Origin of the sequence: Cytobacillus oceanisediminis, from assembly GCF_003182355.1 — a bacterium.
Lineage (GTDB): Bacteria > Bacillota > Bacilli > Bacillales > Cytobacillaceae > Cytobacillus > Cytobacillus oceanisediminis_A.
Genome location: NZ_QGTW01000005.1, coordinates 173,015 through 230,685, shown reverse-complemented (window position 1 = coordinate 230,685; position 57,671 = coordinate 173,015). Strand labels below are relative to the sequence as shown.

Annotated in this window: 50 protein-coding genes and 3 pseudogenes (1 of these 53 cut by a window edge); 41 read left to right on the top strand and 12 right to left on the bottom strand. The window is 42.1% G+C overall.

Annotated features, from left to right (window positions below):
- The first annotated feature begins 51 nt into the window (after positions 1 to 51).
- Positions 52 to 1,608, top strand: a complete 1,557-nt coding sequence (locus tag DFO73_RS11925; protein ID WP_110065000.1) for a glycine betaine uptake BCCT transporter — start codon at positions 52 to 54, stop codon at positions 1,606 to 1,608.
- 349 nt (positions 1,609 to 1,957) lie between these two features.
- Here DFO73_RS11925 and DFO73_RS11920 read toward each other — a convergent pair whose 3' ends face one another.
- Positions 1,958 to 3,325: a sigma-54 interaction domain-containing protein gene (locus DFO73_RS11920; RefSeq protein ID WP_110064999.1), complete on the bottom strand. Its 1,368-nt coding sequence runs from the start codon at positions 3,323 to 3,325 to the stop codon at positions 1,958 to 1,960.
- A gap of 420 nt (positions 3,326 to 3,745) precedes the next feature.
- Between DFO73_RS11920 and DFO73_RS11915 the strand changes: the two genes are divergently transcribed.
- The 8 genes from DFO73_RS11915 (at position 3,746) to DFO73_RS11885 (ending at position 14,025) form a co-directional block, all read left to right on the top strand.
- Complete coding sequence (locus DFO73_RS11915) at positions 3,746 to 5,308, top strand: BCCT family transporter (RefSeq protein WP_110064998.1); 1,563 nt, start codon at positions 3,746 to 3,748, stop codon at positions 5,306 to 5,308.
- A 24-nt stretch (positions 5,309 to 5,332) separates the two neighbouring features.
- Complete coding sequence (locus tag DFO73_RS28635; protein WP_181395991.1) at positions 5,333 to 5,479, top strand: hypothetical protein; 147 nt, start codon at positions 5,333 to 5,335, stop codon at positions 5,477 to 5,479.
- Positions 5,460 to 6,428 carry an alpha/beta hydrolase fold domain-containing protein gene (locus tag DFO73_RS11910; protein WP_110064997.1) on the top strand — a complete coding sequence of 323 codons (969 nt, stop codon included), beginning with the start codon at positions 5,460 to 5,462 and terminating at the stop codon, positions 6,426 to 6,428. Before DFO73_RS28635 ends, DFO73_RS11910 begins: the two co-directional genes overlap by 20 nt.
- An 808-nt stretch (positions 6,429 to 7,236) precedes the next feature.
- Positions 7,237 to 8,256: an NAD(P)/FAD-dependent oxidoreductase gene (locus tag DFO73_RS11905; protein WP_110064996.1), complete on the top strand. Its 1,020-nt coding sequence runs from the start codon at positions 7,237 to 7,239 to the stop codon at positions 8,254 to 8,256.
- 79 nt (positions 8,257 to 8,335) lie between these two features.
- Positions 8,336 to 9,421 carry an aromatic ring-hydroxylating oxygenase subunit alpha gene (locus DFO73_RS11900; RefSeq protein ID WP_110064995.1) on the top strand — a complete coding sequence of 362 codons (1,086 nt, stop codon included), beginning with the start codon at positions 8,336 to 8,338 and terminating at the stop codon, positions 9,419 to 9,421.
- Positions 9,414 to 10,859 (top strand): aldehyde dehydrogenase family protein, encoded by a 1,446-nt coding sequence (locus DFO73_RS11895; RefSeq protein ID WP_110064994.1) that lies wholly within the window; start codon positions 9,414 to 9,416, stop codon positions 10,857 to 10,859. Before DFO73_RS11900 ends, DFO73_RS11895 begins: the two co-directional genes overlap by 8 nt.
- Positions 10,860 to 10,876: 17 nt before the next feature.
- Positions 10,877 to 11,968, top strand: coding sequence for a tartrate dehydrogenase (locus tag DFO73_RS11890; RefSeq protein WP_110064993.1), 1,092 nt, complete (start codon positions 10,877 to 10,879; stop codon positions 11,966 to 11,968).
- Between the two features lie 506 nt (positions 11,969 to 12,474).
- Positions 12,475 to 14,025 carry a BCCT family transporter gene (locus DFO73_RS11885; RefSeq protein ID WP_110064992.1) on the top strand — a complete coding sequence of 517 codons (1,551 nt, stop codon included), beginning with the start codon at positions 12,475 to 12,477 and terminating at the stop codon, positions 14,023 to 14,025.
- Between the two features lie 80 nt (positions 14,026 to 14,105).
- Here the strand turns inward: DFO73_RS11885 and DFO73_RS11880 are convergent, their stop codons facing one another.
- Positions 14,106 to 15,092 (bottom strand): DMT family transporter, encoded by a 987-nt coding sequence (locus tag DFO73_RS11880; protein WP_258309425.1) that lies wholly within the window; start codon positions 15,090 to 15,092, stop codon positions 14,106 to 14,108.
- Between the two features lie 182 nt (positions 15,093 to 15,274).
- Between DFO73_RS11880 and DFO73_RS11875 the strand changes: the two genes are divergently transcribed.
- Complete coding sequence (locus DFO73_RS11875; RefSeq protein ID WP_110064990.1) at positions 15,275 to 15,757, top strand: Lrp/AsnC family transcriptional regulator; 483 nt, start codon at positions 15,275 to 15,277, stop codon at positions 15,755 to 15,757.
- A gap of 136 nt (positions 15,758 to 15,893) precedes the next feature.
- Here the strand turns inward: DFO73_RS11875 and DFO73_RS11870 are convergent, their stop codons facing one another.
- Positions 15,894 to 16,796, bottom strand: a complete 903-nt coding sequence (locus tag DFO73_RS11870; protein WP_110064989.1) for a branched-chain amino acid transaminase — start codon at positions 16,794 to 16,796, stop codon at positions 15,894 to 15,896.
- A 268-nt stretch (positions 16,797 to 17,064) separates the two neighbouring features.
- Between DFO73_RS11870 and DFO73_RS11865 the strand changes: the two are divergent.
- Together DFO73_RS11865 and DFO73_RS11860 are read left to right on the top strand one after the other, a co-directional pair.
- Positions 17,065 to 17,345, top strand: a pseudogene (locus DFO73_RS11865) (IS3-like element ISBth8 family transposase); the annotation flags it as partial.
- A gap of 178 nt (positions 17,346 to 17,523) precedes the next feature.
- Positions 17,524 to 18,747 carry a YeeE/YedE family protein gene (locus DFO73_RS11860; protein WP_110065060.1) on the top strand — a complete coding sequence of 408 codons (1,224 nt, stop codon included), beginning with the start codon at positions 17,524 to 17,526 and terminating at the stop codon, positions 18,745 to 18,747.
- Between the two features lie 205 nt (positions 18,748 to 18,952).
- Here the strand turns inward: DFO73_RS11860 and DFO73_RS11855 are convergent, their stop codons facing one another.
- A complete protein-coding gene (locus tag DFO73_RS11855; RefSeq protein WP_110064988.1) occupies positions 18,953 to 19,462 on the bottom strand; it encodes a GNAT family N-acetyltransferase in 510 nt (169 codons plus the stop codon).
- A 78-nt stretch (positions 19,463 to 19,540) separates the two neighbouring features.
- On the opposite strand from DFO73_RS11855, the gene DFO73_RS11850 reads away from it, so the two are divergent.
- Entirely contained in the window at positions 19,541 to 20,149 is a 609-nt protein-coding gene (locus tag DFO73_RS11850) for a YitT family protein (protein ID WP_110064987.1), read from the top strand.
- 575 nt (positions 20,150 to 20,724) lie between these two features.
- On the opposite strand, the gene DFO73_RS11845 is transcribed toward DFO73_RS11850, so the two are convergent.
- Together DFO73_RS11845 and DFO73_RS11840 are read right to left on the bottom strand one after the other, a co-directional pair.
- Positions 20,725 to 21,192 (bottom strand): FixH family protein, encoded by a 468-nt coding sequence (locus tag DFO73_RS11845; RefSeq protein ID WP_258309424.1) that lies wholly within the window; start codon positions 21,190 to 21,192, stop codon positions 20,725 to 20,727.
- Positions 21,193 to 21,217: 25 nt separating this feature from the next.
- A complete protein-coding gene (locus DFO73_RS11840) occupies positions 21,218 to 22,591 on the bottom strand; it encodes a PepSY-associated TM helix domain-containing protein (RefSeq protein ID WP_110064985.1) in 1,374 nt (457 codons plus the stop codon).
- Between the two features lie 191 nt (positions 22,592 to 22,782).
- Here DFO73_RS11840 and DFO73_RS11835 point away from each other — a divergent pair, with 191 nt between their 5' ends.
- The 6 genes from DFO73_RS11835 to DFO73_RS11810 all read left to right on the top strand — a co-directional run bounded on the left by DFO73_RS11835 (position 22,783) and on the right by DFO73_RS11810 (position 29,749).
- Positions 22,783 to 23,178, top strand: a complete 396-nt coding sequence (locus DFO73_RS11835) for an MmcQ/YjbR family DNA-binding protein (protein WP_110064984.1) — start codon at positions 22,783 to 22,785, stop codon at positions 23,176 to 23,178.
- A 422-nt stretch (positions 23,179 to 23,600) separates the two neighbouring features.
- The gene (locus tag DFO73_RS11830; RefSeq protein ID WP_110064983.1) at positions 23,601 to 25,154 is read left to right on the top strand and encodes a vanadium-dependent haloperoxidase; all 1,554 of its coding nucleotides are present in this window, start codon (positions 23,601 to 23,603) and stop codon (positions 25,152 to 25,154) included.
- Positions 25,155 to 25,453: 299 nt separating this feature from the next.
- Positions 25,454 to 26,653: a S1C family serine protease gene (locus tag DFO73_RS11825; RefSeq protein ID WP_110064982.1), complete on the top strand. Its 1,200-nt coding sequence runs from the start codon at positions 25,454 to 25,456 to the stop codon at positions 26,651 to 26,653.
- A 10-nt stretch (positions 26,654 to 26,663) separates the two neighbouring features.
- On the top strand, positions 26,664 to 27,542 hold the full coding sequence (locus DFO73_RS11820) for a peptidylprolyl isomerase (protein WP_258309423.1): 879 nt from the start codon (positions 26,664 to 26,666) through the stop codon (positions 27,540 to 27,542).
- A 20-nt stretch (positions 27,543 to 27,562) separates the two neighbouring features.
- Positions 27,563 to 29,026 (top strand): ABC transporter permease, encoded by a 1,464-nt coding sequence (locus DFO73_RS11815; RefSeq protein ID WP_110065058.1) that lies wholly within the window; start codon positions 27,563 to 27,565, stop codon positions 29,024 to 29,026.
- Positions 29,027 to 29,050: 24 nt separating this feature from the next.
- Positions 29,051 to 29,749 (top strand): ABC transporter ATP-binding protein, encoded by a 699-nt coding sequence (locus tag DFO73_RS11810; protein WP_110064981.1) that lies wholly within the window; start codon positions 29,051 to 29,053, stop codon positions 29,747 to 29,749.
- A gap of 274 nt (positions 29,750 to 30,023) precedes the next feature.
- Here DFO73_RS11810 and DFO73_RS11805 read toward each other — a convergent pair whose 3' ends face one another.
- Complete coding sequence (locus tag DFO73_RS11805) at positions 30,024 to 30,641, bottom strand: TetR/AcrR family transcriptional regulator (RefSeq protein ID WP_110064980.1); 618 nt, start codon at positions 30,639 to 30,641, stop codon at positions 30,024 to 30,026.
- Positions 30,642 to 31,039: 398 nt separating this feature from the next.
- Here DFO73_RS11805 and kynU point away from each other — a divergent pair, with 398 nt between their 5' ends.
- The 7 genes and pseudogenes from kynU to DFO73_RS11775 all read left to right on the top strand — a co-directional run bounded on the left by kynU (position 31,040) and on the right by DFO73_RS11775 (position 37,693).
- Positions 31,040 to 32,311, top strand: a complete 1,272-nt coding sequence (gene kynU, locus DFO73_RS11800; protein WP_110064979.1) for a kynureninase — start codon at positions 31,040 to 31,042, stop codon at positions 32,309 to 32,311.
- Positions 32,308 to 32,937 (top strand): arylformamidase, encoded by a 630-nt coding sequence (gene kynB / locus DFO73_RS11795; RefSeq protein ID WP_110064978.1) that lies wholly within the window; start codon positions 32,308 to 32,310, stop codon positions 32,935 to 32,937. The genes kynU and kynB overlap by 4 nt, the downstream gene beginning before the upstream one ends.
- A gap of 496 nt (positions 32,938 to 33,433) precedes the next feature.
- Positions 33,434 to 34,291, top strand: coding sequence for a tryptophan 2,3-dioxygenase (gene kynA / locus DFO73_RS11790; protein WP_110064977.1), 858 nt, complete (start codon positions 33,434 to 33,436; stop codon positions 34,289 to 34,291).
- 26 nt (positions 34,292 to 34,317) lie between these two features.
- On the top strand, positions 34,318 to 35,661 hold the full coding sequence (locus DFO73_RS11785) for a sodium-dependent transporter (protein WP_110064976.1): 1,344 nt from the start codon (positions 34,318 to 34,320) through the stop codon (positions 35,659 to 35,661).
- Between the two features lie 196 nt (positions 35,662 to 35,857).
- Positions 35,858 to 36,025, top strand: a pseudogene (locus tag DFO73_RS29930) (SunI/YnzG family protein); the annotation flags it as partial.
- A 141-nt stretch (positions 36,026 to 36,166) separates the two neighbouring features.
- Complete coding sequence (locus DFO73_RS11780) at positions 36,167 to 37,003, top strand: STAS domain-containing protein (RefSeq protein ID WP_110065057.1); 837 nt, start codon at positions 36,167 to 36,169, stop codon at positions 37,001 to 37,003.
- A gap of 93 nt (positions 37,004 to 37,096) precedes the next feature.
- Positions 37,097 to 37,693, top strand: coding sequence for a class I SAM-dependent methyltransferase (locus tag DFO73_RS11775; protein ID WP_110064975.1), 597 nt, complete (start codon positions 37,097 to 37,099; stop codon positions 37,691 to 37,693).
- Positions 37,694 to 37,811: 118 nt separating this feature from the next.
- Here the strand turns inward: DFO73_RS11775 and htpX are convergent, their stop codons facing one another.
- Complete coding sequence (htpX, locus tag DFO73_RS11770) at positions 37,812 to 38,693, bottom strand: protease HtpX (protein ID WP_110064974.1); 882 nt, start codon at positions 38,691 to 38,693, stop codon at positions 37,812 to 37,814.
- A 210-nt stretch (positions 38,694 to 38,903) separates the two neighbouring features.
- Between htpX and DFO73_RS11765 the strand changes: the two genes are divergently transcribed.
- The 3 genes from DFO73_RS11765 (at position 38,904) to DFO73_RS11755 (ending at position 42,783) form a co-directional block, all read left to right on the top strand.
- On the top strand, positions 38,904 to 39,635 hold the full coding sequence (locus DFO73_RS11765; RefSeq protein WP_110065056.1) for a DUF1836 domain-containing protein: 732 nt from the start codon (positions 38,904 to 38,906) through the stop codon (positions 39,633 to 39,635).
- 162 nt (positions 39,636 to 39,797) lie between these two features.
- Positions 39,798 to 41,024 carry a DUF819 family protein gene (locus tag DFO73_RS11760; RefSeq protein WP_110064973.1) on the top strand — a complete coding sequence of 409 codons (1,227 nt, stop codon included), beginning with the start codon at positions 39,798 to 39,800 and terminating at the stop codon, positions 41,022 to 41,024.
- Between the two features lie 448 nt (positions 41,025 to 41,472).
- The gene (locus DFO73_RS11755) at positions 41,473 to 42,783 is read left to right on the top strand and encodes a uracil/xanthine transporter (RefSeq protein ID WP_110065055.1); all 1,311 of its coding nucleotides are present in this window, start codon (positions 41,473 to 41,475) and stop codon (positions 42,781 to 42,783) included.
- A gap of 27 nt (positions 42,784 to 42,810) precedes the next feature.
- On the opposite strand, the gene DFO73_RS11750 is transcribed toward DFO73_RS11755, so the two are convergent.
- Positions 42,811 to 43,683 (bottom strand): aminoglycoside 6-adenylyltransferase, encoded by an 873-nt coding sequence (locus DFO73_RS11750; protein WP_110064972.1) that lies wholly within the window; start codon positions 43,681 to 43,683, stop codon positions 42,811 to 42,813.
- A 273-nt stretch (positions 43,684 to 43,956) separates the two neighbouring features.
- On the opposite strand from DFO73_RS11750, the gene DFO73_RS11745 reads away from it, so the two are divergent.
- The 3 genes from DFO73_RS11745 (at position 43,957) to DFO73_RS11735 (ending at position 45,936) form a co-directional block, all read left to right on the top strand.
- The gene (locus DFO73_RS11745) at positions 43,957 to 44,349 is read left to right on the top strand and encodes a hypothetical protein (RefSeq protein ID WP_258309422.1); all 393 of its coding nucleotides are present in this window, start codon (positions 43,957 to 43,959) and stop codon (positions 44,347 to 44,349) included.
- A gap of 116 nt (positions 44,350 to 44,465) precedes the next feature.
- On the top strand, positions 44,466 to 45,236 hold the full coding sequence (locus DFO73_RS11740; protein ID WP_110064971.1) for a MerR family transcriptional regulator: 771 nt from the start codon (positions 44,466 to 44,468) through the stop codon (positions 45,234 to 45,236).
- A 133-nt stretch (positions 45,237 to 45,369) separates the two neighbouring features.
- Positions 45,370 to 45,936 carry a CBO0543 family protein gene (locus DFO73_RS11735; RefSeq protein ID WP_110064970.1) on the top strand — a complete coding sequence of 189 codons (567 nt, stop codon included), beginning with the start codon at positions 45,370 to 45,372 and terminating at the stop codon, positions 45,934 to 45,936.
- 146 nt (positions 45,937 to 46,082) lie between these two features.
- Here DFO73_RS11735 and galU read toward each other — a convergent pair whose 3' ends face one another.
- A complete protein-coding gene (gene galU, locus DFO73_RS11730) occupies positions 46,083 to 46,943 on the bottom strand; it encodes a UTP--glucose-1-phosphate uridylyltransferase GalU (RefSeq protein ID WP_110064969.1) in 861 nt (286 codons plus the stop codon).
- 232 nt (positions 46,944 to 47,175) lie between these two features.
- On the opposite strand from galU, the gene DFO73_RS11725 reads away from it, so the two are divergent.
- From DFO73_RS11725 to DFO73_RS11710, 4 genes are all read left to right on the top strand, one after another.
- Positions 47,176 to 48,855, top strand: a complete 1,680-nt coding sequence (locus DFO73_RS11725) for a DUF6044 family protein (protein ID WP_375137320.1) — start codon at positions 47,176 to 47,178, stop codon at positions 48,853 to 48,855.
- A gap of 14 nt (positions 48,856 to 48,869) precedes the next feature.
- Positions 48,870 to 49,907 (top strand): glycosyltransferase family 2 protein, encoded by a 1,038-nt coding sequence (locus DFO73_RS11720; protein WP_110064968.1) that lies wholly within the window; start codon positions 48,870 to 48,872, stop codon positions 49,905 to 49,907.
- Complete coding sequence (locus tag DFO73_RS11715) at positions 49,861 to 50,295, top strand: GtrA family protein (protein WP_110064967.1); 435 nt, start codon at positions 49,861 to 49,863, stop codon at positions 50,293 to 50,295. Before DFO73_RS11720 ends, DFO73_RS11715 begins: the two co-directional genes overlap by 47 nt.
- A gap of 155 nt (positions 50,296 to 50,450) precedes the next feature.
- A complete protein-coding gene (locus tag DFO73_RS11710; protein WP_142669523.1) occupies positions 50,451 to 50,642 on the top strand; it encodes a hypothetical protein in 192 nt (63 codons plus the stop codon).
- Between the two features lie 122 nt (positions 50,643 to 50,764).
- Here DFO73_RS11710 and DFO73_RS11705 read toward each other — a convergent pair whose 3' ends face one another.
- A complete protein-coding gene (locus DFO73_RS11705) occupies positions 50,765 to 53,818 on the bottom strand; it encodes an efflux RND transporter permease subunit (RefSeq protein WP_110064965.1) in 3,054 nt (1,017 codons plus the stop codon).
- A 549-nt stretch (positions 53,819 to 54,367) separates the two neighbouring features.
- Here DFO73_RS11705 and DFO73_RS11695 point away from each other — a divergent pair.
- The 5 genes and pseudogenes from DFO73_RS11695 to DFO73_RS11675 form a co-directional block, all read left to right on the top strand.
- Positions 54,368 to 54,667 (top strand): annotated as a pseudogene (locus DFO73_RS11695) (antibiotic biosynthesis monooxygenase family protein); the annotation flags it as partial.
- Positions 54,664 to 55,032, top strand: a complete 369-nt coding sequence (locus tag DFO73_RS11690; protein ID WP_110064963.1) for a hypothetical protein — start codon at positions 54,664 to 54,666, stop codon at positions 55,030 to 55,032. The pseudogene DFO73_RS11695 and the gene DFO73_RS11690, both read left to right, overlap by 4 nt.
- Positions 55,033 to 55,086: 54 nt before the next feature.
- A complete protein-coding gene (locus tag DFO73_RS11685; RefSeq protein ID WP_258309420.1) occupies positions 55,087 to 55,677 on the top strand; it encodes a cobalamin B12-binding domain-containing protein in 591 nt (196 codons plus the stop codon).
- Complete coding sequence (locus tag DFO73_RS11680; protein WP_110064962.1) at positions 55,664 to 56,449, top strand: STAS domain-containing protein; 786 nt, start codon at positions 55,664 to 55,666, stop codon at positions 56,447 to 56,449. Before DFO73_RS11685 ends, DFO73_RS11680 begins: the two co-directional genes overlap by 14 nt.
- 56 nt (positions 56,450 to 56,505) lie before the next feature.
- Positions 56,506 to 56,640, top strand: coding sequence for a DUF3231 family protein (locus DFO73_RS11675; RefSeq protein WP_258309419.1), 135 nt, complete (start codon positions 56,506 to 56,508; stop codon positions 56,638 to 56,640).
- A gap of 346 nt (positions 56,641 to 56,986) precedes the next feature.
- On the opposite strand, the gene DFO73_RS11670 is transcribed toward DFO73_RS11675, so the two are convergent.
- A protein-coding gene (locus tag DFO73_RS11670) for a selenium metabolism-associated LysR family transcriptional regulator (protein WP_110064960.1) crosses the window boundary here: on the bottom strand, positions 56,987 to 57,671 show its 3' portion. Its footprint extends 200 nt past the window's final position; 685 of the gene's 885 nt are visible here — the last part of the coding sequence; the start codon falls outside the window, past its right edge; it ends in the stop codon at positions 56,987 to 56,989.

Genomic DNA, 57,671 nt, shown 5'->3' with positions numbered 1-57,671 from the left:
ATTCGAAGTAACCCACTGCGAATATATCAAAGATGGGAGTTAAAACTAAATATGAAAAATGCTTCAACTGTTTTTTATGTATCATTAGCAATAATGGCTGGTCTTGTTCTTATGGGAATTACAATGCCAGCGTCGTTAGAAAAGGTCACGAGCAGTACACAAGGCGTGATTACGGATTCGTTTGGGTGGTATTACCTAGTGATTGTTTCGCTATTTGTGTTCGTCTGCTTTTATTTATTAGTAAGTCCAGTTGGCCGGATAAAGCTCGGGAAGCAGGAGGATAAGCCTGAGTTTTCCCGTCCAACTTGGCTTGCGATGCTTTTTAGTGCAGGTATCGGGATTGGGTTAATTTTCTATGGAACATTTGAACCCATTAGCCATTACATGATAAGTTCTCCTACAGGCCAAGAGGGTACTGATCAGGGAATTAAGGATGCAATGAGATTTACCTTCTTCCATTATGGGGTCCATGCATGGGCTATCTATGGTTCGATTGCGATGGCTCTGGCTTATTTTACTTTCAGAAAAGGGGAGCTGAGTTTAATAAGCCGAACCTTACGACCGCTGATTGGAAAACATGCGGATGGGGCAGTCGGGAAGGCAATTGATGTCATTGCGGTCATTGCTACGGTTTTAGGGGTCTCTACCTCTTTGGGATTTGGTGCCATGCAAATCAACGGGGGACTGTCCTACCTTTTTGATGTACCTAGTACGATAACAAACCAAACCATTATTATCCTCATTGTGACAGTCTTATTTATGATTTCGGCTTTAACAGGTCTAAGTAAGGGAATTAAAGTGCTAAGCAATTTGAATATGGGGCTTGCGGCTGTCCTTTTCTTGGTTGTCTTTAGTTTTGGACCGACACTTTTTATCCTTAATTTATTCACTGATACGATCGGGACTTATATGCAAAACTTCATTGACATGAGTTTTAGGATAGCACCCCTGAATGAAGAGGGACGCAGCTGGATTAATGGATGGACGATTTTTTATTGGGCATGGTGGATTGCCTGGTCTCCATTTGTTGGTGTGTTTATTGCCAGAGTCTCAAAGGGCCGAACAATTCGTGAGTTTGTTGTAGGTGTCCTTCTCGTTCCGTCACTAATAGGATTCCTTTGGTTTACAACTTTTGGGGGGACAGCCATTTTCACTGAATCTACAGGGCTGCTTTCGATTTCGTCATTATCTCCCGAGGAATCTCTTTTTGGCGTGTTAGAAGGGTTTCCGCTCAGCATGGCAATATCTCTGTTAGCCATTTTGATCATTGTTACGTTCTTTGTGACATCAGCTGATTCTGGTACGTTTGTTCTAGGGATGATGACAACGAATGGATCGCAAAATCCAAGTACACCTATAAAAGTAACTTGGGGAGCCCTTCTTTCAATTATTGCGATTGCTCTCCTTTATTCTGGGGGCCTGCAGGCTCTTCAAAACACCATGATCATCGCAGCTCTTCCATTTTCAGTCATTTTGGTGTTAATGGTAGTCAGCTTACTTAAATCATTAAAAAAGGAAGCAAAAGAGCTCGGACTCGGTCAGATTAGAATGGATCGGAAGTTAAATGTCGATAAACAAAGCAAAGAGGATATTAAGGAAGCTGGTTAAACGATATCCATTAAACAAGGCAACGTTTCAACTGTGGTTGGGACGTTGCCTTGTTTATATTAAATGCAATTCTTGATAAAGATGTCTTCCCCTTAGTTGATTTGTTAAAGATTAAGAGGGCGGCACCTTTTTTTATTATTGTGCTTATGGGAGGCGTTCCCTTACAAAGAACGATTCTAAAGCCTAAAAAGTGATATCGACCTGAAGCTGCTCAGTTATTCAATGATCGGGCGCATCCCGAGGGACGAGGGGACAGGTATACTGTCCCAATAATCCGCCCGGGACATGGAACCTGTCCCTTTGTCCCTACCGGGCTATCTGTATAGGGACAGGCTTTTAGTTACCCTAATTAGTGTTCATGGCAATACTGCTTAATTAATCTGCTTGCCTTGGTTTGGCTGATTCCGAGATCACTTGCTACCTTTCTGGAAGATTTGTGAGTTTCATATGATTGCTTGACCATCAATCGTTTGGTCTCGTCGATAGCTTGATCCAGTGTAGAAGATGTAGACGGGTATGAAGCTTGATCGACATTCTCTTTAATCATGTCAGGGAGGTCCGATACTTGAATGATAGAATTGCTAATAATGACTAACCGTTCGATTAAGTTTTCGAGCTGGCGCACATTTCCCGGCCAGGAATAGTGAGTAAGGACATTTAAGCATTCTTCAGAAATGACTTTATTGTCGTTATATTTTTGGTTGAATTTATTCAGAAAGTTGTAGGTGAGCGGAATGATGTCTTCTCTTCTTTCCCTTAAGGGCGGCAGGTGAATGTCAATGACATTTAAGCGGTAAAACAAGTCCTCTCTAAATGATTTGTTTTCAATCATAGCCTGCAGGTTTTGATTGGTAGCGGCAATGATGCGGACGTCGACTTTCTTCATTTCGCTGCTTCCTACAGGGATAAACTGTTTTTCCTGAATAAGCTGGAGAAGCTTAGCCTGCACGGAAAGGGGCATTTCGCCGATTTCGTCCAGGAAAATGGTACCGCCGTCCGCTGCTTCTATTAATCCTTGTTTTCCTAACTTATTTGCCCCTGTGAAGGCGCCTTTTGAGTAGCCAAATAGTTCTGACTCCAATAACTCTTCCGGGATGGCAGCACAATTGATGGCAAGAAAGGATCCTTTATTTCGATTGCTGACTTTATGAATATATTGAGAGAAGGCACCTTTTCCGGTCCCGGATTCTCCCAGAATAAGAATATTTGAATCTGTTGGCGCTACTTTTTTGCAAAACTCCAATATTCCTTTAATCTCCCCGCTGTTGGTCACAATGGTTATTTCCTCATCATCATCGTGCTGAGTTGTTTTTGACTCGGTTTTATCCTCTCTCGCATTCATCATTTTCATTTTTTGTATTTCCGTAGAAGTGATGACAACCAGTTCAATTTCGTTTTTGTTATTTAAGATCGGGATGGCGGTAGTCATCAGCTCTGCCCCGATATATGTCTGCTGTCTCATGTAACACGGCTCTTTCCGCCGATATACCTCAGGTACAATAGAAGGTTTCCAGTAGCCTTTTTCAAAAAGCTCCACATTGTATTTACCAATGATATCCCTTGGCTTAAGTCCATAATGCCTCTCACATACCTTATTTACATATAAAATCCGCATTTCTCCATCTAGAACAAAGATTTCATCAGAGGAATAATCGAGAATTTTTAATAAAGTTTCCAGTGTCATTTCTACATTTCCTGTGGTATTTGGCATTTTCATTCATAGCACCTCCTATGTATCCTTGAGTCATTTTTGACTAAAAAAGCCTTGCTATTGAGTAGATTTTAACTCAATACTTGTATTTTTTCAGTAAATTTTAAATCTTTTATTAAGTTTATATGGATTTAATACTGTTGGCATAGTACTTGCATTAAAAAGTGTATAGAACAATACAAAGGAGGTCAGGAATGTGAAATCACCCTAATTCTATCGATGTCATCATTATCGGCGGAGGGCCTGTTGGTCTTTTTGCCGCTATGTTTGGGAATGGGTTAGACCCCTGTGGGAATAACTGGAAGAGTTCCGCGGCTAGGCGTCAATTATCAGCTTTGTGTGCGGAAAAATATATTTATGACATAGCTACATAGCTGGTTTTCCCAAATTCCAATATAGTGCACCTAAAATATAGGAGATGAGACTATGCAAGGAGAGACTATCGTAAAAGAGAGTATTGTAAAAAAACCAAAGATCTTCACTGCTATTTTCATTATTTCTGCTTTAATTACTGCATTTTTTTCTATCTTTTCGTTAATTAGCCCAAGTGCACTTGCGAAAATTATGACGTTTATTCAGTCACTATTTGCTACTCAGTATGGATGGACTGCCATGTTAATTCCTGTTTTATGTATGGGATTTTTAGTTGCATTAGGAATTTCTAGATACGGGAATATCGTCATAGGGGGCAAAAATGCAAAGCCGGATTATAGTATTTTTTCGTGGTTAGCAATGTTGTTTACATCCTCTATTGGTATAGGGATTATTTATTTTGGTGTAAATGAGCCACTCTATGCTTATCATCTAGCACCCAACAGTACGGAAGCTCCAAATAAAATGGAAGCAGCTAGAGAAGCAATGGGGACAGCTCTTTACCATTGGGGTGTTTCTGTGTGGGCTATATTTAGTGTTGTGGGTTTAGTCATGGCTTACTTTGTTTCAAAACATAACATTCGCTATTTACCTGGTGATGTCATTGAAAAAAGTTTTGGCAGGAGAAAATGGGTGCCTGCAACAAAAAACACGATGAATATTTTAGCCATTGTATGCTCAGCGATGACTATTGCAGCCACAATGGGGTTAGGAAGTGTGCAGATATCTACCGGGATTAAGCAAGTGATGAACATTGGCAGTTCTCTCCAGAGTGTCCTTCCGTACCTGGTATTAATCATTTTGCTTATTGTGTGTTTTTTTGCGGCAACAACTAAGAAAATCGGTAAGGGCATGCAAGTGTTAGGAGATTGGAATGTCTATTTAGCCATTTTGATTTTGCTGATTGCCATTTTATTTGGACCAACACGTTATATATTAAATCAAGTTGTTCAATTGCTGGGAACCTATATTGATCAGCTCATCCCAAGAAATTTCGATATGTTTTTATTTAGTAATGACCCAACCTATTCGACTACATGGGATGTTGCCAATAATATGTGGTGGATTTCATGGACTCCTTTTATGGGGGTATTCATTGCCTCTATTTCAAAAGGAAGAACGATTCGCCAATTTGCCTTCGTAACTATGACAATACCGGTGATATTTATGTTGATTTGGCATGCTGCGTTTGGCGGAATTGCCCTTTTAGATGCCGTTTTGGGAACTGGAAAAATAGCTAAGCACGCTATGGAAAGTCCAGATATGACCTTCTTTGCTATTCTACAGACAATGCCTTGGCCTAAGTTAACTTCTATTGCAACAATCGTACTATTGATTATGTTTATTTCCACAACAGTGACAAGTGCAGCGCTATCATTAGCAAGAATGACAGATATAGAAGGGAAAGAGGCAGCCCCTGTTAGAAGTGCAGTATGGATTTTACTCATGACCATTATTGCTTTGACGGGGATTTTTGCTACTACATTAGGTGGAAATGATGCATTAAATGCAGTGAAGTCTTTGGCTACTACGTTATCCTACCCCTATCTGTTTTTCTTTATCTTAATGATAACTGCATTCATTAAACAACTAATGAAAGATAAACCACAAATATAAATTTATGACGGGGAGGGTTAACAAATGGAGTTATATTATTTGCATGGATGGGAACTTATCGCTGAAAAAGTTTTGCAAATCGGAATGCTGCTTTTTATCGCATGGAACATAAAATTACTATTTTTTGAGAAAGACAAAGGAGACCACAAAGATGGAAACGAACAAATATAATGCTTACAAAATGATGACTCCTAAAATGCTCGAAGCTTTAACAGTACAAAAAGAACTTGTTGAGGATGCATTTTCAACGGATGTAACATTTGAAGAAATGCGTGAGAATTATATTAATGAAAGAAAGTTTTGGAACGAAGGTGGTCCGGAACCGAAAAAAACCATTGATAGAGAGGTAGAGGGACCGTACGGGTCTATCCCTATTCGTTTTCACTATCCGAAGCGCAGGACTGGGAAAGGGGCGATTCTTTATATCCATGGTGGTGGGTTTGTGGTAGGGAATCTTGACACGCATAGTAAGATTATGCGCTTATTAATGGAAGAAACTGAATCAGTTGTCATAGGGATTGACTATCATTTAGCTCCTGAATTTAAATACCCGACACAAGTGAAAGAGTGTGCCTTCTTAATAGATTGGTTACGTGCTAATTCAGCAGAATACGATATCGATCAGAATGATATTTCCCTTGCAGGAGATTCGGGTGGTGCTAATTTATCCTTGGCTACGTCTTTATATTTAAGGGATAAAAAGAAAGATGTATCCTATATACGCTGCTTGCTTCTTTATTACGGTTCTTATGGGTTGACTGATTCGAAATCAATGCGTTTATTTGGCGGGGATTACGATGGATTAAGTTCTAAAGATTTAATTACATATGCAAAAATGTATATAGGTGATGAAAATGAAGATTTACGTTATTTTGACTGTTTTTCCAACCATTTAACACAAGGAGTGCCTCCTTGTTATATTGCTTACGGAGATTTGGACCCGCTTCAAGATGATAGTAAATTACTATACGATATATTAACATATCATAAAATTAAAGCAGAATTAGAAGAATTTAAAGGCGTAGTACATGCTTTCTTACACCATTCCAGTATTCTTCAGGAATCCATAGAGGCGATTCAACATGGTGGAAATTTCTATAAATCATTAGTTAAATTTTAGACATTGGAAGCTGCAAAAGAAATAGCACGTTAAAAATTGGTCTTGGCAGTTGCCGATCCAGAAAATGTAGATTTTGAGATGTTCCTCTAGCTTATCTTCCAGGAAGTGCTACAAAACCCGTGCGAAAAAGGCTGGGAAATGACTTTATATTTAATATTGACAAACGAGATGTTCATAAAAAGAACATCTCTATTTTTTTCGCTCCTTGAGGTAACTTTGATGATATCCTCCGTTTTAAGTCCACATAAGTCAGATAATTTTATGAGTCTCCTAAAATACAGCGCTATCCTTCTTTTTATTATCTCATAGTTTATGAAAGTCTTACACAGCATGGAGCCCATAGCTATTAAAGGACTGCCTAATACCATCCAATTTTTTGATCCTTTTGCTGTTTGTTACAATCGGGCCATTCTGATCTTAATTACAAACGAAATTGAACTGGTTGTTATCACTTCTAGGGAAATACAGAAAATTAAATTGATGAATGAGAGAGGATAAAACTGAGTCAAAATTAACTCATAAGGATGAAGAGAAAATCATCAGCTCTGCCTCAATATATGCCTGCTGTCTCATGTAGTACGGCTTCTTCCGCCGATTTACCTCAGTACAATAGAAGGCATTTTCATTCGTTGAAGCTCCTATTGAGTCATTTTTGGTTCAAATAAATCTGCTAATTGAGTTCATTTTAACTCAAATCGCATCTCTTTTCAGTAAATTTTAAATTTTTTGCCTTATTACCAAGGGTTTGCACTGTTGGCACAGTACTTGCATTAAAAAGTATATAGAACGACATAAAGGAGGTTCAGTAATGGGAAATTACCCTGATGCTTTCGATATCACCATTATTGGCGGAGGCCCTGTTGGTTTATTTACTGCTTTTTATGCGGGGATGCGCCAGGCTTCGGTGAAAATGATTGAGAGTCTTCCGCAGCTGGGCGGCCAATTATCAGCGTTATATCCGGAAAAATATATTTATGACATAGCTGGTTTTCCCAAGGTAAGAGCGCAAGAGCTGATAGACAATTTGTTAAAACAAATGAATCAATTTAATCCGTCTGTCTGTTTAGGGGAATCTGTCGAAGCCATCGTCCGCCAGTCTGATCAATCATTTGCGATTCACACGAATAAGGGCATCCATTATTCAAAGGCAGTAATTATTACGGCGGGGAATGGTGCTTTCCAGCCGCGGAAGTTAAACATCGTCAGCGAGAACAAATTTGAACATAAAAATCTTCATTACTTTGTTACAGACTTAAATCAGTTTGCCGGCAAAAAGGTTGTCCTCTTCGGCGGCGGAGATTCAGCTGTTGACTGGGCTTTAATGCTGGAGCCCATTGCCGAAAAAGTAACCCTTATTCACAGGAGAGATAAGTTCCGGGCACATGAGCATAGTGTGGAACGTTTGATGGAGTCCAATGTGGAGGTGTTGACGCCTTATGTGCCAGTGGAGCTGGCTGGGGCAGATGAAATAGAAAACGTAATGGTGAAAAACACAAGCAGTGGGGAAACAATGGCCATCCCAGCAGATGACGTATTAGTTAATTTTGGATTTGTATCCTCACTGGGGCCTATTAAGGACTGGGGATTGGAAATAGAGAAAAATGCTATTCTGGTAAATTCCAAAATGGAAACGAATATTCCCGGGATTTATGCAGCGGGTGACATCTGCACCTATGAAGGGAAAGTAAAGCTTATTGCCAGCGGCTTTGGGGAGGCACCGACAGCTGTCAGCAATGCAAAAGTATACATTGACCCTGGCTCAAAAGTACAACCGCTTCATAGTACAAGCATTATGGCGGATAGAGAAAAAGCCGGCACAGCCATTTAGCTTATAAAGCTAAGCGGATAGAAACTCGCAAAAAAGACAAATGGAAAACAAATTAATTCATATTTGAAGGAGATAGATGATGACTACTTACAATAAAGTGCAAAATGCATCCAACCGTGCATTTGAAAGAACATTAACCTATGACAAATACACAGATCCTAAAGTGCTGGAAAAAGAGATGGATTCAGTTTTTGCAAAGTCCTGGCAGCTTGTCGGCCATGTTAGCCAAGTTGAAAAGGCAGGAGATTTCTTCACAGCTGAAGTGGCTGGCGAGCCTATTATCGTAAACCGCGGTAAAGATGAAGTGGTACGTGCTTTTTATAATGTTTGCCCTCACCGGGCGACAAAGCTTGAAAAAAGCGAAGCTGGAAATAAGAAAATTCTCCAATGTGCTTATCATGGGTGGACATTCAAGCTTGATGGCCAGCTGAATAAAGCGCCTAACTTCAAAGGGGAAGACGAGGCATGTGTAAAGGATGCCTGTCTGCGTTCTGTTAGGATGGAAATTTTGGAATCTCTCATTTTTGTTAATTTGGATGACAATGCAAAGCCATTAAGTGAGTCATATGGAGATTTCTTTGAAAGATTAAGCAAGAATACGTTTTTAAGTGACCTAAAAAGAACGAGCCAAAAAACACGTACCTTCAAAGCAAACTGGAAAGCTTTTATGGATAACTACTTAGAGTGTGACCATTGCCATGTTGCTCATCCAAGCTTTGTGGCGGCACTTGATATGAATGATTACCAGATTATTACGTGTGAGAATTATTCCATGCAAGGAACGGTTGTTAAACCGGATAAAAAGTATGGAACAGTTGATTTAAATGAAGCGGAAATGCAAGGCGGCCAATTCTATTGGTTATGGCCAAATCTGATGCTGACTATTTACCCTGGACCAGGCAATATGGCTACCATTCAAATCATTCCGATTGATCATGAAACATCCATGGCTGTCTATACTTATTATTTTCGTGATGAGAACCTGTCCCAGGCAGAGAAGGATTTAATGACTTTTGCGGAGCAAGTCCGTTCAGAGGATATTGAGCTGGTCGAATTGGAGCAGATTGGATTCCGTTCACGAGCGTTCAATAAAGGCAGATATTCGTCTTCAGAGAAGGCAATTGTTCAATTTCATGAAATGGTATTGGAGGCCCTAAATGAGTAAATTAACTGGAGTTCAGCCAACGAAAAAGTACCTGATGATTAACGGAGAAAAAGTAGAAACAGATCAATACGGATCCCTCTATTCACCTTATTCAGGTGAAGAAATTGCTCAAATCGCGATGGCGAATAAAGAACAGACTGAAATGGCCATTAATGCTGCGTATGAGTCAAGACATTTGATGGCAAAGATGCCAGCCTATAAGAGAGCCGAGGTTTTAGAAAAAGTGGTTTTCCTTTTGACTGAAAAAGCCGATGAAGCAGCAGAGATCATTACCCGCGAGTCTTCTAAGCCGATCATGTTTTCAAAAGCGGAAGTTGCCAGAACGATCGAAACGTATAAATTTTCAGCTGAGGAAGCGAAGCGCATCCATGGAGAAACGATTCCATTTGATGCTGCATCAGGCGGTGTTGGCCGGATTGGATATACATTGAGAGAACCGATTGGGGTCATCGGGGCCATAACTCCTTTTAACTTCCCTATGAATCTTGTAGCTCATAAGGTAGGTCCGGCGATTGCAGCCGGGAATACAATCGTCTTAAAGCCAGCCTCGCAGACACCGCTCTCGGCGCTGTTTATAGCGGAATTATTTGAAGAGGCAGGCCTTCCGCCAGGGGTGCTGAACGTTGTAACCGGTCCTGGAAGTGTAGTGGGAGAAGAAATTGTCAGAAATGACCGCGTCAGCATGGTCACCTTTACAGGCAGTCCGGAGGTTGGGATTGGGATCCGCAACAGGGCAGGCTTAAAGAAAACGACGCTGGAACTTGGTTCTAATTCAGCACTTATTATAGATAAAGATACTGAGATTGATCAGATTATTGACCGCTGCATTATGGGAGCTTTTTCGAATCAGGGTCAGGTTTGTATTTCGCTTCAGCGCATCTATGCACATGAAGATGTGTATGAAGAGTTCACAGAAAAATTTACTCAGGCAGCAAAGCAGCTGAAGGTTGGCGATCCGCTTGAACCGGATACGTATATTTCTTCCTTAATTTCAAAAGGAGAGGCTGATCGAGTACTGGGCTGGATTGAGGAGACAAAAAGCAGCGCAGATATTGCGACTGGTGGATGCCTTCGAAATGGAGTACTTGAGCCTACGATCATTACGAATGCCGAGCATGATTTAAAGGTGTCTTGCCAGGAAGCATTTGCACCCATTGTTGTCGTAAACAAATTCCGTTCAATGGAAGAAGCGGTTCAGCAAGTTAATAACTCACGGTTTGGTCTGCAAGCTGGAATTTACACAAACAATGTGAAACATGCCATGTATGCTTCACAGGAACTGCATGTTGGGGGTGTCATTATAAATGATGTGCCAACCTACCGTGTTGACCAAATGCCATATGGCGGTGTGAAGGAAAGCGGAACCGGACGTGAAGGCATCAAGTATGCAGTAGAAGAGATGACCGAAATGAAACTAATTGTTTGGAATAATAACTAGTACGAAGGGAAATTCCTATGAAAAATTATAAGATTGCTGTTATCGCAGGTGATGGAATCGGACCTGAAGTGATTGGCGAAGGGGTCAAAGTACTGAATAAAGTGGCAGCGATGGATTCTGGTTTCCGCTTTGATTTCACTTATTTCCCATGGGGCTGTGAATTTTATGCGAAGCATGGAAAAATGATGGATGAAAGCGGCATGGATCTATTGAAGGAGTTTGATGCCATTTACTTGGGGGCGGTCGGGTTTCCCGGCGTCCCTGACCATATCTCTTTATGGGATCTGCTTTTAAGAATCCGCAAAGAGTTTGATCAATATGTGAATGTCCGGCCTGTACAATTGCTGAAAGGGGCGAAAACTTCCTTAGTGGATGTAAAACGGGAAGACATCAATATGCTATTCATCAGGGAAAATAGTGAAGGTGAATATTCCGGTGCGGGTGAATGGCTGTTTAAGGGGCAGCAAAATGAAATTGTCCTGCAAAACAGTGTATTTTCCCGAAAAGGAACAGAAAGAATCATCCGGTATGCGTTTGAAGTAGCGCGTAAAGAAGGAAGGTCTCTTACAAGCATATCGAAAGCGAATGCATTAAATTACTCAATGGTTTTCTGGGATCAGGTTTTTGAAGAAATAAGCGCTGAGTACCCTGATGTGGAAACAGCCTCCTACCTGGTCGATGCCGCTGCCATGCTGATGGTTAAGGATCCAAAGAGATTTGAAGTAATCGTCACATCTAATTTATTTGGAGATATCTTAACAGATTTGGGGGCTGCTATTGCAGGAGGAATAGGGCTTGCAGCTGGTGCCAATATTAATCCTGAAAGAACATATCCTTCCATGTTTGAGCCTATTCACGGCTCTGCACCTGATATAGCCGGAAAGGGGATTGCCAACCCGCTAGCTTCCATTTGGTCTGCCAGCCAGATGCTGGACTTCTTCGGTTATGAAAGCTATGGGAAGCAAGTACTCGATGCAATGGAAGAGCTGCTGATAGAAAGCAGGATTCTTACGCCAGATATGGGAGGAACAGCTTCTACAAGCGAAGTGGCAGATCGAATCATTGACCTTATTGATACCCGTATTTCTGCGGGGAAAATAAATGTTTAAAAGTCAATAGATATCATAGGAAGAAGAAAGCTTCTTCCTATGGTATAGGTTGATTTTTCTCCTAATTCTTTTATACTTAACTTTTATTAGCAGGCTGCTTTAAACCTACTGTCACCTTATAAATGCTAGAATCTTGATGCACCGCGAAGTGACCGATAAATAGGAAAAAGTGACCGATAAAAGATAAATTTGACCGATATATCGAAAAAGTGGCCGATATAATTGAAATTTGACCGATAAAGCTGACATTGTGACCGATATGCCCCAACGAATCTATTAAATGATCAAAATAATAGTGAATAAAAGAAAAGGATCCTGAATTTGAAAAGGAAAGAGCACAATTTTTTACGCGCCAGTTCGATTTACCTTCCACGAGGCGGGTTCAATCGCAAAACGGCTCTCTAAAGTAAAGTCTCGGTGACTTTTGATTTCTTTTTTTTGGAGAAGGAGGAAACCGCTTACATTTAAAATCAGAAAATTCGATACTTGGAAAGGGAAGTGTTGGCATGAACGGTAAAAGAACTGTATTTTTTTCCTCGTTAGCTATAAGTTTGGTCTTAATAAGTATAGGGGTCTTTGCCCCAAAGCAAATGGAAAGCTTCTCAAATAACTCTCTGGAATTTATCTATAACAACCTGGGCTGGTTTATTCTTGGCAGTGTCTTTTTCTTCTTTGCTTTTTGTATGTATATTGGCCTCTCAAAGTTTGGGCATATTCGGTTAGGTGAAGACGATGATAGGCCGGAATACAAAACAGCAACATGGGTAGGGATGCTGTTTAGTGCATCTATTGGCATTAGTCTAGTATTTTGGGGTGTAGCGGAGCCGGTTTCATACTATATTGATCCTCCCTTCGGAAAAGGTTCTTCAGAAGAGTCCGCAAAGCTAGCGATGCAATTTGTTTACCTCCATTGGGGAGTCTCTGCTTGGGCGTGTTATGCAGTAGTAGGAGTTTCTTTGGCCTTTTTCCAATTCCGCAAAAAGCTCCCAGCATCTTTAAGTTCTGTTTTCTATCCTTTAATGGGCGACAAAATTAGAGGGCCTTTTGGTAAGCTGATCGATATTATGGTTATTCTTTCAATTGTTATTGGAATAGCAACTTCCCTTGGCTTTGGTACATTGCAAGTGAATAGCGGTATGAATTATCTATGGGGTATCCCAGTGGGCTTCTATTCTCAAATCGCTATTATTTTGGTTGTCAGTTTAATCTATGTGGGTTCAACGGTTTCCGGTCTTCATGGAGCTATGAAGAACCTCTCGAACCTGAATATGATACTGGCCTTTGCGTTATTGGCATTCATACTGTTTTTGGGGCCGACTCAATCCATATTAAAAATCTTTTTTCAGGGCATAGGGGATTATGCTCAAAATTTCATTGGGATGTCGTTTAGGACAGAACCCTATAGTGAGGGATCCTGGATTGCGAGCTGGACGCTGTTTTATTTTGGCTGGTGGATTGCCTGGGCTCCGCTTGTCGGCAGTTTCGTAGCCAGAATTTCAAAGGGAAGAACCATCAAAGAGTTTATGATCGGGGCTATCTTTATCCCTGTAATAGGAGCATTCTTCTGGTTTGCGGTGATGGGCGGATCAGCCATTGATCTGATCCAAAACATGGGGGAAACAGCTATTGCAACGGCAGTTTCTACAGACGTAACCTCTGCTTTGTTTAAGTTTTTTGAGTATTTTCCTATGAGTGTATTTCTAAGTATTTTAGCGATGGTGCTTGTACTCGTTTTCTTTATAACTTCTGCCAATTCAGCCGTTTTCGTATTAGGGATGATTAGTGAAAATGGAAATCCTAATCCATCTCACCCTACGAAAATAATATGGGGTGTTGTGATTGCAGCGGTTTCAGCTGTATTAATTATGACTGGCGGGTTGTCTGGGCTACAATCAGCGTTAGTTGCAACCTCTATTCCATTAGCTGTTCTAATGCTTGTCATGTGCTATTCAACCTATAAAGGGCTAAAAGATGAATTTAAAGCCATAGAAGAAAGCCGAAATCAAGAGGATCACATCGTTAATCTTCGAAAAAAAATCAAAACTAAAAAAGCATGAATTTAAAGCGATATTTATAAAGTAAAAGAAGAAGTACCTGTCTCTAGAAATTTTAGAGACAGGCACTTTTACGTCCTCTATTAGGACTCTTGTTTAACCGGTTTACCTGATAAAAATGGCGAAGGAACTTCTATTTTCTGCTTTTGGATTTTAGCCGGCTTGTGTTTAAGTATGGTAAATAAGAAGCAGCCTGCAATCACAATTACGCTGCCCGCAGCTTGAAGCCAGGTCATCTTTTCTCCTAAAAAAGCGAATGCTAAAACGGCTGTGAAGATAGGGTTGAAGTTTAAGAATAAACCTGAAGTATTTGGCCCCAGTTTTTTAACCCCAATGTTCCAAAGGACCATACATAAAACAGTTGAAATAAGGCCTGTATATAGAATAGATTGCAGGAAGGAAGCATTTACATCTGTTACAGTGAAATCTGAGATGTTAAACGGAAGAAGTACGAGAAGGCCGAAAATGCCAGAATATAAGATAGACATCATAGGTGTAACTGTTGCCATTGCCCATTTGCTGCAGACTGAATACATTCCCCACATGCCCACGGCTGCCAGCATATAGAGATCTCCCCTATTAAACTGCAATGAAACTAACAATTCCAAGTTTCCTTTTGAAAGGACAAGCAAAACACCAAATAATGAGACGAACATTGAAACGAACTGAAGTGAATGAATCTTTTCCTTTAGGAATAAAAAAGAGAATGCAGCAATTGAAAACATATTTAAGGTAGAGATTAAGCCAACGTTGGTTGCCGATGTTTTTTCCAGAGCCATGAATTGCATTGCCTGAAACAAGGCTACTCCGGTGATCCCCATTAAAAACATAGGTAAAATGGATTCCTTCGGGGGAATCAGCTTTTTTTCCTTCCACCAAACAAGCGGGATCAGGCAGATGATCGCGATTGACCATCTTAAAATGGTCAAAGTCCCAGGAGAAGCATGATCGACCAGTGTTTTCCCTACAATAAAATTCCCGCCCCAAAGAAAACTTGTTAAAAGCATTAAAAAATAATATTTCACGTCATTTAGCCCCTTTTCCTTTTGAATAAAGAAATAAAGAACCATTGTGCACAATGACATTATTTATATGAATTATTTTAACATTTTCCTTAATTAACAAAAGAACATTTTGTATAATTAGGTTAATTCAAAATAAATAAAAGTATTGTAGAAATTTAGTTTAAAAGATTCATTTTTAGATTATGGTTTGGCTGTTTTGTGGAATAATTGAAAAGGGCTGATGGATCGTGGAATCGATTGTAAGCAAGGTTTTGGACAATGTGGATATAAAAATTTTGGATTTCCTTCAAAAGGATGCACAACTTAGCAATCTTGAACTATCAAAGCGGGTCAATTTATCCGCGCCAGCCGTACACGCAAGAATCAAGCGATTGGAAACGGAAGGGTACATCAAAAAGCAGGTTGCCATTTTAAGCCATGAGAAACTGGGCTTTGATTTATTGTGTTTCGTGTTTATGAGCACCAATATGCACCAAGCTGAAAAACTGGAATCATTGGAAGAGACATTAGCATCGATGAAAGAAGTTTTGGAGTGTCATTGTTTGACAGGGGAGTATGATTATCTGTTAAAGGTAGCCTGCAAGGATCGCAAGGGACTGGAGCTATTTATAAGAAGGCTGAATGAACTGGGGATTACCAGGATTCAAACGAGCCTGGCTTTAAGGGAAATTAAGGATTCGACGGTGCTGCCGATACAGGGAGGTGAATAACGTTTATTAGCAATCAGCATAAAAGAAGAGAGTGCCAAATTGGCACCCTCGATTTGTCAGGCATAAAAAAAGTATTCCCAATAAAAACAGAGTGATCTGGCTTGATAGATTGAGTTGGAGGAAAAATACCCAGCCGCTAGTACACCGGTGTACAATATCCCAGGAAATTTGGGTTGTTTCCTCTAACGATATCATCATAAAAAAGCCGGAGATAGTTTGTAAAAGTGCCTTCCATGCCTTTTCCTATCATTCTATTATCAATATTTATTATAGGCTTGATACCTATGGCTGTGCCTGTAAAAAAAACTTCATCAGCTGAGTAAAGTTCAGCTCTTGATAAACTTTGTTCATAAACAGGGATTTTCAATACGTTTTTTGCTAATTGTATGACAGTATCCCGTGTGATTCCTGCCAGTATGTTATCAGAAATTGGCGGAGTAATCAATTTCCTGTTTTTTATAATAAAAATATTTTCCCCTGGTCCCTCACTTACATGCCCCCTATCTGTTAAGAGAATGGCTTCATCAAAACCATTCAAAATGGCTTCCGTAGTAGCTAAACCGGAATTTAAATAGCCGCCTGTAGACTTTGCCTGAGGGGGGATAATATTATTGCCCAAACGATTCCAGGAAGAAACAGAAACCTTTAAAGCCGGCTTCGGCTGATATTCTAATTTGGTGCAATACATACTTACACGATTAAATGGATCCAGCAAATCTGGTCCAATAATATTTGCCCCCTTAAAGCAAAGGGGGCGAATATAGACATCTTCCCGGAAGTTATTTTTTCTTAATAATTGAATTGTCCAAGCGATTAATTGGCTTATAGAATACGGGATAGAAATATGAAGAGAATGACCAGATTCATGGAATCGCTTAAAATGGTCATAGATTCGAAAAATAAACAATTGCTTTTGTCTTTCATTCCAAAAAGCCCTAATTCCCTCGATGCATCCCAATCCATAATTCAATCCTTTATTTCTTATACTAACCGAAACCTTTGATTCTTCTAATATTCTTCCCTGATCAAAGACATACATTTTATTTTTCTCCCATCAAATGTTATTACTTCATATTTATATCAAAAACCCGAAATTATTACATGTCCCCAGAGAAATAATGCTTTAGCAAAAGTGGGGAGTGATGCTTTTTTATTGGGGAGAAAAAATAACCTTAGAACAAAAGAGAATGAAACCAATTTTTGGCTACGTTTGAAGGCTGCCTATTCAGAGCAATGGGATTGGTCTGACTTTTTTTAAGGAAACCTGTGCTTACCGGTTATTTTAAAGAGGGGACAAGTAATAAAACGGAGAACCATTTGATGACCAGCGAGGGGCAATGGATAAGAAAAACTTCAATAGCTTAGAAGAAGAGAATGCCTATCTGATAGCGCAGGTGGAGTACTTAAAAAAGCGGAATCCAAATCTACTTGGGAAGGAATGGCCCTAAAAGCAGATCGATTTCAAATCATTGATAAATTAAGAGAAAAGTTCCCACTTGCGTGGTTTTTGAGAATAGGGGATGTTTCAAAAGCGGGTTATTGGCGCAGTACCAATCCTATTCGAAGGGTCCGTTTTGAAGAGAATATGTAATTCAATCGTACATAATTAGAATTTAACTCCCATACTTTACATTTTACAATATATAGTATAGAATAGTGCTTTAATCCGACTAATTAGATAAGAAAAGGAGTGAATCGGTTTGGATCAGGTAGAGTTAAAAGATAATGCTCCTCTTGAGTTAAAAAATCAGGCTGCCAAACAATGGATTTCTGCTCCAACTACTGTGGTGACGAACCTTAGTCCGGTACAGAAACCATTTGTTGCTGCTGGCCTTCTTGCGGCTATTATTTTGTTCATTTCTATTATAAATGCAGCTAACATGACTCAAGGAGTTCTGTTTATTATAGGTCTTGCGTTGGGAATTACTCTGCTTCATGCCCGTTTTGGATTTACATCTGCGTTTAGGCGCTTTGCGTCTGTAGGGAACGGGCAAGGCTTGCAGGCACATATGCTCATGCTAGCGGTTGCCTCAACATTATTTGCCATCATTTTAAGCACCGGCTTCAGTTTTACAGGAATGGAGCCTAAAGGATATGTTTCACCTGTAGGGGTGAGTGTCCTGGTTGGCTCATTCATGTTTGGGATCGGAATGCAGCTGGGGAATGGCTGTGCATCCGGTACATTGTATTCTGTAGGCGGAGGCCAATCCTCCATGATCCTGACACTGCTTGCCTTTATTGTGGGGTCCACTTTAGGTGCATACCATTTTTCATTCTGGATGGAGGAAACACCAGCATTACCGCCAATTTCTTTAGCTACTTCTACAGGACTGGGGTATGGCGGAGCATTGGTTCTGCAGCTTGCGTTGTTTGCGCTGATTTATTGGGTGACATTACAAATTGCGAAAAAGAAAAACGCACCAATGATGAAGGCTCTCCCGACCACAACCGGATGGAAAAAGATTTTGAGAGGTTCATGGCCATTGTTCGCTGCAGCCATTGTTTTAGCTGTATTGAACGCTTTAACATTAACCGTGCGCGGAACGCCATGGGGCATCACTTCCGGTTTTGCGCTATGGGGCGGCAAGGCTTTACTGGCGATGGGGATTGATGTAACATCCTGGGGGTATTTTTCATCAGATGCTAATATTGCAGCATTGAAAAATACTGTTCTGGCCGACTCTACAAGTGTCATGAACTTCGGCATCATCCTTGGCGCCTTTATTTCAGCGGCAGTACAAGGTAACTTCAAACCAGGAAAAATCAAGCCGGGCGTAGCAGGTGCTGCCATTGTTGGCGGTCTGCTTATGGGATATGGCGCACGCCTTGCATTCGGCTGCAATATTGGCGCTTACTTCGGCGGAATTGCCTCCTTCAGCTTACATGGCTGGGTATGGGCGATCATGGCAATGCTTGGAACTGGGGTTGCTCTGTTCATCCGTCCGCTATTTGGATTGAAGAACCCGAAGTCTACAGATTCGGTTTGTTAATGAAAAAATGCTTGGTACTTTCAAATGGGTACCAGGCATTTTTTTTGCCAAAATGTGGACTTAGCAAATAAATAAGGATATTAGCAAAGAAACTCCCTGAACTAGCAAACAAATCGAGAAATTAGCAAACAACGTGCTGAAACTAGCTAAGAAACGATTAAATTTAGAAAATATATCAAAAAAGGCTGGCTCCCCAGCCAGCTTTTTACGTTAAATCCAATTCAAAACAGAGTTCTTCCTGTTTTGTGTCTCCAAACCATTTTATTCCTTTGGCAGTCATGCCAATTTTGGATAAAACTTTTCCAGAAGCAGGATTGGCTGGATTAACAGCAGCGATAATTTTCTTAATGCCACGATTATTTTCTTTTAGGTCGGTAACACAGGCAGCTGCAGCCTCTGTCGCATAACCTTTTCCCCAGTAGTGCTGATTAAAATGATAGAGAAGTTCGGCTTCTTCTTCATTTTCTCCCGGGTTAAACCCGCAAACTCCAATGATGGCAGAGATATCTTTAAGCAAAACGGTATAAACTGAGTAGCCTTTTTCAGCCTGTAAATGCTCGTAAAATTCGATGGAGCGCTGAATACGTTCCTTTGTGCTGGCGCCGCCGCAGTATTTCATCACCTCAGCGCTGCCCCAAACCTGGGAAACAGCATCCAGGTCTTCGGGCTGCATCGTCTGGAATAGAAGGCGTGCTGTTTCAAAGCGGTATGTCATCCTATACACCTCACGCGGTTTCTTATTATATGAAAATATTATAAGATAGAGTGAGGAAAAACGTTAGGAGATTTCGTTATGGACGTATTCTACAAGTCTTTGATTCTAGGAATTGCGGCTGGGATCCAGGGGATTGCGATGACCTTTTTTTTGTTTCCGCATTTTATCCCATCTGGCGGCGCTGCGAGCTTAGCCGTTTTATTAAACTATTTATTGGACACGCCTTACTCGGTGACCTTATGGGTTCTGAATGCGAGTCTGTTGCTGTCAGCTGCCAAGTGGCTTGGAAAAAGCAGTGTATTCTGGACGTTGTTTTGTGTTTCCATTACATCGATTACGATTGATTCTCTTACTCCTCTAGTATCAGAGCCTCTGAATTCGGTACTTCTGGACCTTTTACTTGGAGCAATTGTGTTTGGGATAGGAGTTGGGATCTTATTTCGGATGGGTGCCTCTTCGGGGGGGATGGATATCCTCGCGTTAATCATTTCAAAAGCGAGAGGATGTGCTCCAGGCAGAACGTTATTTTACATAAATGGAAGCCTGTTATTGCTCACTGGGATTGTCGTGGACTGGAAGGTAATCATCTATGCGATTATCTGCCAGATGATCGGAACACGGATCATTGATTTCATTTATAAGATGGAATTTAACTTTAAGCTGGCAGAAAAACATAGAATTCATTGAAAAAGGCCGTTCAGAACGGCCTTTTTCTATGGGTTCCAACATTTTTGCCGAGCAATGCCATTTTTTATTCTTCTTTAAGTTAGGTCGGTGTCCGTTTTCGCCCTGCTTCAGATATATCGGTCACAATGTTAGGTTTATCGGTCAGATTTTTATTTTATCGGTCACTTTCTCAATATATCGGTCAGAATCTCATTTTATCGGTCAAAATTTCAATATATCGGTCACTTCGCGTCGTATCAACATTCCTGCAGTGGAACGCTGGAAATAGGAAAAAGATCTGCAGGTTTAAGCAACATTATTATCGAATGCTGGCAGCCACAAACAGAATGGCCTTCTGGCTTTGTGGATTCACATCCTCAACATAATTACTCACATTCTGCTCAACATTTATAATACCCCATATTTACAGCCTCCCTGATGGCAGTTTCCTGTAATCCTATGGGTAAGCTATTCATTTGGGGCTTGGTTCATTCTTATTCAGTTGAAAGGAAAAAAACACTATTCTAAAGGTATTTGAATCGAAAAATGCCTGTCCCTCTTGGATCAAGAGAAAACAGGCACTAAATTTTTTTGAATTAATGGTGGTGCTCCTGGCTATTTTCCTGCTTGCCTTCCCCTTTTTTAAGGAAGTCCTTATCATTTTCCGACAGCTCTCCAACAATAAACTGTTTTTGAGGCATGATCAGGCTACCCCCTTTTTGGGCATGTACTTTTATAAAATATAAACCTTCCTGGTCAAAGCTTTTGCTGATGCTGTATATGCCGCTGCCCTCGCTAATCGCTTCCTCCATGCCATATTGGAAAGAGCCATCCTGCTTCCAGATTTCGAAATGAACAAAATCGGCATGATCAGCGGGTTTGCCATTCTGTGTAAGAGTGGCTTTAATCGTTTCCTGTTCGCCGGCTGTATAAGTGTCCGGTGTGTGTATTTCAAGTTCTAGTGGAGTTTCCTGTTTGTATAGCTCCGCTGCATTCTCATCTAAGGAGCAGGCACTCAGCAGCAATAGCACTGGCAAAAATGAAAGCACAATATATTTTTTCACGGCATTACACCTTCTATCGTAAAAATTAAGCATTCAAGAACCTCTTCAACGCAGGAATTCTCCGGATGATGAATAAATCGATAATCAAAACAGCGATTATCGTTAAGCCGACTAATGGGAATAAAATCCCCAGGCCGATTAACAGAAGGAAGAATCCTTTTGTGTTTTTATAGCCCGACGCTTTAGGCGCACCCATTTCTTTATTCGGCTTTCGCTTCAGCCATAGATAAAATCCGCTTACGGCAACAAGGATGATTCCTAAACAAATCAGGAGACTGATGAATTGGTTCATCAGGCCGAATTGTGTCCCTTTGTGAAGGGTAATGCCCCAGGCAACCACTTTGCCGATCCATCCATAGTTTTCATATCGATAATCGGTCAAAACCGCACCTGTAAACTGGTCGATATGCATCGTGATTTCATCCTGTGCTTTAGGCGGGAAAGCGGAAAGAGTATACACACCCGTTTTATCCTGAGGAATATAGATTGAATAACTTGGGTGAACGCCTTCGCGGTCTGCAATGGATACCACATCATCAATCGGGAGCCGGATGAATCCCTGAATGTCTGAAACAGGCAAGTCCAGATTTTCGGCTGCCCATGGAACATCGGCGATGTCTTTAGTCTTGATTGTCGATTCAGGAGCACTTCCTACCCAGACAGAAGGGGGATAACCTTCTCCAGAATTGGTCGCAATCGATTGGAAATTAGTTCCCCAAAAACCTGACCAAGGAAGACCTGTCATAATTAAAAATAGCATTCCTGCAGTGACCCAAAAGGCAGGCACAGCATGCAAATCTCGTCTGAAAGTTTTCTTCCCTTTATTCAAGCGCGGGAAAAGAACACCAGATATGGTTTGCTTTTTTTTGGGAAACCACAAATAAAGGCCTGTTACAATGAGGACAACTGCCCAGCAGGCGGCCAGTTCAACAATACGGTCTCCGAGCGTACCAGCCATCAGTTCACCATGAAGTTCTTCAATCTTATCCATAATCCGTTCTTCGCTATTTAATTCCCCGAGTGTTTCGCCAGTATAAGGATTGATAAAAACGGTAAGGGATTCATTATTGGAAAGGATACTGACCTCACTTGAACGGTCGGCACTCTCGCCAGGGCGGTAAGCAGTCACTGCTGCATCCGGATATAGCTTCTTCATTTCTTCAATTTGCTGGGAAGCGGGAATCTTTTCACCTTGAGGAGTCACCTCGTAGTAGTCCTGAAAAAGGACTCCCTCGATTTGCGGCTTAAATAAATAGATTGCTCCTGTTACCGCCAGAATAAAAAGAAATGGCGCAAAGATAATGCCTGCATAAAAATGCCATCTCCAAACTGTTCTATACAGAGCAGTGTTAGGCTGCTGCGGTTTCTGTATTTCAGTCATTTCTTTAACCGTTTCCATGTTATCAAAGCTCCTCTTTGTCAATCTTCTTTCAAATCTTAAAAGAGGAATGTGAAAAATGAATGAAGTTTTGAAAGAAATTATTTGGCAGAAATCTGCAATAACCGCCAGAATCTATCTTTTCTATACAAGGGTTTTTAAAACTCGTGTTGAATATTGACACTTAAGAACAGGCAAGGGAGTTTTTTTGTATGATTCATAAACAGTTACAATCACAAAAGAGCAAGGAAATCCTGTCAAAGGTAAGGGAGATTGCCAATGGCTTTCCTGAAACTGTGGAACAGATTGATAAATTTGGCCATACTTCATTTCGGGTAAAAGATAAGCCTTTTGTTATTTTGGGTGAAAACGAAGAGGGCATTCTGTCCATTGCCATGAAAACATCAAAAGAAACGCAGGAATTTTTATTGCAGGAAGGCAGCCGTTTTTTCAAGACACCTTATATCGGGCAACATGGCTGGATTTCCATTTTTGGGGATCATGAATTAGAGTGGAATGAGATAGAAGGTTTGATAAAAGAAGCTTATTTGCGGACAGCTCCTAAATCCATCCTGAAAAGCTTGAAAATGGAGAATCCCTCATCCTAGCAGCGGGAGACCCAGACGAATCGTCCGGTTTCATGCTAAAGAATGGGTGCAGCCAATCCGCCTATTAATAAAAGGATAGAGCTTGATAGCAGGGCGATTTTAGCGGAACGGCTTGATTTGTGAAAAAGTCTGATAAACATTCTCTACACCTCACTTTTTACTTGATGATTATTAGTACGATTTCAGTTTCAAAAAGATTCATGGAATGCTCGGAGAAAGATTCTCTGGGCATTTTTTTGTGGAAGCTGATCTCGATATACTTTCCATTCTCTCTTTATGAACGAATTCCTTTAATCCACCATTGCCATTATCCAAAATTAGATAGGGATATTTAGTTTTGTACCCAAGCTTACAAATAGCTTGTGAATATAATGAAATGATTCATGATAAAGAAACCAAATAGAAGATACAGAGGAGATAATATGGAAGAAAAGAAAATTTACTATGATAAGGAAAAAGGCTGCTTACTAGCACCTAAATCTGGATGGCAGCGAAGGAAAGAAGCCTTCCGCATCCGTTTTATGTCTGCTGTTTCTCACTTAATCATGCCGCCAAAAGAACATCCATGCAATGGGGATGAACAGCTTCCCGCAAAAATAGGCAGCTACTCTAAGGGCCTTCCGCATAACCCTCTTGGAGAAGTTGTACCCCAGGCGTATGATCGCTATTTAGAAGCTTTAAAGTCCGGCAATCCAGAAGATTTTGAATCAATCCCTATGGGAGGGAAGGTGAAACTCGCTAATCCCCAGGCTTCCTATGTATATGATTTAATTGGACCGGATTGCCATCAATTGACTTTGCTCAAGCCTCCAGCTTTCAGCAGCGCCTGGGAGGCTGGAGAAATGGCCGAGTTATATTGGCAGGCACTTACTAGGGATATTCCTTTCCAAACCTATGAAAGTGATCCCCTGATTCAGGCAGCCGCTAGTGAACTATCAGGATTTTCTGATTTTCGGGGGCCGAAAGTTAACGGAAAGGTCACTCCTGAAACGTTGTTCCGCAGTGAGTTTCCAGGTAATCTGACAGGTCCATATATTTCACAGTTCCTATGGAAGGACATACCTTACGGTGCTGCAGCCATTCCTCAGAAATACAGTACCACTTTGGCTGGGTCTGATCATATGACTTCTTATGATGAATGGCTGAATATACAAAACGGCTCATCACCCCGAGATCCGATAAAGGACCCGGTCCCCCGCTATATCCGAAACGGCCGTGACTTAGGTGAATATGTACATTATGACTTTTCATTTCAATGTCCGCTTTCGGCCTGTTTAATTTTGCTGAGTTATGGGCCCGATGCTCTCGACCCGCACAACCCCTATCATAAGTCGGCTACCCAGGGAGGATTCATTACGTTCGGAGCTGCGCATATATTGGACATGGTCACAAAAGCAGGGAGGATGGCACTGGAAGCTGCCTGGTTCCAAAAATTCCTCGTCCACCGCAGGCTCCGTCCAGAAGAATTTGGCGGGCGAGTTCATAACCATATGAATGGAACGGCAAATTACCCCATCCACTCAGAGCTCCTTGAATCCCAAGCCCTTTCTCACGTATTCAGCAAATATGCCTCTTATCTTCTGCCCATGGCTTATCCGGAAGGCTGCCCGACCCATCCAGCCTACCCAGCCGGCCATGCATGCATAGCTGGTGCAGGGGTTACGATCCTTAAGGCATTTTTTAACGAATCATTTGTGATCCCAGATCCGGTAGAAGCCAGTATTGATGGACTCTCGCTGCTTCCTTATTCGGGAACACCTCTTACAGCAGGAGGGGAGCTTAATAAGCTTGGTGTGAATATGTCACTTGGCAGGGACACAGCAGGTGTTCATTGGCGTTCTGATGGCATTGAAGGGCTAAAGCTTGGTGAAGCCGTGGCCATTGGGCTCCTGCGGGATTACATCTCATCTTTTAATGAAAATTTTAGCGGTTTTACCCTAACCAAATTTGATGGAAAAAAAGTAACGATTAAATAAGCTTTATAGACACATGTGCGAACCTCAGCGCCATGTGTTTTTTTGAGGATAAAAACTGGGATCTCGATAACAGTCTTGTTCTAGCGTCTGCTCTTTCAGCTCGTCTGGTATTTGATGGGGGCGGAAATTCTCAGGAACGAGCGATTTTTGCTCCTGTGCTTTTTATGCGTCATGGGACAAGTTTTTTTCGAAAAAAACGCCTTTGACATTTTCCTGACACATTGGGCCTTTAAAGTATGTCTTGTAAGGCAAACAAAACAAATCCAAATTCAAAATAGATAAGAAGGAAGTGTTAAATCATGACTGATTTTAACGAAGAAAGCAGAACGGAAAATCAAGCGGTAAAAAAGCCGGTATGGAAAGGGTTCCTATCAACCGTGGCGGCAGGGGTGCTCGGATCGGCGCTTACTCTGACGGCGGTTCCGTATTTCCAGAATGACACGCCTCAGGCCACTGTTCCGGAAAAAAATGTACAAGCCGAAAGCTCATCAAATCTTGATGTGACGCCTGTGTCTTCTTCATCCAACTCCCTGGCGGATACCATTGAGCAGGCATCCAAAGCAATTGTCGGTGTTGTGAATATGCAGCAGCAAAACAATAATCCGTTCAGCCAATCGAGCGAAGCAGCGGAAAGCGGCACGGGGTCGGGCGTTATTTTTAAAAAGACAAACGATGCCGCCTACATTGTGACCAACAACCATGTGATCGAAAATGCCAGCGAAATTCAGGTGACTCTGCATGATGGTGAGAAGGTGACGGCTGAATTGGTTGGAACCGATGCGCTGACAGATATTGCGGTGTTAAAAATCTCGGGTGATGTATCCGCATCTGTGATGGAGTTTGGCGATTCTTCCAAGCTAAGAGCCGGAGATCAGGTGCTGGCAATCGGTAATCCGCTTGGCCTTGATTTATCAAGGACGGTTACACAGGGGATTGTGAGTGCGGTAGACCGGTCGATTGCTGTCAGCACTTCTGCAGGGGAGTGGAATTTGAACGTCATTCAAACCGATGCTGCGATCAATCCAGGAAACAGCGGCGGGGCACTGATTAACACGGCAGGACAGCTCGTTGGAATCAACAGCTTGAAGATTGCGGAGAATGGTGTAGAAGGGCTGGGCTTTGCGATTCCAAGCAATGATGTTCAAACGCTGATCAATCAATTGATTGAAAATGGAAAAGTGGTGCGTCCTTATCTTGGTGTTGGACTGGCAAGCTTTGACGAAGTGCCTCCTAAATATATTCAGAATCTGCCAAATGACGTTACCAGCGGGGCGATTGTAGCAAATATTGATCCGGATTCCGCTGCAGCCAAAGCAGGCCTTCAAGTGGAGGATATACTCGTTAAAATTGGCGGCAAGAAAATTACGAATTCCAGCGATTTGCGCAAGCACTTATATAGCAATTTTTCAATAGGTGATAAGGTAAAAATCGAATTTTACCGCGGAGGCGAATTAAAAACAGCTGAAGTTACTTTGACAAGCAATCAGAAAGTGAATTAGGAAGGGGAACATGATGAAAAACAAGAAAGTTCTATTTTGGGTATTTGGCACAATTTTTACAATAGGAGCAGCTTTCACCATCTTTTTTACCGTACAGGATGATGCTGTAGCGACCGTGAATGGGGAAAAAATCAACGAGGATGAGCTGCATGAGCGGCTCGTCTCCCAGTACGGACAGGACCTTTTGGACACCTTAATCACCGACAAAGTGATTGAGCAGGAAGTGGAAAAGGAAAAAATTAAAGTGACACAAGAAGAAATTGATGAAGAAAAAGCAGTATATGCCGAGTCGTACGGGGGGGAGGATGCTTTAAAGCAGACACTGGAAACGAGCGGCCTGACGATGGCGGATTTTGAAAAGGATATCAAATCATATCTGGCAACGAAGAAACTGCTGGAACCAAGAATCGAGATTACGGAAGATGAAATGAAAACTTATTTTGATGAAAACAAAGACAGCTTTGCACAACAGGAGCAGGTGAAAGCGAGCCACATTTTAGTAGAAGATGAGGCAACGGCAAAAGAAGTCATTGAGAAACTGAATGGTGGCGGGGACTTCGCAGAATTGGCCGCGGAATACTCAACTGATGACAGCAATAAAGATGCCGGCGGAGACCTTGGATTCTTCGGAAAAGGAGATATGGTTGCTGAGTTTGAAGAGGCAGCTTTTTCGTTGGAAGTTGGTAAAATCAGCGAACCTGTCAAGACAGAGTACGGTTACCATGTGATCAAGGTAGCAGAAAAGCAAGAAGCAAAAGAAGCTGTTTATGAGGATGTAAAAGAAGAAATCAAGAATGCATTATTTGAAACGAAAATGCAGACAGAATACACATCATGGCTTGATGAGAAATTTGAAGAATATGAGATTAAGAACTATTTAGAGGGCTGAGTTAGGAGGGGAGAATGGGGATGAATTTTTTAAAGCGAGCTTTTTTAAGTATGAAAGCCAGAAAAGGGAAAAGTATTCTGCAGGTTTTTGTTTTTACGGTTATATGTGTGTTCGTTTTGGCTGGCCTGTCCATCCAGACAGCAGCCGAAAAATCAGGGGATTTGGCAAGGCAAAAGCTGGGAGCGGATGTTACCTTGCAAGTCGATATGGAAAAGCTGAGAGAACAGGCAATGTCACAGCAAACCGGAGGAGAGAGGGTACGATTCCAATCAGTGCCGGTTCCGCTTGAAACGGCTGAAGAGCTAACAGATTACGAACAAATTAAAGGCTATAATTTTTATTCATCTACTACTGGACTAGCTTCAGATTTTGAACCAATCGAAAGCGATTCCTCTGCGTTAGAAACGTCTGAAGATAGCAGTGAAAGCGAGAGCCCGGGCAGAGGCATGCCGGGTGGAATGATGCAGGGAGACGTCAGCCTTCAGGGAGTTGCTTTTACCGATTCTGTTGCAGAATTTATGGAAGGAACGGCAGCAATTGTCGAAGGAAGCGGGATAACAGAAGAGAATATTGGAAAAAATGTCACACTTATTGAACAAACATTAGCGGAAGAAAATGAATTAAAGGTTGGCGATACTATCACGGTTTCCAGCCCGCGGGACGAGTCAGCAGCTATAGAACTCGAAATAATCGGTATCTATGAAACGGCTTCAACTGGGTCCGATCAGGCGATGGATTTTACAGCCTTGAATCCTTATAACAAGCTATATGTTCCTTACACAGCAGCAGCTGCGTTAAAGGGTGATGATTATGAAAATACAATTGATAGTGCTATTTACTATATAGATGATCCGGAAGCGATGCAAAGCTTTATTGATCAGGCAAAAGCGGAAAGCAGCATTGATTTTGACATCTTCAAACTTGATGCGGATGACCAGCTTTACCAGCAAATGGTTGGGCCGATTGAGAATGTAGCCAGTTTTTCAAATAATATCGTGTATTTGGTTTCCCTTGCTGGAGCCATTATTTTGGGCTTGATTGTCATGTTGTCTATCCGGGAACGAAAGTATGAGATGGGCGTTCTGCTGGCCATTGGCGAAAAAAGGTGGAAGCTTGCCGGCCAGTTCATGGCAGAAATTTTAGTCGTGGCGGTTCTGTCGCTTTGCATTGCTACAGTGAGCGGAAATGTAGTGGCCAGTCAGCTTGGCGATCAGCTGCTGCATCAGGAACTTGAATCAGCGGAACAAAGTAATACACCGGAATCTTTTAGAGGAAGAGGCATGGGCGGATTTGGTCCGGGAATGATTCAGGCACAGCAATCGGGACAAGTGGAAACCGTTGAGGAGCTAAATGTCCAAGTGACAACAGAGGATCTACGATTTCTGGCGCTAATCGGGCTGGTGATTGCGGCGGTTTCGGCACTTTTGCCATCGCTATCTGTTCTGCGCCTTCAGCCGAAAGCTATCCTCACCAAGCAGGATTAATATTTAAAAAGGAGATGGGGAAAAATGAGTGCTTTGCTGGAATTTAAAAATATCAGCTACTGGTATAAACACGAAAATAAAAAACACGATATCTTGAAAAATATTAATGTCAGTTTCGAGAAAGGCAAGTTCTACAGCATTACCGGGCCTTCCGGTTCTGGAAAAACCACGTTCCTGGCCCTTGCAAGTGCGCTGGATGTTCCGAAAGAGGGAGAAGTTCTGTATGAAGGGAAGGACATCCGTAAAATAGGGCTGACCAGATACCGCAATAAATATGTCTCGATTGTCTTCCAATCTTATAATTTGCTGCCCTATATGACAGCATTGCAAAATGTTTTGACCGCCATGGAAATTACGGGCACTTCCAGGAAAAATAAAAAGGCTGTCGCTTTGGAAATGCTGCAGCGGGTGGGGATTTCTGAAATACAGGCACGGCAAAAAGTCCTCACATTAAGCGGAGGACAGCAGCAGCGTGTATCTATTGCGAGGGCACTGTGCTGTGATGCAGACCTGATTGTTGCTGATGAACCGACTGGAAACCTGGATGAAGATACCGCCCAGGAGATAGTTGGATTGCTGAGAACACTGGCCCATGATGAAGGGAAGTGCGTAATTGTTGTTACCCATGATCCGAATATCGCCCGGAATTCAGATGTAATGGTCAAGCTGTCAAAAGGAAGCATCACGGTTTCTGTGAATGAGAAAGAGCTGGTTTCTAATTAAAAAAGGTGCCTTTCCCTTGGCGGGGAGAGGCACCTTTTTGTTGAACACTATTTGTTCTTAAAACAGACGGTCAATGGGAAGTTGTGCATAAAATCGATAAGTGGTGCATAAGTAAGCGCAACTAAAGCATAATTTTAACAAGTGATGCGCAAATCTATGAAAGTGGTGCATAAATTTTAAATTGCTTTTTTAAACCTGAAATATCCATTCATAAATACGGGGTGTTTTCTATTTTGCATATTAATTTTATTAAATCCTGATCAAATTCACTCTATTATTCATACAACCCACCCGTATACATGCTGGTCAGGTTCTCAATTATATCGTCCATCTTGTATTTGCCATCATTCATGACCAGCTCCCACATAAACATTTCGTTGGAGTAGAACCATCCTCTTGCGGTAAGGAATGGGTCGAGATGCTGCTTGGCAAGCTTCTGCGCCTGGGCATAACGGATATCCACCGAAATCCGCTCGATAAAGCGCTCACGGATCATATACCATTTGTTATTGATTTCTGCTGATACTCCAATCGCTTCCTTTACTACATTCATCATATCCCGTTCATCCAAAGCCAGCTGGAGGAAAAGGCGGACCTGCTTTTTAATATTTTCATAGGCTTCGACTTTGGTCTGCGGTTTGAAGGGCATCTCCGCCACTTCGTAAAATTGGTTCATCAAATCTTCCATTAACGTGATGAAAAGCTCATCTTTATTTTTAAAATAGACGTATGCCGTTCCGTAGCCTGTTTTGGCTTTTTTAATAATTTGCGAGATAGTCGCTTTTTGAAAGCCGTTTTCGAGGAACACTTCTTTTCCGGCTTTCAGGAGTTTGCTGCGCGTCTTAATGGCTTGCTGCTGCCTTGCCGGCAATTGGCCGATTGAGTTTGTCATGGTTTCATTCCTTTGCCAGTTTGCTTTTATATTTCGAACGCCGAAGTATTTTTTTAGTATGAAAATGTAAAATTTTTTAAACGTCGATAACTGTCTAGCTCCAGCGCCTACCCCCTTGAGGTCACAAGCTTGTCTAGTTGCGGCTCCTAGGGACTCTCATAATCATCGCACGTCCAAAAGCGGCAGCTTTTGGGAGGATGGGGGTCATGCAGACGTTGCCACAGGACGTGGCGTTCTTAGTCTGCGTTCCTTCGTGGGCAAGGCGCTTCCGCTTTTCTTGTAAGTTTAAATGGTTTTGAGTTTTCTGACAACCTTATTGACATTATATCATTGACATAGTGTCAATCAAACTTATATAATTTGCGTAAATAATAAATATTCTGAAAGGTTGGAAATCTATGGATATTACACGTGAATATGCAATCGGAAAGGATGCACAGGATGAACTGGCATCTTATCGTGAAGAGTTTTATATAAAAGAAAACGGAATTTACTTGGATGGAAACTCCCTTGGACTTCTTTCCAAACGGGCTGAAAAATCGCTTCTCGATTTGCTGGATTCCTGGAAGCACCATGGAATTGACGGCTGGACAGAAGGCGATAATCCTTGGTTCTACCTATCTGAAACTCTAGGAAAAGAGTTGGCGCCAATCGTTGGAGCAAATCCGGAGGAAGTAGTTGTAAGCGGTTCCACAACTGTAAACCTGCACCAGCTTGTGTCAACTTTTTATAAGCCGGAAGGAAAAAGAACGAAAATATTGGCGGACGAATTAAATTTTCCGAGCGATATTTATGCGCTGCAAAGCCAGATTAAGCTAAAGGGCTTTGATCCTGCTGAGCACCTTGTCCAGGTAAAGAGCGGAGATGGCCATACGCTGAAAGAAGAAGATATTGTTGCAGCGATGACTGATGAGATCGCGCTGATTGTCCTGCCGGGTGTTTTGTATCGCAGCGGCCAGGTGCTGGATATGGAATACTTGACTGCCGAGGCGCATAAGCGCGGCATCGAGATTGGATTTGACTTATGCCATTCGGTTGGCTCCATTCCTCATAAGTTGAGTGTGTGGGATGCCGATTTCGCTTTCTGGTGCAACTATAAGCATCTGAATGGCGGACCAGGATCCACTGGCGGATTGTTCGTGAACAAGCGTCACTTTGGAAAAGTGCCCGGACTTGCCGGCTGGTTCAGCTCCCGTAAAGATAAGCAATTTGATATGGAGCATGAGTTGACAGTTGCTGAGGATGCAGGCGCATACCAAATCGGAACGCCGAATATTTTTAGCATGGCACCGATTATTGGGTCTCTAAGCATGTTTAATGAAGTTGGGATGGAGAAGATCCGCGAGAAATCCCTTAAACTGACAGGCTATCTGATAGATTTGATTAAGCATGAGCTGAACGGACACGGTTTTGTTCTGCGAAATCCGCTTGATGAGAAGAAGCGCGGCGGCCATATTTATCTGGAGCATCCGGAAGCGGCTAGAATTTGTAAGGCATTGAAGGCGGAGGGAGTCATTCCTGATTTCCGCGCACCGAATGGAATTAGGCTGGCGCCGGTTGCGCTTTACAATACATTTGAAGATGTATGGAAAACAGTGCAGATTTTAAAAGGCATCATGAAAGAGGAAAAATACAAGCAATTTGAAAATAAGCGGGGAGTCGTGGCATGACGAAAAAAGGGTGGATTGATATTTCACAGCCATTAAGCAGCGATATTGCGCACTGGCCCGGCGACACGCCATTCAAATACGAAACGGCTTTTACAAAAGAACAAACTGGTTCTGTCAATATTGGACGAATTACAACCAGCCTGCATACCGGTACCCATGTCGATGCGCCGTTCCATTTTAATGAAGAAGGCGAGAAGATTATTGATCTTGATATTGAGCTATATATCGGGGCTGCGCGTGTAATTGATGTGTCTGGTTATGATCGTGTGGATGCTGAAGTATTGCGCGGTTTTGATTTGGAAGGCGTGGAACGTGTGCTGCTGAAAACAGCGGTTCCGAATAATCCGGAAGTGTTTCCGGAAAGGATTTCTGAATTGGCTTCGGATATGGCGGACTACCTGGGCAGCAAAGGCGTGCGCCTGCTAGGTGTGGATGTCCCATCCGTCGATCCGCTCGACAGCAAGGATATGGAGACACACCATGCTTTATATCGAAATGGGATTCATATTCTCGAAAATATCATGCTTGATGATGTGGAAGAAGGAAATTACGAACTGATTGCGCTGCCGCTGCCAATTAAAGAGGCGGATGGCAGTCCGGTAAGGGCGGTTATTAGGCCAATATAGAGTTTTTAAAGGCAAAGTCTAAAGATATAACGGCCCAACTGCCTGGTTTATCGGGCAAACGGCAATTTTGCAGCTTTCATCTGCTTAGTAGAGGGAAAAAATAGTTAATACCGGCCATATTATTGAAAATACCGGCCAAAATCGTACATTTACCGGCCAATTTTAGTAAAATACCGGCCAAACTGAGGGATTTACCGGCCAAGCGGTAATTTGTAGCTTTGAGATTATGTACAGATTCGTATACCGGCCAGTTTCATGAATTTATCAGCCGAAACCGAATACTTATCGGCCAATTTTAGTAAAATACCGGCCAAACTGAGAGAGTTACCGGCCAACCGATATTTTTGCAGTTTTTCAGATTTGGTTTACCGGCCAAACGATAATTAGCAGGCTGCCAAATTCATAGTGGCCACTTTCCAATTAAATCGGTCAGTTACCGATATTCCGGGCTTGAACCACAATAAGAACCAGAACTAACAACACAAGGAGGATCAACATGATCAACGAAAAAAAACACCAGGACGAAAATGCAACGACCTCTGAAAAAAATATTCATACGGATTTTACAAATAACATGACATATGGAGAGTACCTGCAGCTGGATAAGATCCTATCTGCACAGAACAGGCTGTCCGGCCATCATGATGAGATGCTGTTTATTGTTATCCACCAGGTGAGTGAGCTGTGGATGAAGCTGATTCTTCATGAGATGGGTGCAGCAATCCAATCGATTGAAAACAATGATTTATCCACAGCACAGAAGCGCCTTGCACGTGTTTCGAAGACGCAATCGCAGATTATCCAGGCCTGGGATGTGTTATCCACACTGACACCGTCCGAGTATATGGAGTTCCGCGATTCTTTAGGTCAGGCATCTGGCTTCCAATCCTACCAGTATCGTATGGTAGAATTTGCGTTAGGCTACAAAACGGAGCATGTTCTGAAAATCTATCAAAAAGATCCGGAGCTGCACGCGAAATTAAAAGAAGCCTTCGAAGCACCTGGACTTTACGATGTGGCGATCCGAGCACTTCATAAAGCGGGGCTTCCGATTGAGGATGAGATCCTGAACAGGGACGTAACAAGAACATATAAAGAAAATGATTCTGTGCGTAATGCCTGGATGACTGTGTATAAGAATCCTGAAAAGTACTGGGAATTGTATGAGCTGGCTGAAAAGCTTGTGGATATTGAAGACTGGCTGCAGCAGTGGCGTTTCCGCCATATGAAAACAGTGGAAAGAATCATCGGCTTCAAGATGGGCACTGGCGGTTCTTCAGGTGTCGGGTATTTGAAAAAAGTGCTGGATCAACGCTTCTTCCCTGAACTTTGGGATATCCGCACGGAGCTATAAAATAGAGAGATTATCAGGGGGGTACTATGAGTACAAATCGAGAGCAATGGTCATCTAAATTCGGTTTTATCATGTCCTCGGCCGGTGCGGCGATCGGCCTGGGGGCCATCTGGAAATTTCCGTACGTAGCCGGAACGAGCGGCGGGGGCGCATTTTTGCTCATGTTTATTGTATTTACCGTTCTGATTGGGCTGCCCATGCTTATTTCAGAATTTATTATCGGACGGGGCGCACAGAAAGAGGCGGTTTCTGCTTATTATAAGCTTGCGCCCAATAGCTGGTGGACGATTACAGGGAAGCTTGGCGTAATCGGCTGTTTCCTGCTGCTTTCCTTCTATGCAGTTGTAGGGGGATGGGTGCTGATTTATACTGTAATGGCGATTGGCGGCCAAATCATTACGCCGGATGCAGCGTATCCTGAATTATTTGGCAGCGTCACATCCACACCAGGTTTGACACTTATCGGTCTTGCAGCATTTTTGCTAATTAATATTATTGTTATTACGTTCGGGATACAAAATGGAATTGAAAAAGCAAGCAAATATATGATGCCGCTTTTATTTGTATTCTTTATTGTGCTTGTGATCCGTGCCTTGACTCTGGATGGTGCAATGGAAGGGGTTAAATTCTTCCTGAGCCCTGATTTCAGCAAGATCACCGGTGAATCTGCCCTTTACGCACTTGGACAGTCGTTCTTTGCTCTTGCAGTCGGTTTTTCCTGCATGGTTACATACAGTTCTTATTTGGATAAAAAAGTAAGTATTCCTGCCTCAGCGGGTTCCGTTGTAGTCATGAATATCTTTATATCCATTCTGGCTGGATTGGCCATATTCCCGGTTGTATTTGCATTTGGCTTCGAGCCTGCACAAGGCCCGGGTCTCCTGTTCATGGTTCTGCCGGCAGTCTTTTCACAGATTCCAATGGGTGAATTTTTCCTTGCGATCTTCCTGCTTTTATTCTTATTTGCAACATTGACATCTTCGTTTAGCATGCTGGAAATTATCGTCTCCGCTTTTATCGAGAACGGAAAGCACTCACGGAAAAAAATCTCCTGGATCTTCGGAATTGTTGTATTTGCGGCTGGGATTCCTGCTGCATTATCGTATAGCTTGCTGGGAGACTTTCAGATTTTCGGAAAAAATGTCTTTGATGCAACCGACTTCCTTGTCAGCAATATCTTGCTGCCGCTAGGAAGCCTGCTAATCGCGCTGTTTATTTCATATAAGATGAGCAAGCAGCTCGTGAAAGACGAATTTACAATCAGCAACACGCTCTCACCTGCCATGTACACAACCTGGAGCTTCCTTATGAAATGGGTGGTTCCGATTACCATTATCGTTGTCTTTATGAGCACGCTAGGCTTTATTTAAAAAGAAGCGCCCGTCTGTGGCGCTTTTTACGTTCAAAAGGAACTTTTTTATCAATAAGCGGTATACAATAAAAATAAGAGAGCTGGGACTGTGTATGTTTGATATTGGTTGAAAAATGGAAGAAGGTCTTTTCAATAAAATAAAAACTCCGAACACCGAGATCATAGAGATACAGTGATGGTACACCTATGGAGGAGGAGATCCAACAGCTATCCGAATTGGGATTCCTTCCAGCACCGTTAAGCGGGTACTTATCAAAACACAAAGCTCCAATTATTTGCTGTATACAAATTCCTCTAAGCTGAAGGATAAAATTTTTTCGTTTTTTATAAAAAAATACATTTTGCTTATATCTAAGGTTTAAAGGGAGCAAAATGAGGGTAATTAGTTTTAGGGTTTAGTAAAATGTTACTAGCCTCTTCCATAATTAAGTTTTCGGGAGGATTATCCACCGTTTAAACGAATGAGTATAATAGTCAACAAAACAAAGGGGCGTATGCTTAAAATGGAAGCAACTTACAAGGATAGCAAAGATATTGCGGAATTTATCGTTACGAATCGCGGGAATTTTCAGCAAAAGCTATTATCAGAAGCTGTTAATGTGGCTTCAAAAATTAACGAAATTTTACAAAGGGGCAATATCGACCTGTTAAAAAACGCAGAGAGATTGGCTCTATATGTGGCAGAAAATAGAGAAGAAGAGCTGATCGCTTTCGCCAAACAGGAAGGCGTTGCTTGGGCGGAGCATTCCTTGACCCTTTCGTTTAAATTGGAATGGGTTCAGGCAATCAGAAGAACACTATGGCATTTCCTTTATCAATTTGACAAGGTAAAAGAATTAAACCAAACCCACGAAAGCTTTTATAAGCAAGAAAAAGAGGTCAATGATCATGTTGACCAGTTCCTTAATAACTTTTTCATCAGCTATTCGGATTACAAAGATGAAATGCTAAAATCCCAGCGGAAATTGGTTGAGCATTTATCAGTGCCAATCATTCCAATCAGCTCTTCTGTAGCTGTTCTGCCGCTGATTGGCATGATTGATTCTTACCGGATCCAGACAATTGAAGAAAAAGTCCTGATGGATATTTCTTCAGTCAAAATCCAAACATTGATCATGGATCTTTCCGGTATTGCGGATATGGAGATCGATGTGATTGTTCATTTTAAAAAGATCCTGAGCGGCATTAAAATGATGGGGTGCGACGCAGTCCTTACTGGCTTGCGTGCTGAACTGGTCAGAAAGATGATCCATGCAGGAATTACCTTCGAAAAACAAGCTGAAACAAAGGGAACACTGCAGCAGACATTACGTGAATATTTGGTTTTAGAAGCGAAATAATATGCGTACATACATCAAGAATGCCTGGGACTGCAAATGGACCAACTTGTCCAAGAGCGGTGCCAGGCACTTTTTTATGGGAGGAGCACGCCAATGAAAGAGGAGTATTTTGATGACTTGCTTAATATCCAAACAAGCGGGGAGCAGAAAGGATTCCTTGAATCTTTCCACTACCACCGCTATGAGCCAACACCTTATGAGGCATTGGAAAAATTGTTTGCAGAATATAGGCCAAAAAGCAGTGATCGTGTCGTAGACTTCGGCTGCGGAAAAGGGAGGCTGGCCTTTTATGTTTATCATAAGTTTGATGCATCGGCAGTCGGAGTGGAGATGAGTGAGGGTTTTTATGGTGAGGCCGTTGAAAATCTGCACAATTACATAGGGAAAAAAGAGAGGATTAAATTTCAATGCTGTCTCGCACAGGAATATGAAATTGCTGCGGAAGACAACAGGTTTTATTTTTTTAACCCGTTTACCGTTCAGATTTTTATTAAAGCGGTGAACAATATCTTGCGATCTGCAGTGGACCATCCACGGGAGGTTGACATCATTCTGTATTATCCTTCAGAGGATTATATTTTTTATCTGGAAAACAGCACCGGGTTTGAGCTGATTAAGGAAGTTGACCTTGGGAAGCAGAATGAGAACGAGCGGTTTTTGGTGTATCGGTTCAATCAAACGTTTGATTGAAATGAAAATATCCTCATTTAATTACGGTGAAATAACAGTTTAATAGAAGTTTTTTTTTAATATTTTACCTGAATCGACAGGAAAAGGGTGCCCCACCAAAAAGGGCACCCTTTTTCCATTACTTCATGCTCAAACGTCTAATACGCTCATCCAAATCCGGATGTGTGGAGAACAATGAAGCTTTGCTTCTATTATTAATTTTTAGAGTAGAGATCGCCGTTTGCTCTTCACCCTTGATGCGGTTGGAGTATGCCTTCAGCATTTGCAGGGCATGGGTCATTTTATCCTTTCCTGCCAGGTCTGCGCCGCCGCGGTCCGCATGGAATTCACGGTGACGGGAGTAGGCGAAGACAACAAGGCTTCCCAGAATGGAGAAGGCGATTTGGAACACGATCACGGCAATGAAGTGCACAACCGGCGCCATTTCTTCTCTAACAAATCGGGATGCAACCCAGGCTGCAATGCGGGATAAGAAGACAACAAATGTGTTGACGACACCTTGTAGAAGGGTCATGGTTACCATATCTCCATTTGCAATATGCGCAACTTCGTGAGCAATAACGCCTTCAATGGCATCGTCGTCCATTTCCTGCAGCAATCCAGTTGAAACTGCGACAAGGGAACGTTTTTTAGATGGTCCGGTGGCAAATGCGTTCACTTCAGGAGAATGATAGATTCCTACTTCAGGCATATGTGTTAAGCCTGCTGCTCTGGATAGGCGGTGAACCTTTTCCACAATGTCACGTTCAGCTGATGATAGGGATCCATTCGGATCCAGCACCTGGACATTCATCATTTTCTTGGCCATCCAGCGGGACATCAAGAGAGAAATGAAGGAGCCGGAGAAACCAATAACAGCACTGAAAACAAGCAGTGCACCAAAGTCAATGCCGCCCTGGGCATTAATATAATTTCCTCCGCCAATCAGCGAGAAAATAATACTGATCGTCAATAAGACAAGTACGTTCGTCAATAAAAAGTAAAATATACGCTTACCCATTTCCTCACCCTTATATAAATATTTTTTGTGTTTCGAGGTCTTATGAACTTGTCACTTGACTATATTTTATATTTTTTCTAAGAAAATAGCAAGAATTTAATACAGTTATGATAGTGCCAAAAGGAAAAACCAAACCACTAGACATTGACTGTTAAATAGGAAACAATTAGGATGGAGACATCTAATAGAGAAACGCAGGGGCTGATTACCTTGGAATTATTCCAGCTATCGAGGAAAAGCATGGCTGATTTTCTTTTCTCGCTAAAAGGGGAAGGGGACTATACGCCAAAAGAAATCCTTCAGAATGCGTGGGCAGCTGCTCATGAAAAAAGCGGAAAATCAATGGAGGCGTTTTTAGATACAAAGATGCCGGCCATTTTTGAAAAATTGTTAAGGGCTGATTTGCGGAAAATTGGCTTTTCGATAAATGAAATTGTGGCACTGGGAAACCAAATTGAATTTACGAATTTATCTTCAACGGCTGTTCAGAACTGGGTAAAGCGGGATGTGAAGGAGCTGATTGGAAGTCCGCAGCTTGGCAAAAAATATTCTGTCGACCAGGCTGCAATGCTATTTATCGTGGAGGATTTGAAAGCGACTCTGGATTTCGACTCTATCCGAAAAATTCTCGCACTCTTATTCAATGACCTTGATGACCGCACAGATGATGTAATTGAGCCAATTCTCTTTTATTCTGCCTACGCAGCCATTTTTGAAAAAGCTCATCATCAAAATATAGTAGGGGAAAGCATGCACGAACAGATTGAGAAGTGCATCAAAAAAGAAGCCTTAAGGACGCTGGAGAATTTTCAAGACCTAACCGACCAGCAAAAAGACATTGTCTCCAATATCCTCGTCACCGCATCCTTGACCGTCCTATCGGCGTACTATAAGTCGCTTACAAAAAAATACGTAACAGCTACCCTGTTTTTAAATGGGTAACCGAAAGCATCGCCAGTTTTACAGCTGGCGACCTTTTGTCTATCAGTAAATGTGGTACCAGGTACCACCCGAATTTTGTCGAAATTGAATATTTTGAATTTTTTACCTGATATAGCTAATATGTTTATAGTGATAAAAATTGTTAAAAGGAGGCAATTGATTTTGGAGCATACCCTAATTAAAGCAGATGATTATGTAACGTTGTGGGGGATTATTGTGGTGTGGGCTTCAGCGAGCATTTATTTGGAGCAGCGCTACAGCTGGGCCTCAAAGATTTCAGGTGCTATTGTTGCGCTGATCGGTGCGATCATACTATCGAATACCGGCATTATTCCTACAGCCTCGCCTGTTTATGATGCAGTTTGGACCTTTATTATCCCGCTCGCCATTCCGCTGCTGCTTTTCCATGTGAATTTTAAGAGAATCTGGCAGGAAAGCGGCCGGTTGCTGATTATCTTTCTGATCAGCTCCATCGGTACCGTTGCAGGTGTGATCATCAGTTTCTTTTTGCTGAAGGCTCATATCCCGATGCTCGATAAAATTGGCGCCATGCTCAGCGCGTCCTATATTGGCGGGGGTGTGAACTTTGCGGCCATGGCTGCGAAGTTTGAAACACCGGGGGAAATGGTATCTTCAGCGGTTGTCGCTGACAATTTAATGATGGCTATATATTTCGTCGTCCTGATGATCATTCCGTCCATGAGCTTTTTCAGAAGCCGTTTTAAAGCTCCGCATGTTGAAAAAGTGGAAAGAGGCAGTTTAGGAGAAGATGGCAAGACGCTTGCGGAAAGCTTTTGGAAGCGGAAGGATATTTCGTTGAAGGATATGGCAATGTCGATTGGAACGGCCTTTCTGCTCGTCATTGTTTCTTTTAAAATAGCAGAATTCCTGGATGGATTCATTCCTTCTGGCGATGAAACATCATTCTTTTTGAATCTGCTTAATGGGCTATTCGGCGACAAGTATTTAATGCTGACAACTTTGACATTCCTTCTCCTGGCGTTGTTTCCGAAGTACTTTGAATCGATAAACGGAAGCCAGGAAATCGGAACTTTCCTGATTTACTTGTTCTTTGTTGTCATCGGCATTCCGGCATCCATTCCACTCATAATTCAAAATGCCCCACTGCTGCTGGTGTTTGTTTTCATTATCATTGTTGTAAATATGGCGCTTTCATTAACAGCCGGGAAACTATTAAAATATGATCTTGAAGAAATTCTCCTGGCCAGCAATGCGAACGTCGGAGGCCCGACAACTGCTGCAGCCATGGCGATAGCAAAAGGCTGGAAGGACCTGATTGGACCGATTCTGGTCGTCGGAACGCTCGGATACATTATCGGCAACTATGTCGGCACCACGCTTGGACTGTGGTTTTCCGGTCTTATGTAAAAATAGTATCCGTCCCGCAATCCTTATTGCGGGTTTTTCCTATTCCGGAAAAAAGCTATACCTATAAAAAATCACGATTAAAATCCCGCCTAATAATAAGAAGCAGATAAGAAAAGTCTTTTGCTCGCCCAATTATTGAACCCCTGCAAAACTGTTTACATTTATATCGGCCAATAATCCGACTTTTTCGGTCACTTTTTGGATATATCGGTCAGATTTTCATTTTATCGGTCACTTTTAAAATATATCGGTCAGATTTCCAATATATCGGTCAGTTGTCGATATACTGGTCTTTTGGCCACATGCAGATAAAGTTCGTTCCTCTTAAATAAATTTCCAATTTTCTTCAAGTGAAATCCAAAGAAATTTATCAGGATTTATATTATAATAATAGCTAGTTTATTTTTTAGAGAGACGAAACTTTTGATTGGAAAGCGGTGTTGGCAGCATGAATAAGCGGTTTGGTACCGTTACGATCTTTTCTTCCGTACAATGGCTTTTCTTTATATTTGCGAATACAGTGATGATTCCCATATCAGTAGGGGCTGTCTTCCAGCTGCCCAGTGAAACGATTGCAATGATGCTAAGAGTATCGCTTGTATTTACGGGGCTTGCATCGATTTTCCAGGGGTGGGCAGGGCATCGCTATCCGTTGATGGAGGGCCATTCCGGCTTGCTGTGGGGAGTCATTTTAAATTTGGGTTTATCGGCATCCTCTTTGGGGATGAGCTTTACCCAAATAGGCGGAGGGATCGCGACAGGTGTCCTTTTGGCATCAGCAGTAACTTTAATTCTCGCAGCTTTTAATGGAATATCGCTATTAAAATCGATCTTCAATCCGATGGTGATGTCAGTTTATCTGTTTCTATTAACCTTCCAGCTGATTTTTATCTTTTTTAAAGGCATGATGAAAGTCAGTGACCAGGGCACGATTGATGTTCCCATTACTTTATATTCTTTTGCACTCGTCATTTTTGTTAGTCTTTTAAAATTAAAAGGGAATGGCATCATCAGCAATTTTTCCATTTTAATAGGTTTGCTGGGCGGCTGGATTGGCTATGATTTGCTATTTATGAGTGAGGGGCAGCAAGGTGCGGCATCGGCGGGGGAAGTGAGCTTTACGCTGTTTCCATTAGGACAGCCTAACCTCGAAGTTGGAATTATCGCCGTCACTTTCTTTGCCGGATTGATGAACCTGAGCAACACAGTCGCTTCGATTAGCTCGGCGGATACGCTATTTAAAAAAGAATCCGGTAAGCGGGAGTATCGGGGTTCGATTTTTTTTACTGCCGTTTTCACAGTGATCGGAAGCGGATTTGGCCTGGTGCCGTTTACTCCATTCACTTCATCAATTGGATTTTTGCAGAGTACACGAATTTTAATGAAAACGCCATTTTTCCTTGGGGGTGCACTGCTGGCCGTGATTGGCATGATCCCTCCGCTGGGTTCATGGCTGGCCGGCATGCCGGTCACAGTCGGAAACGCAGTGCTGTTTGTTGCTTATCTGCAGCTGTTCGGAACGGCTTTTAACAGCTTAAACGGAAAAACCTTTAATTCGGATACAATTTTCCGTCTGGCAGCGCCGGTGCTCATCGGCATTAGCTTAATGAACACTCCGGCCGCCTTGTTCGCTGATTTGCCAGTCCTGATCCAGCCATTTATATCAAACGGCCTGATTATGGGCGTACTCATCTCCATTCTCATGGAAAAAATGGTGAACTGGTCTGCGTTTGAGCAATTTGAATTAAAAAATAACTGAAAAAGTCCCCTGGGTAAGGGGACTTTTTTAATAGATAGATTTTGCATCCGGAGGCAGATTTCGAACATGCTTCAAAAATGCTGTTACCCGTTTATCGTCTTCATAAGGGTAATCAAAGCAAAGCTGCTGGGCGACCTCCATAGCCGTTTTTCTGAAAAGATCGCACATGATAAAAAGTGCTTTATATATGTTATCAAAATCCGCGTCCGAATAGGTCAATCTAAATTGCTCCCATTCTTCCTCCGGCAAAAAATCCGTCATATACTTGCCGAACTTGCCTGCGCTTTTTGTAAAATCGGTCTGGATTCCGATCTTCCATTCCATCATTTTGATCAGTACATTACGGTTAATTTGCTCGTGCATAAACATTGCATAAGTAATCTCCCGGCGCCAAAGGCCTTTGCTGATGTTCAGGCTGATCCACCAAAATTCATTGCAGAGATCGGCAAACTCCTGTGCAGTCGGCTTTTTAATCCAATAATCCCGATCGCTTGAAGGCGGAAGGGGGCCAACAAGGCCATCCTTATCAAGAAGCAGGACACTCAAGCTGTCGCGTTGCAGGAGTTCATCCATTTTTCCAACAGAAATCAAGGTCAAATCAATGCGATTCCCGTCCATAAATTGCATAAGGTAAGGAAAACGGCCGCTGCCATCAGCTGGAGGCAGCACCTTCTCTTCCGGCAGCTGCATCATAATCCGTTCTCCAAACACATCGACCCAGCTATGATCGCGGGTAAAAGATTCGATTTTCCTTACAAGGTACACAATATCGTAATCTTGAAAGATATCTTTTTTCACATTCGGATTCGTGCGCGAACCATTCATAATAACCGCTCGTATCCGCTCATCTTGCTTGGCTGCTGATAAAATTAATTCCATCATTTCGGTTTCGGATCTCATATGGCCCCCCATGCCTCTTTTTGTCTTTCTTACTAATATACTTCGCCAATTTAGAATCCCCTGCCCTTTTTACAAATTAAATGTCTTAAAAGATAGTTGTTAATATTTATGGAAGGAGGTCACCATGGGGGGAAAGCGGAAAACTGAATATATCCGTGAAACACCTACCCAGTCTTCTAAAATAAGAACACAAACGAATGTTCTTTAGGACGTGCATAACGCCGCCTCTTCCAAAATAAGATGAAGTATCATCCGAGAAAAGAGGCGATCGATTTGGTAAACAGCGAGAGCATCCTTACAAAAGATATGCTGGTCCGTTTTGTTGAGTTGAGCCGCAGGAAAAAGGATTTGGAAACCGAGCTGGAAAAACTAAAGGATCTGTTCCACCAGTATTTCGATACGGCAGTCGGACAGAATGAGAAAGGTGAAGTCACGATCGATAATTACAAACTGCAACGGCAGATTCGAAAATTGGAGAAATTTGATCAGGAAACGACTGTTCAAAAGCTGGAAAAACTGAACTTCCTGGACCTTATTCAGAAAAGGCCACATGAAGGAAAAATTAAATCTGCATTGGATCTTGGATTGATTAAGGAGCAGGATCTAGAAGGATGCAGGATGATAAAAACAACGGCAGCTCTCCTGGTGAAGCAGCTGGACATATAAATGGGCCCAAAAGAGGCAATTTTTTTATAAAAACCATTTGACCTTCACGTTGCGTAAAGGTGTATCGTAATAAGCAGAAAGTACTTTCATATATTTTCGAAAGGAGGAAATTCCGCATGGAGTATACAGTGCAAAAGCTTGCTCAGCTGGCAGGGGTGAGTACAAGGACTCTAAGGTATTATGATGAAATTGGGATTCTTAAGCCGGCAAGAACCAATTCGTCGGGATACCGGATTTATGGCCAGCAGGAGGTTGACAGGCTTCAGCACATCCTTTTTTACCGAGAGCTTGGCGTTAGCTTGGATCAGATCAAAAAGCTCATTTCAGCACCTGCTTTCGATGCTGCGGATGCACTGAAGGAGCATCGCGGGAAACTCCTTGAGAAAAGAAAGAAGCTGGATTTGCTTATTGCGAATGTAGAAAAAACCATTGCGTCAGCAGAAGGGAGAACGACCATGTCAGATAAGGAAAAGTTTGAAGGATTCAAAAAGAAAATGATTGAAGAAAATGAGAAGAAGTACGGGAAAGAAATCCGTGAAAAATATGGGGATGAGACTGTAGAGAAGTCAAATGCCAAGGTCATGAATATGACTCAGGAGGAGCATGAGGCTATTGCCCAATTGGCTGAGAAAGTGAATAGCACATTAGCTGAAGCTATTCAATCAGGCGATCCGGCAGGTGAACTTGCGCAAAAAGCAGCCGATCTCCATAAACAATGGATCACGTTTTATTGGAGTGAATATAGCAAAGAGGCCCATGCTGGCCTCGCGGAAATGTATGTGTCAGACGAAAGATTTAAAGCCTATTATGATAAAATTCATCCAAATGCCGCAGAGTTTTTAAGGGAAGCCATTTTGATGTATACAGGACTAAAAGGCGAATACTAAGAGAAGAGCGGCTGGCTTAGGCCAGCTGCTTTTATGCATACATATATTATTAAATACATCGGTTTACTGTATGTAACTTCTTGCGTGGGGAAAGATGATAGAAAGTACAAGAACTCGCACAGCAGGTGACGCTATGAGTAAATTTCCTTCATACGAAGAGGTGCAAAAAGCTAGGGAAAAGTTAAGGGATGTCTCTTTTGAACATTGGATGCAGGAGGACTTGTTTAGCTTTAATTGGTGGCTGTTAGTGGCTGCTGCCATTCTTCCTTATTTTATTTGGTGGAGACTGGTGGACAAGGAGCGTTTCTTTGAAATCCTTGCTTTTGGGTTATTATGCGGAATCTTTGCGTGTTTCCTGGATGTAATAGGTGTTAGTTTTTTGCTATGGGGATACCCTGATAAATTGTTTCATGCTATCCCGCCGTTGATGCCTGCAGATTTTGTGGTCATCCCGGTTTCAGGGATGCTGATTTATCAATATTTCCGCACATGGAAAAGCTTTAGCACAGCATCGGTCATTCTGGCAGCCTTTTTTGCCTATATCATTGAACCTTTATTTAGCCTTTTGAATATGTTCGAACTGATTCATTGGAAGCACACGTATTCGTTTATTGGATTTATTCTCTTGTTTTTGGCTGTTCGGTTCGTGATTGGGGGATTAAAGAAGATCACCGCAGAAAAGAGCGGTGAAAACCTTTGAGGATGAGGGCTTTTCCTTAATCCATTAGCATGCCCGGCCTTGGGGCATGCTGGAAAGGAATCCAAAAAAAACATCCATCCGCCAGATGATCCAAGGTGCATGGAGATAGCCCAGGTCTCACCTTGACGGATATAAATGATAAAAATTCATAGGCGGATTTGCTTCAAATATAGTAATAGTTTTTCCTTCAGATCAGGCCTTTGCAAAGCGAAGTCAATCGAGGCTTTTAAAAACCCAAATTTATCGCCAACATCATAACGATTGCCCTGGATTAAATAAGAATACATTCTCTCGTGGCCGAGCAATAAATGAAGCGCATCTGTCAGCTGCAATTCTCCTTTGCTGTCAGGTTTGCCATTTTCAAGCATTTCAAAAATAGATGGAGTTAAAATATATCGGCCAATAATGGCATGGGTTGAGGGAGCGGTATCGATTGGGGGCTTTTCAACAAGGTTGTCAACTTTATATAATGCGCCCCGCTGCTCTGAGTAACCGACTATCCCATATTTACTTACTTCAGAAATGGGAACCTCACTGCATCCAAGGATACTCGTACCCATTTTGTTATATTGCTCGATCATCTGCAGCAATGCCGGCTTTTTGCCGGCAATGATGTCATCACCGAGAAGGACAGCAAAGGGCTGATGGCCAATAAATTTTTTGGCGCACAAAATGGCGTGGCCCAACCCAAGAGGATCTTTTTGCCTGACATAATGAATATCCGCCAGATTGGAAATTCCGCGAACTTCCTCGAGAATTTCCAGCTTTCCGTTCTTCTTCAGCAATAACTCCATTTCAACTGATTTATCGAAATGATCTTCAATGGCCCTTTTATTCCTGCCGGTTATGATGATGATATCTTCAATCCCCGAAGCGATTGCTTCTTCAACAATATATTGGATGGCCGGCTTGTCGACGATAGGGAGCATTTCCTTAGGCTGAGCCTTTGTGGCCGGCAGAAAACGCGTTCCAAGTCCTGCAGCAGGAATGACCGCTTTTTTAATCATAAAATCCCCCCTAAGATAGTTCATGAGCCATTTTTTTGCAGCCTTATCCAGCATAATCCACCGTTAAAACTTGTGCTAGCAGTGATTACTTATCATCAGGCTTGAATGCTGTTTCACTTATTTTTATGTTGCCGGCAGGTTGTATTATGTTGAATATGGATATCCCCGGAATATTTTGCACCTGTTCGTTAACCCTAAGCTATAAATAATCTTGAACCTAGAGGTGTAAAGATTGCATTTGAAAAAAATAACAGCCGAGAAAAAGCTTCTTATCCTTGCCTTTATTGCCTTAGCTTTGTTTGTGTCTCCGTTGTACATATTAGGTGAAAACGCTCATATTCGCGTTCATGATAATTTAGATTCTAATCTTGCATGGTATAAAGTCCTAGCCGAAAGCGGCCAGCTTACAGGGCCGATTGATGCAGCCATTCCGCAAATTATTAACGGCAGCCTATCCCGGAATGCGTTTGGCTCTGAATTCACCTTAATTGTTTGGCTTTATGCTCTCTTTCCGGTCATGGTTGCCTATGCTCTCAGCCAGACGATTACAAGAGTGTTTGCTTTTATTGGAATGTATTTGCTTTTGAAAAAGCATTTTCTTAAAGAAGAGAAGTGGGCATCGGTTACGATTGGGACAGCGCTGGCGTTTGCATTCACTCCATTCTGGCCCTCCGGTATGCTGAGCACTCTTGGGATGCCGCTTGCGCTTTGGGCATTTTTAAATATCAGGCAAGGGGAAAGATCCTTGAGAAACATCCTTGTCTTAACCTTATTGCCCATGTATGCGAGCATCGTTCTGGGATTTTTCTTTTTTCTGAGTGCTATGGGAATCTTTTGGCTGATAGATGTAATCAGGAAAAGAAAGTGGAATTGGCCATTTCTATTATCGATTGCTTATATGACCGGAATATTTTTTATTGTTGAATACCGGCTTGTTTATTCCTTTCTATTTGACGAGGAACCAAACAGCCGTGATGAATATTTCCATGCAAGGTTAACCTTTTGGCATTGTGTCCGGCTGACGTTTAAAAATTTTGCTCTGGGACACCACCATGCTGCAACGATTCACACCTTAGTCATCCTGCCGATTATGTTCATAGCCCTTTTTATGATTATTTGGCAAAAGAACTGGAAAGAAGAAAAGGTGTTTTTGTTCCTGTTTTTCCTAAATTTTGCTTTATCAGCATGGTATGCCTTCTGGTTTTACAAAGGCTGGCTGCCGCTTACTGAACGCTTTCATGTTCTTGATACATTCAACTTTGCCAGGTATCACTTTTTAAGGCCCCTGGTTATTTATGTTCTTTTTGCCCTGTCCTTGAAAATCATTTGGTCCCGTGGCCAGTTTTGGAGGAGGCAGGTTCCCGTTTTTGTGCTGGCACAAGTGATTGTCGCTTCATTTTTTAATGAAGAATTTCTTTTTCAGGATAAGCCTACTGTAAAGCAATTTTATGCAGAAAAGCAGTTTACTGATATTAAGAACTATATTGGGCGCCCGCAGGAGGATTACCGTGTCGCAAGCATCGGCCTTCACCCTGCCGTCGCCCAGTTTAATGGCTTCTATACTTTGGATACGTATAATAATTTTTACCCCTTAACGTACAAATATCAGTTTCGGAAAATAATTGAAAAAGAACTGGTAAAAAACAAAAGAATCCGCATCTACTTTGATGAATGGGGGGGAAGGTGCTATATCTTTACGGACGAGCTCGGAAAGCATTATATGTTTAAAAAGCATACGAAAAAAAGGCTGAAAAACCTTCAATTGAATACAGGGGCATTCAAGGCGATGGGGGGGTCTTATATTTTTTCATCCGTTCCAATCGATAATGCCGCAGATAACGATCTGCACCTGGAAAAGGTTTTTGAATCAAAAAGCTCTGTATGGAAAATCTACCTTTATAAAGCCATATAAACAGGAGGAAAAAAATGAGCAACCCAGTACTCACCATCGTGGTTCCTTGCTATAACGAAGAGGAGGTACTGCCGGAAACGATTAAACAACTAAGCCAATTGCTTGAAGAACTGGAGAACGAAAATCTGGCTTCGGATAAAAGCAAAATTCTGTTTGTGGATGACGGAAGCAAAGACCGGACTTGGCCGATCATTTACAAGCAAAGCTTAAATAATGATAAGGTCAGGGGAATAAAGCTTTCCAGAAATGTGGGGCACCAGAATGCATTGCTTGCTGGCTTATCAGCAGCAGGAAAGGCCACGGATTGTGCTGTTTCAATCGATGCGGATCTTCAGGACGATATTTCAGTAATCCGGGAGTTTATGCTGAAATTCCGGGAAGGGTATGAAATTGTCTATGGTGTAAGGAGAAAAAGGGATACCGATACTTTTTTCAAAAGAAGCACAGCTCAGGGATTCTATAAGATGATGAAGAAGATGGGAGTCGATCTTGTTTATAATCACGCAGACTTCCGCTTAATGAGCAAACGTGCTTTGGAAGAGCTTCAACGATATGAGGAGACAAACATGTTCCTGCGCGGAATTGTGCCATTGCTTGGGTTTAAAACGGCCAGTGTGTTTTATGACCGTAAAGAACGGCTTGCGGGAGAGTCCAAGTATCCTTTGAAAAAAATGATGGCCTTTTGTTTTGAAGGCATTACCTCATTTTCGGTTACGCCGATCCGAATGGTCATGGTGTTGGGGATATGCTCCTTTTTTATTAGTCTTCTATTTGGCATTTACTTTCTTGGATTAAGGTTTTTTGGGGAAACCGAAACAGGCTGGACTTCCTTGATCACTTCAATCTGGATGCTTGGCGGGCTGCAGCTTACAGCCATTGGCTTAGTTGGGGAATATATTGGAAAGATATATAAAGAAACAAAGAGGAGACCTAAATTTTCAGTGGAAATTGATGCCTTTAATATGCCTATTTCCCCTCACCTGGCTACGGACGGAGGAGCTGAAAATGAGTTCACTGGCATTAATTTTGGAAAATTATCTGAAACGAACTAATACCTTTATCCGTTTTTTGCTTGTTGGAGCGGTTAATACGTTAGCGGGCCTATCTATTATATTTATCCTTTTGAATTTAATCGGAATGTCATACTGGACAGCTACTTTTATCGGAAATAGCATTGGAGCTGCAATCAGCTATTATCTGAATAGGACCTTTACTTTTCAGAGTAAGGCCAGCATTCAAAAGAGTGCTGTCCGTTTTATTTCTGTCATTTTATTTAGTTACTTTCTTTCTTATGCAATAAGCGATTTGGCCGCAGAGAGTATGCAGGATTTTCACCTTTTGGGGTATGAACTTTCCCGTGTGGAGCTTGCCGTATTCATGGGGGCAGCGATTTACACTATAACCAATTATTTTGGCCAGAAATATTTTGTTTTTAAATGACTCTTCATTCAGGTAACCGGGAGGAATTCCATATTTAAAAAAGACAGCAAAAAAAAAGCAGGTATAACCTGCTTTTTAAAGTAAGCTTGTATACTATTTTTACAAAAGCAATTCTAGCAGCGGCAGCACTTTTTGCAGCAATGGTGATGGAATTCGTGGCAGCATTTTTTGCAGGAGCAATGGTGGCTGTGGTCATGGCAGCATTTTTTGAAGCAGTGATGTTCATGGTTTTCTTTCTTTTTGCAGCAGATGTTGCAATGGGGGTCATGGCAGATTTTCTTTTTGTAATAATGGTACTCAACACAAAAATGGCACATAGCTTACTCTCCTTTCCATTAATCTGCTAACAATATATGAAAGAAAATTCGAAAGGGAAGAGCCCTTGTCCATAGTGTCTGAAACATCCGCAATGGCCCGTAATTATATGCAAAAACCCCTCTGTTTTTAAAGGGGGTTTTTGCGTTAATTGTTATGTTCCTGGTACTGCTTTTACGTCATTGCGTTCCTTTTTCCGCTTTTTCTTTAGCCAGCCGAAACGAAGGCTGGAGGTTGTAAACAAGCGGTAAACGGCCGGAATCAGCAGCAGGGTGATGAAGGTGGCAAATAGCAGACCGGAAATAATGACTGTCGCCATAGGGGCCTGGTAGTTGCCAGAAGTTCCGGATGCCAATGCCAAGGGCAGCATGCCGCCGGCTGTTGTCAAAGTGGTTATAAAGATGGGGCGAATCCGGTTTTTCCCTGCTTCTAAAAGAGCTTCCTCAACAGAGAATCCTTCAGTGCGCAGCTGGTTCGTCCGGTCGATCAACAGGATGGCGTTGTTGAGAACAATTCCAATCAGCATCACGATTCCCATGCCTGACATGACACTTAGCTCCATTTGTGTAAGGAACAATCCGAGAATGACACCAACGATTGTCATAGGGATCACGGACATGACGATAAGCGGGTGGCCAAGGTGGTTAAATTGAACAGCCATAACCAGGTACACGAGGAAAATCGCGATGGCTAAAACAAACACCATATCCATTATCAATTCCTGCTGCTGCTCAAGGTCGCCGGCAGCTGAAACGGTATAGCCAGCCGGTGCAGAAAAGTCGCTGATCAGCTTTTGTACGTCACGGTTAATAGCGCCAAGGTCTTTGCCCTCCATATCAGCCGAGATGGACAGGAAACGCTCGCCATCACGATGGGAAATTTCATTCGGTGTTTCCACACTCTCCAATTGGATAAAAGAAGATAAGGTTTTCTCACCCTGTGCTGTTGGGACTTTTAAATCCAATAGGGACAACTTGGAATCGGTTTTCTCGGCCCATTTTAAGGAAAGCGGCACATTTTCTTCGTTTACCGTCATTTCCCCTACTGGCATTGTCAAAAAGGCCTGCTCGATGAATTGCCTAATTTGCGGCTGTGTTAATCCCGCTGTTTCAATCGCTTCTTTCTTTAAAACGACAACCTGTTCTTCGGAAGTTCGCTCCATGGAATTTGTCACACCAACAATGCCATCAATGCCTTCAAGTTCTTTAGTAAAATCGCCGGCAACCGCCTGCAATTGTTCAAAATCCTCGCCTTTAATATGCACTTGAACTGGAGAACTGCCGCCACCCGACATAGCTCCCTGGACATTTTCAACTGGAAGGGTATCTGATAGACTGCGGAGTTCTTTCATAATTTCTTCATTAATATCTTTTTGTTCCCTTGTAATGTCTTCACCCTTTGTCATGTTGATAATGGTATAAAACATGCCGCCGTTATCCATGACGTAATTGGACTCTACATCCTCGATGGATTGCAGTTTTTGATTTATGTTTTGCGCAATTTCCTCTTTATCTTCTAGTGAAACACCTGTTTCCAGATCAACCATCAGCTCGGTGTAACGATTGAACATATCTGGCATAATTGTCATCGGAATTTTTGTCACAAGCGTCAAGGATCCGGCAAATAGCAGGAAAAAGATTGCAATGATTGCAAAGCTGTAGCGTTTTTTCTTGATTGTCCACGCGACGATACGGCTATACAGGCGCATAATCGGTCCTTCTTTGCTTTCTTTTTTCGATTTGCGGAGCTTCAGCAATTTTTCGGAAAGAGAAGGGATCAGTGTGAACGATACTATAACCGAGCTGATCAATGTAATCGCTACAACCGCAGACAGCATGATCATGAATTGCCCCATATCTCCGCCAATCAGGCCAATCGGCAGGAATACGACGATCGTCGTCAGCATGGAAGCAATAACAGCAGATGAAACTTCCTTTGTTCCTTCTAAAACGGATTCCAGTTTGCCCAATCCTTGCTCTTTCTTTCGATAGATTGATTCCAAAATAACAATGGAGGAATCGACCATCATTCCAATTCCAAGTCCCAAACCAATCAGGGTTAGGATGTTAAAGCTGTAATCAAATACCCACATCGAAGTAAAAGTCAGCAGGATAGAAGTTGGAATTGATAGACCGATGATAAAAGTGGCCCTTAGATTCCGCAAAAAGATCAGCAGGATTGCAATCGCTATGACGCCTCCGGTAAGAACATTGCCGGTTACCCCATCAATCGATTCCTGGACATAATCCGCCTGCGCGACCATTTCATTCAGTTCGAATCCTTTAACCAATCCATCTTCACGAATATTTTTGATTTCAGTACGGACCGCTGCCGCCATATCAATTTGTGTCGCATCCGCAACGCGGCCTACCTGGACAAAGATAAAGTCTTTTGTGCCATTTTTCCAGACAAAGGAGGAGCTTTCAAGCGGCTGAAGGGAAACGTCTGCCACTTCCTCCAGTTCAATGAATCCTGCCTGTGTCGGGATTTTTATACTTTTTACATCGTCCACATTTTCCAATTTCGTGTTCCAGCGAAGGGAAGGAGAGTTTGAATCGCTGCTTAGTTCCCCGAGTGTTGCCTCGCTGTTCACCTGCTGGATCGCGCTGATAATTGCTGTGGCATTCAGCCCTTTTTCTGCCATTTCGGAGCGGTTCAATTCAATTGTAACTTCATGCTCCTGTACGCCTGCCAGCGATACGTCGCGGACTTCAGGCAATGCCTCCAAACGGGGCTCAAGGACATTTTTAGAGAAATCGGTCATTTCCTCCATCGTCCCGCCGGAAACATCCATATAAAACTCGTAGGTTTGAGCTGTTCCATACTGTCCAGCCATGACCTCCGTGATCTGAGCATTATCGCCCTTGGCGGCAGTTACGATTGACTCAACTTCCTTAAAAAGGTCATCGCCGCGGCCCTGTTCAAAGGTTATTTGAAGAGAGCTCCGCCCGATTGTCGTTGTCGAGTCCGTGCCTTCTACTCCGTCAATCCCCCTGATTTGCTGTTCCAAGGGATTGGTGATCGATCGCTCCACTTCTATGGCAGCCATCTCACCAGCACTGATCTCCACATAAGCACCATCCATCGTCACAGGCGGCATCAACTCTTTATCCAATTCAAAAATCGAATAGCTGCCGATGGCTAAAATTAATACCGTCATTAACCCGACCAAAATCTTTCTCTGTACAAACAGATTCAATAATTTCATAACCATTCTCCTAGCTCCCTAATAGTGAAAATTTGCATCCAAAATCTAATTATACACAGAAAAATAGGTAATAATAACCATATAAGAATTAAAATTCCGATGATTCGTACGACCTATTTCGGCAAAATCAGACCTTTATTGCAGGAAAAAGTTAACAATTCTTACATGTATCATCTTAACGCGGATGAACAGGAGCCATAACGAGCCAGAGACATATCTTTCTCTAGGGCTTAAGGCTGACACAGTTTGGATATATAGATCCAAACACTCGGCAGTGGTAATGGAATTCATTAGTTTAGTAAAAGCTCGGACTAACGATCAAAAGCGGGGAGAGGGAGTGGATATGGTAGGTAAAGAAGCTGATTAACGACCAAATGCCAGGAGGGGAGATGGGTATGGTAGTAAAGAGTGGGATTCGCAATTGGCTTATCTCCCCATACGCACCTTTTATGAAACCTCGCCCCAGCCCTCTAAAAAGGATAAACTCCAACACTATGTTATACTTGAGGAGCCAGAAAACTCCCGAAAATAGGAGGAGAATACATGTAAACGGTTTTTTCAACATTTGATGTTCCAGATGAAAAATCGGAGGAAGTCATTCAAATATATAAAAATCGTTCACGGTCGGTTGATCGTGCTGAGGGGTTTGTCGACTTTTTGCTGCTGCAAAATGATAAGCGGGCGGGCGAGCTAACGGTACAGCTGATTTTTGATTCAAAGGAAAACTATTTAAATTGGGTTCGAAGCGAGGATTTTAAGAGAATCCATGATTTGGAGAAAAAGTACCCGGACCAGGAATTGGCTGCGGTCGTTCCGAAGGTTTCACAATACAAGGTGGTGTCTAAGTGAATTTTGATGGGATTGTCAATCAAGTAAGCGAAATGATTTATGAAAGGGAACCTTCCTTGCTGGAGCGGTTTGGCGAGAAAGGGAAAGAGAAGTGCCGCGAAGACAACCATCACCATATGAAGCATCTCCAATCAGCCTATGAATTAAAGCAATCTGTTTTTTTCAAGGATTATGCTCTCTGGCTTGAGGGTATTTTAACGAAGCATGGAATGAAAACGCAGCATTTGATTGACAATTTTAAACTGATTCAAACTGTGCTGAGAGAAGAAAAAGGAGAGCACGAACAGCAAGCAGAGGCATTCACACTTTATTTATCCGAAGCAATTGCTGTACTGAAAGGCGAACCAGTGAAGGGAGAGGTGTAATATGCAGCATGCTGAGACACTTGCTTCCTTTTTGCTTGAAGGAGATTCAGAGAAGTGTGGGAGCATATTCAGGAGCATCAGCATTTATCCCGTCTGGAAGTCTATCAAAATCTGATTACGCCTGCGATGCAGCATATCGGCTTTCTCTGGGAGACGAATAAAATTACGGTTGCGGATGAACATGTAGCTACGGCTACATGTGATTTTGTGCTGTCAAAACTGGCTTATAACCGCGATAAAATAGAATCCGGACAAAAAGCCATGTTTCTCTGCCTGGATGGGGAGGAGCATTATATTGGCCTGAAAATGGTCAATAGCTTATTTGAAGAGAATGGCTGGGAAACGAAATATTATGGTCCGAGCCTGCCTTTGGAATACGCGCTGAAAACCGCCATAGAATGGAAGCCGAATGTGATCGGCTTGTCTGTGAGCATTGTTTATCACCTGCCAAAGCTTAAGGAATATGCTGCGGAATTTGCAAAGCTTCTGCACAAACCGGCGGTACTTCTAGAGGGGCGTTTAGCGGGTAAATATGATCTGGTTCCTTATTGTGCGGAAGACACAGTTATTTTACGAGATTTGCCCGAAACGATGGAATGGCTGCAAAACTATCAGGCGGGAGGACAGCAAAATGCAATATTTTAATCAAACGCTTCCGCTAGCTTTTTTAAAAGCTGACAGAAACGGAGAAATTCTAAGCTATTCCGCTTTGGCGAGGGATAGCTTTGACCTTAGCGAGGGAAATTTGAAGGGGATAATAGATGAGGAAAGCATTGATAAGCTTGTCCGTTACAGCCGGGAGCCCGGGATGGAGCCTGCTATTCTGGAGCTGAACATGAAGACAAAGGATGCTCCGCTTGCATTATTTGATGTCCATATTTTATGGGACAGCGATGATTGTGCCAATATGATTTTTTTGCCGAAAGACAGCTCGAATGAAGTCCTGATGAAGAAGCTGTTGGAGCTTCAGGGTCGGCTTGCCTCTACCGATTTTGAACTTTTGGAGAAAAAGGAAGAGCTTGAGCAGGTACTGATCCGATTGAATCAATTATCAGGCCCTTTTATCCCTCTATCGGAATCTATGTGCCTGATTCCTTTATTTGGGAATATTACAGCAGATAAAATCAATGTGATATCCGAAAGCTGCCTAAAGTCTGTGTTTGCCGGTGAATATGATGAAATCCTCTTTGATCTTACCGCAATTGGGGAAGTGGAGAACAAAGGCATTGAAAAATTCACCCAGCTTATCAAAACATTGAACTTCATGACCGGCAGCATCATAAAATTAATCGGCATTAAGCCAAACCTTGCAAAGGTTTTAAATAATTACAAACTTGACGAATGGGTGCAGCTGGACCAATCCCTCAAGCAAGTATTAAGTATTTATCTTGACCGGAAAGAACAGGGGGCCTCTTAGGAGGTTCTTTTTTTACCTTATCTTTAGGGAGAAATGCAATCCGTACTGCCTTTCCTGTGAATGGAACTGATCAATGCAGGCACTTCTCAAAAGACATATTTGAATACGCCCACCGCGGTGCCCAAATCATGATCCAAAACGGCTGGATGGAAGAACCGCCGCAAATGGAAGAGCGGGGGACCCAGATTTAATAACGGTACCATTTGTAACATTTATTACTTCTATACATATTCGAAAAATTCGTGCTTGGAATAATCCGTTAAAGAAAATGGAGTATACTCTCCAAAACGTAATTTGACAGGGTTTTTATGGTAATGCAGAAATTACGGGTTTTCACAATTCTATAAAGCAATACACCTGCCTAAAAGCCGTGAATGTCCAGGAGATTTATAAGAGGGATATCAGACCTAAGAAGTATTTCACCTTTTTTGAATCGGATAAAGTTTTCAAGTTTATTTATAATTTCACTAGAATCAGTCAAAAATCATACATAGCACTAATCGCAATTCCGCGGCTGTCCAAGGCGCTTACACTTTTTTATTTATTGTGAATAAACTCTATTAATTTTCTGCTGGTATGTTTTAGGGCTTCTTCATGGTAGATCATATAAAAATCCCGATGTAGTGTGATTCCCTCTATATTTAACTGCATCAGCGTCTGAAGTTTAAGTTCTTTTTTAACAGCAGACTTCGATATAATGGAGATTCCCAGTCCTGCTTCTACACAGGATTTTATTGCTTCAGTGTGTTCCAGTTCCATAATGACATTCAATTTAGAAGCGTCTACATGGCATCTTCTTAATGTATCTTCCATGACTTGTCTCGTGCCTGAACCTTTTTCACGAATGATAAAAGGGACTTCCAGCAGCTCTTTAATAGTAATATCGGTTGTTTTTATAAATTTATTTTGGGGTGAGGCTATGATGATAAGTTCATCTTTTGCAAATGGTACTTGTTTTAAGGCTGGATAGGAAAGCATTGATTCAATAAACCCTAAATTAATTTCGTGATTCAAAAGTTTTTCAACAATTTGTCCGGAATTGTATACTTTTAAATGTAATTTAACTTTCGGATATAAATGGGAAAAATCAGCTAATAAAAAAGGGAGGAAATGCTCCCCGATAGTTAAGCTGGCCCCAACCTTTAAGTCTCCATGTACAGTCCCCTTTAATTCTTCAATTTCATTTTGAGTTTCGTTCATTAAAGCTATTAATTTTTTTACT

What these genes read in the sequence shown, in the direction of transcription:
- DFO73_RS11925 (WP_110065000.1), top strand. Translation starts at nt 52, where the DNA reads ATGAAAAATGCTTCAACTGTTTTTTATGTATCATTAGCAATAATGGCT.
- DFO73_RS11920 (WP_110064999.1), bottom strand. Translation starts at nt 3,325, where the DNA reads ATGAAAATGCCAAATACCACAGGAAATGTAGAAATGACACTGGAAACT.
- DFO73_RS11915 (WP_110064998.1), top strand. Translation starts at nt 3,746, where the DNA reads ATGCAAGGAGAGACTATCGTAAAAGAGAGTATTGTAAAAAAACCAAAG.
- DFO73_RS28635 (WP_181395991.1), top strand. Translation starts at nt 5,333, where the DNA reads ATGGAGTTATATTATTTGCATGGATGGGAACTTATCGCTGAAAAAGTT.
- DFO73_RS11910 (WP_110064997.1), top strand. Translation starts at nt 5,460, where the DNA reads ATGGAAACGAACAAATATAATGCTTACAAAATGATGACTCCTAAAATG.
- DFO73_RS11905 (WP_110064996.1), top strand. Translation starts at nt 7,237, where the DNA reads ATGGGAAATTACCCTGATGCTTTCGATATCACCATTATTGGCGGAGGC.
- DFO73_RS11900 (WP_110064995.1), top strand. Translation starts at nt 8,336, where the DNA reads ATGACTACTTACAATAAAGTGCAAAATGCATCCAACCGTGCATTTGAA.
- DFO73_RS11895 (WP_110064994.1), top strand. Translation starts at nt 9,414, where the DNA reads ATGAGTAAATTAACTGGAGTTCAGCCAACGAAAAAGTACCTGATGATT.
- DFO73_RS11890 (WP_110064993.1), top strand. Translation starts at nt 10,877, where the DNA reads ATGAAAAATTATAAGATTGCTGTTATCGCAGGTGATGGAATCGGACCT.
- DFO73_RS11885 (WP_110064992.1), top strand. Translation starts at nt 12,475, where the DNA reads ATGAACGGTAAAAGAACTGTATTTTTTTCCTCGTTAGCTATAAGTTTG.
- DFO73_RS11880 (WP_258309425.1), bottom strand. Translation starts at nt 15,092, where the DNA reads ATGGTTCTTTATTTCTTTATTCAAAAGGAAAAGGGGCTAAATGACGTG.
- DFO73_RS11870 (WP_110064989.1), bottom strand. Translation starts at nt 16,796, where the DNA reads ATGTATGTCTTTGATCAGGGAAGAATATTAGAAGAATCAAAGGTTTCG.
- DFO73_RS11855 (WP_110064988.1), bottom strand. Translation starts at nt 19,462, where the DNA reads ATGACATACCGCTTTGAAACAGCACGCCTTCTATTCCAGACGATGCAG.
- DFO73_RS11850 (WP_110064987.1), top strand. Translation starts at nt 19,541, where the DNA reads ATGGACGTATTCTACAAGTCTTTGATTCTAGGAATTGCGGCTGGGATC.
- DFO73_RS11840 (WP_110064985.1), bottom strand. Translation starts at nt 22,591, where the DNA reads ATGGAAACGGTTAAAGAAATGACTGAAATACAGAAACCGCAGCAGCCT.
- DFO73_RS11835 (WP_110064984.1), top strand. Translation starts at nt 22,783, where the DNA reads ATGATTCATAAACAGTTACAATCACAAAAGAGCAAGGAAATCCTGTCA.
- DFO73_RS11830 (WP_110064983.1), top strand. Translation starts at nt 23,601, where the DNA reads ATGGAAGAAAAGAAAATTTACTATGATAAGGAAAAAGGCTGCTTACTA.
- DFO73_RS11825 (WP_110064982.1), top strand. Translation starts at nt 25,454, where the DNA reads ATGACTGATTTTAACGAAGAAAGCAGAACGGAAAATCAAGCGGTAAAA.
- DFO73_RS11820 (WP_258309423.1), top strand. Translation starts at nt 26,664, where the DNA reads ATGATGAAAAACAAGAAAGTTCTATTTTGGGTATTTGGCACAATTTTT.
- DFO73_RS11815 (WP_110065058.1), top strand. Translation starts at nt 27,563, where the DNA reads ATGAATTTTTTAAAGCGAGCTTTTTTAAGTATGAAAGCCAGAAAAGGG.
- DFO73_RS11810 (WP_110064981.1), top strand. Translation starts at nt 29,051, where the DNA reads ATGAGTGCTTTGCTGGAATTTAAAAATATCAGCTACTGGTATAAACAC.
- DFO73_RS11805 (WP_110064980.1), bottom strand. Translation starts at nt 30,641, where the DNA reads ATGACAAACTCAATCGGCCAATTGCCGGCAAGGCAGCAGCAAGCCATT.
- kynU (WP_110064979.1), top strand. Translation starts at nt 31,040, where the DNA reads ATGGATATTACACGTGAATATGCAATCGGAAAGGATGCACAGGATGAA.
- kynB (WP_110064978.1), top strand. Translation starts at nt 32,308, where the DNA reads ATGACGAAAAAAGGGTGGATTGATATTTCACAGCCATTAAGCAGCGAT.
- kynA (WP_110064977.1), top strand. Translation starts at nt 33,434, where the DNA reads ATGATCAACGAAAAAAAACACCAGGACGAAAATGCAACGACCTCTGAA.
- DFO73_RS11785 (WP_110064976.1), top strand. Translation starts at nt 34,318, where the DNA reads ATGAGTACAAATCGAGAGCAATGGTCATCTAAATTCGGTTTTATCATG.
- DFO73_RS11780 (WP_110065057.1), top strand. Translation starts at nt 36,167, where the DNA reads ATGGAAGCAACTTACAAGGATAGCAAAGATATTGCGGAATTTATCGTT.
- DFO73_RS11775 (WP_110064975.1), top strand. Translation starts at nt 37,097, where the DNA reads ATGAAAGAGGAGTATTTTGATGACTTGCTTAATATCCAAACAAGCGGG.
- htpX (WP_110064974.1), bottom strand. Translation starts at nt 38,693, where the DNA reads ATGGGTAAGCGTATATTTTACTTTTTATTGACGAACGTACTTGTCTTA.
- DFO73_RS11755 (WP_110065055.1), top strand. Translation starts at nt 41,473, where the DNA reads ATGAATAAGCGGTTTGGTACCGTTACGATCTTTTCTTCCGTACAATGG.
- DFO73_RS11750 (WP_110064972.1), bottom strand. Translation starts at nt 43,683, where the DNA reads ATGAGATCCGAAACCGAAATGATGGAATTAATTTTATCAGCAGCCAAG.
- DFO73_RS11740 (WP_110064971.1), top strand. Translation starts at nt 44,466, where the DNA reads ATGGAGTATACAGTGCAAAAGCTTGCTCAGCTGGCAGGGGTGAGTACA.
- DFO73_RS11735 (WP_110064970.1), top strand. Translation starts at nt 45,370, where the DNA reads ATGAGTAAATTTCCTTCATACGAAGAGGTGCAAAAAGCTAGGGAAAAG.
- galU (WP_110064969.1), bottom strand. Translation starts at nt 46,943, where the DNA reads ATGATTAAAAAAGCGGTCATTCCTGCTGCAGGACTTGGAACGCGTTTT.
- DFO73_RS11720 (WP_110064968.1), top strand. Translation starts at nt 48,870, where the DNA reads ATGAGCAACCCAGTACTCACCATCGTGGTTCCTTGCTATAACGAAGAG.
- DFO73_RS11715 (WP_110064967.1), top strand. Translation starts at nt 49,861, where the DNA reads ATGAGTTCACTGGCATTAATTTTGGAAAATTATCTGAAACGAACTAAT.
- DFO73_RS11705 (WP_110064965.1), bottom strand. Translation starts at nt 53,818, where the DNA reads ATGAAATTATTGAATCTGTTTGTACAGAGAAAGATTTTGGTCGGGTTA.
- DFO73_RS11680 (WP_110064962.1), top strand. Translation starts at nt 55,664, where the DNA reads ATGCAATATTTTAATCAAACGCTTCCGCTAGCTTTTTTAAAAGCTGAC.